Source organism: Pseudomonas sp. NPDC088322, assembly GCF_044740745.1.
GTDB classification, from domain to species: domain Bacteria; phylum Pseudomonadota; class Gammaproteobacteria; order Pseudomonadales; family Pseudomonadaceae; genus Aquipseudomonas; species Aquipseudomonas shirazensis.
In genome coordinates this window covers 343,725-401,395 of sequence record NZ_JBIURK010000004.1, presented here as the reverse complement: position 1 = coordinate 401,395, position 57,671 = coordinate 343,725, and the positions used below count along the sequence as shown (strand labels likewise).

Sequence of the window (57,671 nt, the reverse complement as noted above, 5' to 3'; positions counted from 1 at the left end):
GGCCATCAGACGGTCCAGGCCAAACTTGGCGAGCAGCTTGGACAACAGCGTATCGAGCAGCTTGGCCACCACGAAACCGAGCAGCACCACGACCAGCGCGCCGAACAGGTTGGGGATGAAGTTCGCCACCTTGGTCCAAAGGGCAGTCATGGCGGTGACCAGGCTCTGGGTCCAGAGATCGAGTTCCATATTCAATCAGCCTTATCAGCTTTGCTGCCAGCGGCAGGATTACGGCGCACCGGCGCAACATGCGCCGAGCCATTGTTGACGGCAATCATCAGCGCCTGGCTCCAACGGCCAAGCAAGCTGAATAGATCGCCTGCACCAACCTGACGGTTGGCGGTTTTCAGCACGCGACCCAGACACGCTGCGTCGTCTCGGTCCTGACCGGACGGCGACGCATTGAGCAGGTCACGCAAGGATTGTTCAAACGGATCGTGCATGGGCACCTCGCGTAATGTCAGTCAAAGACGAGGGCGCCGGGCAACGGGTCACAACGTCACCGCACGCGAATGTTTCAAAATGCACCGGATCACACCCAGCGCAGGCGGCGGAACAACCACCACTGCCCTGCCGCCAGTGCCAGGACCAGCAGGCTGGCGAACAGGAATCCATAGGGGCTGTCGGCGCCCGGAATGCCGCCGACGTTGATCCCCAGCAGGCCGGTGACAAAGCTCATCGGCAAGAAAATGCAGGTGATGATGCCGAAGCGGAACATGGTCCGGTTCATCCGCTCGCTGCGCCGCCGGTCTTCGCTCTCGAGCACCAGTGCGGCGCGCTCGCGGGTCAGTTCCAGCTCCTCGAGGTAGCGGATCAGGCTGTTGTTGAGCTCGTTCCAGTAATCGGCATCGGCGTCAGCGAACCAGCTCCACTTGTGCCTTGCAAGCTGTACGTAGATTTCCCGTTGCGGCGCCAGGAAGCGGCGCAGGCCGGCAGCGCGGCGGCGAATCTGCTGCAGCACGCCGTCTTCTGGCGTGTACCGTTCGTCGGACTCCACCTTCTCTTCTTCGAAATCGACCAGTTCGGACAGATCACTGACCAGCGCCTGGACCTTTTCGGTCAGCAGTTCGCCCATCAGCAAGAGCAACTCGGAGGCCGATTTGGGCCCCCTGCCCTCGCTCAGCAGCTGCAGGATTTCGTCGCTGGCACGCAGTGGCCGCAAGCGCAGCGAGATGATCCGTTGCGCCTGGGCAAATATGCGCACCGAGACCATATCTTCAGGCTCGGCACCAGGATTGAGATTGACCCCGCGCAAAAACAGCAGCAACTGCTCATCCGCCAACGGCAACAGCCGTGGTCGGGTGTTTTCTTCAAGCAGCAGCTCGCAGCTGAACTCGCTCAGCCCGCTTTCGCGCAGCAACCAGCTGCGGGTCTGCGGATGGCTGCGGTCCCAGTGCAGCCAAAGGCTCTGCTCTGGCTGCAACTGCAGGTCATCCAGTTCGGTCCGAGCGATAGAACGCGCGCCACCTTTGCCATCGAGCACCAGGGCATGCACCAGCCCCCACTGCGCGTTGTCTTCCTCGAACATTCCAGCTCCATCAGCGCGCGCGGCGCATCACTCGGGCATTTGCAGCGGTTGCGGCGAAACGATCACGCCGTTGTTGTCGGCGTAAACGTATTCACCCGGGCGGAAGGTCACGCCGGCGAAGGTCACCACCACATTGAGGTCGCCAAGGCCACGCTTGTCGGTCTTCAGCGGATGCGCGGCCAGCGCCTGCACACCGACGTTGGTCTGCACCAGCACGTCGACATCGCGCACGCAGCCATAGATGACCAGGCCTTCCCAACCGTTTTGCGCAGCCTTGGCGGCAATCATGTCGCCCAGCAGCGCGCATCGCAGCGAGCCGCCACCGTCGACCACCAGCACCTTGCCGCGGCCATCAAGCTCGGCTTGGGCCTTGACCAGCGAGTTGTCTTCAAAACACTTGATGGTCACGATCTGGCCGCCGAACGAGTCGCGGCCACCGAAGTTGCTGAACATCGGTTCCAGCACCTGGACCAGGTCTGGGTTGGCGTCACACAGATCGGGCGTTACGTAATGCTGCATGGGAAGGCTCCTGTCAGGCACAACGAAAGCGGAAAGTCCGGCCAAGGCTACACCGCGCGAGGTGGTGCAGTCATCTGCGACTGCTCAGTCAGGCTGGCCGCCAGTTCGGCGCCACGTACCGGCGCGTCAGGATCACGCAACCAGCCTTCGATCAGCGGCCATACCTGGGTCTGCGCAGCCTTGCTTACCAACATGTCGACATGGCCAAAGGCATCGAAGCCCTGCTCCCGGCCCAGGCAAAGAAACTGCTTGCGCTCGGCGCCGTATTGCTCGAACAGCTTGCGGCAGGCCCACACCGGGTCCTGCAGATCACCCGCGCCCGCCACCGCCAGCAGTGGCACATCGACCTCGGTCAGCCCCGCCCACCAATCCTTGCCCTTCTCGCCGAAGCGCCCGAACAGGCCATGCCAACGCATGCTCTCCAGCGCCAGGCCGATCGGCTCGTCTTCCGGCCCGCGCTTGAGCCGGGAGCCAGAAATATGTGCAAAGCGTTTGAGCAGCAAGCGCGCGCCCCACTCCACTGTCGGCACCTTCAACGGCCAGTACACGCGGCTGATCTGGGTGCCAAACAGGGCCACGCTGGCCACCTGCTCAGATGGCAGGTAAGCGCCACCCAGCGCTGCCGTAAGCGTGGTCCCGCCCAGCGAATGGCCGATCCAGTGCGGAGCCCGGCCGGCTTGTTCATGGACAAATGCAGCAATCACCGGCAGATCGTAGCGCGCGTAGTCGGCTACGCGGTTTTGCCGCCACTGGCGATTACGCGGTGACAGGCCATGACCGCGCATCTCCGGGATCCACACATCAAAACCGGCCCGCGCCAGAAACGCGCCCAAGCCGATGCCTTTGGGCGAAAACCAGAACCGTCGATTGGAGAAGCTGCCGTGCAGCAGAATCACCGGTATGCCATGAACGCCGCCGTGATCGGCAAGGCCAAGACGCGTGACCGCCAGCTCGACGCTGGGGTCGGGGCTGTTGCCAGCCTTGATCCGGTACACGTCTTCACTGAGGTCACCGCGGCGTTCGGCACTTTGCAAGGCCACGGGGAAGAGAGCGCTACTGCTTTGCATAGAATACTTGTATGAAAAAGGGCGGGAACCATCGCTGGAACTCGCCCCGAAGAATACGCGCGCAGGCACGTTGGACGTGCCTGCGCAGTGGTTGAATCAGGCCGGGGCTTGACCTTCGGCCAGGAAGAACCAGGTCTCGAGTACCGAATCCGGGTTCAGCGACACGCTCTCGATCCCCTGTTCCATCAGCCACTTGGCCAGGTCTGGGTGGTCGGAAGGGCCCTGGCCACAGATGCCGATGTACTTGCCGGCCTTGTTACAGGCCTGGATGGCGTTGGCCAGCAGCTTTTTCACCGCAGGATTACGCTCATCGAACAGGTGCGCGATGATACCCGAATCGCGGTCCAGGCCCAGGGTAAGCTGAGTCAGGTCGTTGGAGCCGATCGAGAAGCCGTCGAAGTACTCGAGGAACTCTTCAGCCAGAATCGCGTTGGACGGCAGCTCGCACATCATGATCACGCGCAGGCCGTTGTCGCCACGAGCCAGGCCGTTTTCGGCAAGCAAATCGACAACCTGGCTGGCCTCACCCAGGGTGCGCACGAACGGTACCATGATCTCGACGTTGGTCAGGCCCATCTCGTTGCGCACGCGCTTGAGCGCACGGCACTCGAGCTCGAAGCAGTCACGGAACGACTCGCTGATGTAGCGCGAAGCACCGCGGAAGCCCAGCATCGGGTTTTCTTCTTCCGGCTCGTACAGCTTGCCGCCGATCAGGTTGGCGTATTCGTTGGACTTGAAGTCCGACAGACGCACGATGACCTTTTTCGGGTAGAACGCCGCAGCCAGGGTGCTGATGCCTTCGACCAGTTTCTCGACATAGAAGCCGACCGGATCGGAATAACCGGCGATACGCTTGTCGACACTGTCCTTCAGCTCAGGTGGCAACCCGGCGTAGTTGAGCAGCGCCTTGGGGTGCACGCCGATCATGCGGTTGATGATGAACTCCAGACGCGCCAGGCCGACACCGGCGTTGGGCAACTGGGCAAAATCAAAGGCGCGATCCGGGTTGCCGACGTTCATCATGATCTTGAACGGCAGGTCGGGCATGGCATCGACCGAATTCTGCTTGATGTCGAAGCCCAGCTCACCTTCGAAGATGAAGCCGGTATCGCCCTCGGCGCAGGACACGGTCACGCCCTGGCCGTCCTTGAGCAGCTGGGTGGCGTTGCCACAACCGACTACGGCCGGAATGCCCAGCTCACGAGCGATGATCGCCGCGTGGCAGGTACGCCCGCCACGGTTGGTGACGATGGCGCTGGCGCGTTTCATGACCGGTTCCCAATCCGGGTCGGTCATGTCCGACACCAGCACGTCGCCCGGCTGGACGCGGTCCATTTCCGACACGTCGTTGATGATCCGCACCTTGCCGGCGCCGATGCGCTGGCCAATGGCGCGGCCTTCGACCAGTACCGTGCCCTTCTCTTTGAGCAGGTAGCGCTCCATGACATTGGCGCTGGCGCGGCTTTTTACCGTTTCTGGGCGGGCCTGAACGATGTACAGCTTGCCGTCGTCACCGTCCTTGGCCCACTCGATGTCCATCGGCCGCTGGTAATGCTGCTCGATGATCATGGCCTGCTTGGCCAGCTCGTTGACTTCGTCATCGCTCAGGCAGAAGCGCGCACGTTCGGCACGGTCGACTTCTACGGTCTTGACCGAACGACCGGCCTTGGCTTCGTCGCCGTAGATCATCTTCAGCGCCTTGCTGCCCAGGTTGCGGCGCAAGATCGCCGGGCGGCCGGCTTGCAGGGTGTGCTTGTGGACATAGAATTCGTCAGGGTTGACAGCGCCCTGAACCACGGTTTCGCCCAGGCCGTAGGCGCCGGTAATGAACACCACGTCGCGGAAACCCGATTCGGTATCGAGGGTGAACATCACCCCGGCAGTGCCGGTTTCGGAACGGACCATGCGCTGCACGCCAGCCGACAGGGCGACCAGTTTGTGGTCAAAGCCCTGGTGCACGCGGTAGGAAATGGCGCGATCGTTGAACAGCGAAGCGAATACTTCCTTGGCCGCGCGGATCACGTTTTCAACGCCACGGATATTGAGGAAGGTCTCTTGCTGGCCCGCAAAGGAGGCGTCTGGCAGGTCTTCGGCGGTGGCCGAAGAGCGCACGGCCACGGCCATGTTGTCGTTACCCTGGGCCATTTCGGCGAAGGCAGCGCGGATTTCGGCATTCAGGCGCTCTGGGAACTCGGCTTCCATGATCCACTGACGGATCTGCGCGCCGGTCTTGGCCAGGGCGTTGACGTCATCCACGTCCAGCGCGTCGAGCGCGGCATGGATCTGCGCGTTCAGCCCGCTCTGCTCGAGAAAGTCACGGTACGCCTGAGCCGTAGTGGCAAAGCCGCCCGGCACCGAGACGCCGGCACCTGCGAGGTTACTGATCATCTCGCCGAGGGATGCGTTCTTGCCCCCCACATGCTCTACATCATGGACGCCGAGCTTATCGAGGGAAACTACGTACTCTACCAAGGTGATCTCTCCACTAACGGTGTTGGAAAAGCTCAGAGCGCCCGCCTGACGGTTCAGACTGGGCCGGGCGCTTATGGCCGGGACCTGGAAAATAAGTGAGAATGCCAAAAGCCGCATTCGGCAAAGCGAACTTATCATATCCAAGAAACGTCATCAGCTTAAGGCCTAGGGTGCAAATGAAACGAACCGCGTTTTTCATCTCCGACGGCACCGGCATCACTGCCGAGACCCTGGGTCAAAGCCTGCTCGCACAATTCGAGAGCATTCCGTTCAATAAATTCACCCGCCCGTACATCGACAGCCCGGACAAGGCGCGCACGATGGTGCTGCAGATCAACGCAGCGGCGGAGCGTGACGGGATGCGGCCGATCATCTTCGACACCATCGTCAACCAGGACATTCGCGAGATTCTGGCGACTTCCAACGGGTTCATGATCGATATCTTTTCGTCGTTCCTGTCGCCCTTAGAGCAGGAACTGACCGCGCATTCGTCGTATTCGGTGGGCAAGTCGCACTCGATTGGCGGCAACTCCAACTATATGGAGCGGATCGAGGCGGTGAACTTTGCGCTGGACAACGATGATGGTGCGCGCACGCATTACTACGACAAGGCCGACCTGATTCTGGTGGGGGTGTCGCGCTGCGGCAAGACGCCGACCTGTCTGTACATGGCGATGCAGTTCGGGATTCGTGCGGCGAACTATCCGTTGACTGAGGATGACATGGAGCGGCTGCAGTTGCCGGCGGTGCTGAAGAAGCATCACAGCAAGTTGTTTGGCCTGACCATTGACCCGGACCGGTTGACGGCTATTCGCCATGAGCGCAAGCCTAATAGCCGATATTCGAGCTTTGCGCAGTGTGAGTTCGAGGTGCGTGAGGTGGAGAATCTGTTCCGCCGGGAGAATATTCCGAACATTGATTCGACGCATTTTTCGGTTGAGGAGATTTCGGCGAAGATCTTGGTTGAGAAGGGGGTTGAGCGGCGGTTCAAGTAGGTTGGCTTTATTGGATGTGGGCTTATCTGTTTGATTTAGTGGCCCCTGCGCTACCCTCCGGGGTTCCCTCACTCCGGCATTGCTCCCGGAGGGACCGCGCTGAACGGGCCATCCTGGCCCGCAGCGCTTGCCGGCCATCCATGGCCGGCACCTCCCTTCGCAATGCCTGCGTTCGGCCTTCTGAGGTCGCGGGTAGATCAAGAGCACGCCTCGCTACGCTGGCGCAGATCAAAAGCGACAGTCAAAAGCTAGGGCCGCTTTGCGGCCCTTCGCGGGCAAGCCCGCTCCCACAGGAATCTGCGGGGTCTCAGGTCAGCATTAATCCCTTTGGACGCTACGGCGCTCCAGCAAATTTGCTACACAACTCATGAACAACGCTGACCCTGTGGGAGCGGGTTCACCGGGACGCCGGACCGCCGCGAAGGGTCGCGCAGCGGCCCAGCAGTTAATCTTGATCTTGCTCTTGATCCACCGGCGACTCAGGAGGCCGGAGCGAGGGAACCCCGCAGCGCAGCGAAGGGGCGGGATGTGGAGCCAAGCATTTTTTGGTTACTTTTTGGGGCGTTTGCCAAAAAAGTGACTCGCCGTAAGGGCGAAAGGGGCCCGCAAACCCACCACAAAATCCGGATAAGCCCCAAACCCCTAAAAGCAAAAAACCCCGGCACCACCAAAGGCACCAGGGTCTCTCACTCACAAACCAACCAAATCAGCTATCAGGAAGGCACAACCACAGCCTGCCCACTCATGGCCAAATCAACCAACTCCCGGTTAGCGACCGCATACATCGCATAGTCATGCCCCGAAGCACTGCGCAGGTCATCCAGCATCGCGCGCCAGCGCTCCACCATCACCCGCCGCTGCTCAGACCACAATGCCACCCGCGCATCCATGTCCTGCGGCGCATCGGCCATCTGCAGCACAGAAATGGTGATCGCCCGCTGCTGCAGGTCGATATCGTCACGGAACGCCTCACGCGCCAGCGCCTGCCAGTTGTTCTCCACCGGCAAGTTGCTGATCTCCTGCAGGTACCAGGTCAGATCCAACGCACTACCCACCGCGAAGAACGCCTTGGCCACCTGCGCCGGGTCATGCCCGGTCACATCCGAAGCCTCGATGATCGGCAGCAGCGTGTACAAATGCGTGGTCCCGGCAACCATCCGCGCCAGCAACTCGGGCACACCAGCCTCGACGAAGCCCTGATAACGCACCTGCCAGCGCTCACGGGTCGGCCCTTCCAGCAGCTCGTCCAGTTTCAGCCCAAGCTGGGCGATCTTCGGCCCGAAGTGCGCCACATCACGGCCTGCATCCTGCTCGTTGCGACGGCTACGCAGGAACCAGCGCGTGGCGCGGCGGCCCAGACGCATCAGCTCATCCATCAAGGTCAGCTGAATCTCGGCCGGGACCTGATAGTCCAACGCCTCGATCTGGCGGAACCAATGCGGCAGATGGAAGATATCGCGCACGATCACATAGGCCCCGGCGACGTTGGCCGGGCTCATGCCAGTCGACTCCTTGAGCCGCTGGACAAAGGTGATGCCCATGTTGTTGACCAGGTCATTGGCGATCTGGGTGCTGACGATCTCGCGCTTCAGACGGTGACGGCGCATGGCCTCGCCGAACTGGTTGAGCAGTGACGGCGGGAAGGCCGTCTCCATGTCGCGGGTCAGATAGTCGTCATCCGGCACCTGCGATTTCAGCAGTTGCTCTTTGAGGTCGATCTTGCTGTACGAAATCAGCACCGACAGCTCGGCCCGGGTCAGGCCCTGGCCTGCGGCCAGACGCTCGGCAAGTTGCTCTTCGGACGGCAGGAATTCGATCGCCCGATCGAGCTTGCCGCGCGCTTCAAGGTCGGCCATCAGGCGCTTGTACTCGGCAATCCGCTCGCGTACGCGACGGGCCGCCAGCGACAGCGCCTGGGTCTGCTTATAGTTGTTGCCCAATACCAGCGCGCCAACTTCTTCGGTCATGCTGCCGAGCAGCTGGTTGCGCTGCTTCTCGGTCATGTCGCCACCCTGCACCACTTCGTTGAGCAGGATCTTGATATTGACTTCGTGGTCGGAGCAGTCGACGCCACCGGCATTGTCGATGAAGTCAGTGTTGGTCGCACCGCCGTTGAGGCCGTACTCGACCCGGCCAAGCTGGGTCATGCCCAGGTTGCCGCCCTCGCCCACTACCTTGCAGCGCAGCTCGTTGCCGTTGACGCGCAAGGCGTCGTTGGCCTTGTCGCCGACGTCGGCGTGGCTTTCGCTGCTGGCTTTGACGTAGGTACCGATACCGCCGTTCCAGAGCAGATCGACCGGCGCCTGCAGCAGCGCGTGCAGCAGCTCGGTCGGCGTCAGACGGTCGGCTTCGATGGCGAAGCGTTCCTTCATCTGCGGGCTGATGCTGATGCTCTTGGCGCTACGCGGGAAGATCCCGCCGCCTGCAGACATGATGCTGGTATCGTAATCGGTCCATGCCGAACGTGGCAGGTCGAACAAGCGCTGGCGCTCGGCGAAGCTGCTGGCCGGGTCCGGATTAGGGTCGATGAAGATGTGCAGGTGGTTGAAGGCAGCCACCAGCTGCAGCTTGTCGGACATCAGCAAGCCGTTACCGAAGACGTCACCGGCCATGTCGCCGACGCCGACCACCGTGATCGGATCTTGCTGGACGTTGATGCCGCGCTCACGGAAGTGGCGCTGCACGCCCACCCAGGCGCCGCGGGCAGTGATACCCATCTTCTTGTGGTCGTAACCAGCCGAGCCGCCCGAGGCGAACGCGTCTCCGAGCCAGAAGCCGTAGTCGATGGCAATGCCGTTGGCGATGTCGGAGAAGGTCGCGGTGCCTTTGTCGGCCGCCACCACCAGGTACGGGTCGTCATCGTCATGCCGCACCACGTTGGCCGGTGGCACGACGCCGCCGTCCTTGAGGTTGTCGGTGATGTCGAGCAGGCCCGAGATGAAGATGCGGTAGCAGGCGATACCTTCAGCGGCGATGTCGTCACGGCTGCCGCCCAGCGGCAGGCGCCGGGGCAGGAACCCGCCCTTGGCGCCGACCGGCACGATCACCGAGTTCTTCACCTGCTGCGCCTTGACCAGGCCGAGCACTTCGGTGCGGTAGTCTTCTTCACGGTCCGACCAGCGCAGGCCGCCACGGGCGACGTTGCCGAAGCGCAGGTGGACGCCTTCGACACGCGGCGAGTAGACGAATATCTCGAACTTGGGCACCGGCTTGGGCAGTTCGGGGATGAGCTTGGGGTTGAACTTGAAGCTGAAGTACGACTTGGCCTGGCCGCTGCTGTCCGGCTGATAGAAGTTGGTACGCAGGGTGGCTTTGATCAGGTCCAGGTAGCGACGCAGGATGCGGTCTTCGTTGAGCACCTGAACGTCATCCAGGGCGCTGTTGATGGCCTGTTCCAGACGCAGCTGCTTGTCTTCCAGATCATCCTGGGTGAGCTTGCGTGCCAGGTAGAAGCGGGTCTTGAACAGCCGGGTCAGCTCGCGCGCGATGTCGGTGTGGTTGTTCAGGGTGCTGGCGATGTAGCCCAGATCGAAGCCCAGACGAATCTGCTTCATGTAGCGGGCGTAGGCGCGCAGCAGCGCCACATCACGCCATGGCAGGCCGGCGGTCAGTACCAGGCGGTTGAAGGCGTCGTTTTCGGCGTCGCCCTTGACGATATGGATGAAGGCATCCTGCAGAGTGTCGTTGAGCTGCTGGATATCCAGGCTCAGGCCTTCGCTGTAGGTGAATGCAAAGTCGTGGATCCAGTACTCGCGGCCATTGGCGTGGCGCAGGCGGTACGGGAACTCACCCAGCACACGCAGGCCAAGGTTCTCCAGGATCGGCAGCACGTCCGACAGCGCCAGCGGGGTATCGGCGTGGTACAGCTTGCAATGCAGCAGACGCTCGCCGTACTGGCCCAGGGGCTGATAGAAGCTCATCGCCAGCGGCTTGGCTTCGTTCAGGGCCAGCACATGTTGCAGGTCGACGACCGCCGAATGGGCGCCAAAGCGCTCGCGGTAGCCCGCCGGGAAACCCTTGGGGAAGTCCGCCAGGATATTGGTGCCCTGAGCTTCGCCGAAGTTTTCCACGACCAGTGCGGAGTAATCGTCCTGCCACGAACGGCAGGCCTGGATCACTTCGTTTTCCAGCTGCTGTGGGTCGATGTCGATGCGGTTCTTCGGGTCTACCCGCAGAATCAGTTGCACACGCGCCAGTACCGACTCGGAGAAGAACGTCCAGAATTCGCAATCGCTGGCCTTCAGGCGCTCCATCAACACTTGCTGGATCTTCTGGCGCACTTCGGTCGAGTAGACCTCGCGCGGTACATAGGCCAGGCAGTAGCAGAAGCGGCCGTAAGGGTCTTTGCGCAGGAACACGCGGATCTTGTTGCGCTCCTGGATCTGCACGATCGACATGACAGTGCTGGACAGCTCGTCGATCGGGGTCTGGAACAGGTCGTCGCGCGGCAGCACTTCGAGCACCTGCGCCAGTTCCTTGCCCAGGTGGGCCTTGGCATCGAAGCCGGAGCGGCGCTCGACTTCGGCTACCTTGCCGCGGATGTACGGAATGGCATGCACGCTCTCGCCATACACCGACGAGGTGTACAGGCCCATGAAGCGGCATTCCTTGATGACCTTGCCGTCGGCATCCAGCTGGCGGATCGACACATAGTCCGGGTAGGCCGGGCGGTGCACACGGCTCGGCAGTGCAGCCTTGGCGAAGGACAGCAGCAGCGGCTCGTTGAGGTAGGCCACAGCGTAGTCTTCGATGCGCAGCTCTTCGGCGGTCAGGCCGATGCGCAGGCGACGTGGCAGGCCGAGGAAGGACTGCTCGTCGTAGTTCATGCGGCCGCCATCGGCGCCGCCCTCGACGGTGAATTCTTCATAGCCGAGGAAGGTGAAGTGGTTATCCAGCAACCACTCGAGGAACGCCTTGACCTCGGCCTTCTCGTGCTGGGCTTGCGGGTACGGGGTCTGCTCGACCAGCGCCGCCACTTCGCGCAGCTTGGCTTTCATCGGTTCGAAGTCGGCAACCGCAACGCGCACTTCAGCCAGGACCTGTTCGATTTCCCGGGCCAGCGAGCTCAGTTCGGCTGCGTTGGCACAACGGTCGATTTCCAGGTACATCAGCGATTCATGTTGAACGCCGTCACCGTGGGTGCCTTTGGGCAGCAGCTCGAGCAGTTCGCCCTTGGCGCCGCGGCGCACGCTGAGCACGGTGGTCTGCAGGGTGTGGATGCTGTAGCCGCGGCGGTTCAGCTCGGTGCGTACCGAGTCGACCAGGAACGGCAGGTCATGGTGCAGGACTTCGACCACACTGTGGGTCGACTGCCAGCCATTGCGCTCGTAGTCGGGGTTGTACACCCGCACCAGCGGGGTTTCAGGGTCGAAGCGCTCGATGATGCGCCAGGCAGACAGGGTGCAGCCAGCCAGGTCGGAAAGCCGCCGCTGGGTAAGTTCGTCCAGAGAGATGATGCCGAAGAACTGTTCGGCGAACAGTGCCACTTGTGGCAGTGACTGTTCGCTGATGTGCTGCGCCAGGGCCGCTTGCAGTTGGTGCTGGAAGTCGGCTTTGCTGGCTGCGGTGAAAAACGCCATCTGTGGTACTCCGCTTGGGCTTTGTTTTGTAGTGAAGCGTCGTGCATGTGCGTGTTGCCTGGGATCAACAATAGCAACCCGGGGCAAAACAGGCCGATGAAACCAGGCGCTGAGCGTGTTTGCCACGCTCATCTGTTGGGTACCTGCAAAAGCGACTGCCTGTGGCTGTGCCTTTACGGGGACCCATCGACTGCGCAGCTTAACGACTGAGCGGTCACCGCGGCTTGCAGCGCTGCGACATATTCGGTCAATGCCCGGTAACATTCGTTTATGGAACGGCCCAAGACTGGCAGAATTCCATTTCATTTCGTCAATTCGAGCCGACCATGCAACTGACCACCCCCCTGCTGTTCGCCACCCCTTGCGATGATGAAGAAGACAACATGGCGACCCTGTGCTGCCACAGCGACCAGGGCCAGATGTTCCTGCTGACCCGCTACCCGGACGAAGACACCGTCGACCTGACCCTGGACGATGAGCCGTCGACCCTGGACGGCATCAAAATCACCTTCAGCGCCAAGCGCCTGCTGCTGGAAGTTGCCGCAGGTGACACCGACGCCCTCAAGGGCGATGAGACCCTGGAGATCGTATTGACCAGTGACGGCAATGACCTGGCCGAGATCGACGAGACTTTACGGATCATTCTGAACGGCACCGGCACTTACGTCAGCGAGCTGTAATCTGGCTGAGCTGGGGAAATAATTGACAGACACAGCGGATAGCGGGCATTGTCTGACAACCTGATCAATAGGCACTCCGTCCATGTTAGAGCTACAGCGCCCAGATACTCTGGTAGAAAGGGTTGTCGGCGCCATCCGTGCGGAAATCGACAGCGGCCGCCTGGCTGCCGAAGCACGCCTGCCCACCGAACAGCAACTGGCCGAGCAACTCAACGTGAGCCGCTCGGTGGTGCGCGAGGCAGTGGCTCAGCTCAAGGCCGACGGGGTGCTGATCGCCCGTCGTGGCCTGGGCTCGTATATCTCGCAGACGCCCCATGGCACGGTGTTTCGCTTCCCCGGCAGCAACGGGCGCAAGCCTGATCTGGTGCAGATGTTCGAAATGCGCCTGTGGATCGAAACTCAAGCGGCCGCCATCGCTGCCCGTCGCCGCGATGCCGGCGACCTGAGCAACATCGCTGCAGCACTGGAGCAGATGCTCGACCCGCGCAATGACCTGGCCGCCGCCGCGGCCGCCGACGTGGCCTTTCACCGGGCCATCGCCGAAGCGAGCAAGAACGACTACTTCGTCGCCTTTCATGACTTTCTCGGCAGCCAGTTGGCCGCCGCGCGGCAGCGTGCCTGGGAAAACTCGGCGTCGCCTGCGGTAGGCGGCCCGGCAGACGCCAACCGGGAACATCAGGCGTTGTACCAGGCCATCGCCGATGGCGACCGTCACGCCGCTGCGAGCTGCGCCGAAGCGCATCTGCGGGCCTCGGCCAAACGCCTGAAAATTGAGCTTCCTGAACTGAACTGAACCGAGCAAACCGACCCTGCCCAATTAAGGCAGGGTTTTTAACGCACCACTTAGTCTGACAACCTGATAAGCAGATCCACTGACAAGAATGCCAAGGTACCCTGCATGACTTACGACTACTTGATCATCGGCGGCGGCATCGTCGGCCTGGCCACAGCGATGGCACTGCTCGAGCAGCGCCCCGGCGCTTCGTTGCTGATCGTGGAAAAAGAGGCCAGCCTCGGCCGCCACCAGACAGGCCACAACAGCGGCGTGATCCATGCCGGGATTTACTACGCGCCTGGCAGCCTCAAGGCCGAGCTGTGCAAACGCGGCGCGCAAGCGACCAAAGACTTCTGCAGCGAACACGGCATCCATTTCCAGGTCTGCGGCAAACTGCTGGTTGCCTCCAACGAACTGGAGATGCAGCGCATGCAGGCGCTGTATCAGCGCTCGCAGGAAAACGGGTTGAAGGTCGAGCAGCTCGACGCCGCTGAGCTCAACCGCCGCGAACCCAACATCGCAGGGCTGGGCGCGCTGTTCGTCGATGCCACCGGGATCGTCGATTACCGCCAGGTGTGCCAGGCAATGGCCAAGGTAATCGAACGCGCTGGCGGCGAGCTGCGCCTATCGACCAGCGTCCGCTCGATCAAGGAATATTCCGAGCATGTCGAGGTATGCAGCGACGAGCACCGCTGGCAGGCGCGCCAGTTGGTGGCCTGCGCTGGTTTGCAGTCCGACCGCCTGGCACGCCTGGCCGGCGTGCGCATCGATCACCAGATCATCCCGTTCCGTGGCGAGTACTACCGCTTGCCTGCGAGCAAAAGCCAGATCGTCAACCACCTGATCTACCCGATTCCGGATCCGCAACTGCCGTTTCTGGGGGTCCACCTGACCCGCATGATCGACGGCAGTGTAACCGTCGGACCCAACGCGGTACTCGGTTTTGCCCGCGAGGATTACCGCAAGTTCGCCCGCAACTGGGCCGATATCGGCGAATTCGCGCGTTTCCCGGGCTTCTGGAAAACCCTATGGAACAACCTCGGCTCGGGTACCGCCGAGATGAAGAACTCGCTGTTCAAACGCGGCTATCTGCAGCAGTGCCGCAAGTACTGCCCGTCGCTCAAGGTCGACGACCTGCTGCCCTACGAAGCCGGCATCCGTGCCCAGGCGGTGATGCGTGACGGCAGCCTGGTACATGACTTTCTGTTCGCCGAGACACCGCGCATGGTGCATGTCTGCAATGCGCCCTCGCCCGCTGCCACCTCGGCCATCCCGATCGGTCAGATGATCGCCGAAAAGATCCTCAACGCCCGCTGAGCTGCACCCCTAACTACAAAGACAATAAGGACAATCAGATGTCGGTACATCAAGCAGCAGTGACCGCAAGTGAAACACCAGAACAGACACGCAAACGCCTGCGCAAAGTGGCCGCGGCGACCATTTTCGGCTCGATGCTGGAGTGGTACGACTTTTACCTGTACGCCACCATGGCCGCGATCGTCTTCTCGAAGATCTTCTTCGACGCCAGCAACCCTGCCGTAGCATCGCTGCTGGCGTTCTCGACATTCGCCATCGGCTTCATCGCCCGGCCCTTCGGCGGCGTCCTGTTCGGCTACCTGGGCGACCGGTTCGGACGCAAACACGTACTGGTGATCACCTTTTGCATGATGGGCGTATGCACCGCGCTGATCGGCTTGATTCCAAGCTATGCAACGATCGGCGTGTGGGCGCCGATCCTGCTGGTGGTGATCCGGATCATTCAAGGCCTGGGTGCGGGCGCAGAGCTGTCGGGGGCGGCCGTTACCTCCTATGAACATGCCAGCGAAGGCAAGCGCGGCAGCCAAGGCGCCTGGCCGGCATTGGGCTTGAATCTGGGCCTGCTGCTGTCGTCGCTGACCGTCTACCTGCTGACCATGAATGGCAATGACTTCCTGCTCGCCGGTGGCTGGCGCATTCCGTTCATTGCCAGCATCGTGCTGGTGGCAGTGGGCCTGTGGGTGCGCAAGAGCATTCCGGAAACCCCAGACTTCAAGGAACTCGATCGCTCCGACGCCAAGCCGCAGATATCACCGCTGAAACTGCTGTTCAAAAATGACCTGAAAGGCCTCGCCGTGGTGTTCTTCGTCGCCATCGGCTACAACGCCCTGAGCTACATCTTCAAGACATTCTCGCTGGCCTACCTGACCCAGTTCAAAGGTGTAGAGGCGCACGTCACGTCGCTGTCGGTGACCATCGCCAGCCTGGTTGCGATCTTTGCCGTGCCGTTCTTCGGTTGGCTGTGCGACCGTTGGAGCAGCAAGACCGTGTTGATGCTGGGTGGCGTGCTGTCTGCCCTGTTCGCCTACCCATTCCTGCAGTTGCTGAGCACCGGCGAGCCGAGCATGATCTACCTGGCGATCGGGATCGGCACCGGGATTCTGGCACCGATGATGTTTGCCCCGCAGGGCTCGTTCCTCAGCCGCCAGTTCCCGACCCAGACCCGCTCATCCGGGTTTGGCACGGGCCGCGAAGTCGGTACCGCCGTGGCCGGCGGCCTGGCGCCGTTGGGCGGGCTGGCCCTGGTGGCCAGCTCGGCGACGCATTCCACCGACGGCGTCGCGCTGATGCTGACCATTGCCGGGATATTGGTTGTGGTGTTTGCGTTCTTTGATCAAGGCCGCAAGCACTCCAGCTCGAAAAACTGACGGCCGCCCAGCGCCACCGCCCTGTTGGCGACCTCACTGCAAACAGGGCAGTGGCCCGTGACGCCCAACAGCCTGTGCCAGCGATAAATTTCGCCTCTGCCATTGGTCGTCACCACCCCGGATGGATTAAAGTAGCAGGCCCTGCCCGGGCTGCCTGCTGGCAACTCCCCGGCCTCTCTCCAGGAACCGTCGCCGATGGAACACCGTGAAGCGCTGAACGCGCTACGCACCTTTCTTTCCTCCCAGATTCTGGGCCAGGAAAAACTGGTCGAACGCCTGCTGATCGTCCTCCTTGCCGATGGCCACATGCTGGTCGAAGGCGCCCCGGGGCTGGCCAAGACCAAGGCGATCAAGGAGCTGGCCGAGGGCGTCGAGGCGCAATTCCACCGCATCCAGTTCACCCCCGACCTGCTCCCCGCCGATATCACCGGAACCGAGATCTACCGCCCGGAAACCGGCAGCTTTGTCTTCCAGCAGGGGCCGATCTTTCACAACCTGGTGCTGGCCGACGAGATCAACCGCGCGCCGGCCAAGGTTCAGTCAGCACTGCTCGAGGCCATGGCCGAGCGCCAGGTCAGTGTCGGCCGCAGCACCTACGACCTGTCGCCGCTGTTTCTGGTGATGGCCACGCAGAACCCGATCGAGCAGGAAGGCACCTACCCGCTGCCCGAAGCTCAGCTCGACCGCTTCTTGATGCACGTCAAGATGGGCTTCCCCGACGCGGCAGTCGAACGGCGCATTCTGCAGCAGGCCCGCGGCGAGGCGCTCAATGGCGAGACCAAGCCCGAGCGGCGGGTCAGCCAGCAGGCGATTTTTGCTGCGCGCAAGGAAATCCTCGGCCTGTACATGGCCGATGCAGTGGAGGAATACCTGGTGCAACTGGTGATGGCCACGCGCACCCCGGCCAAGTTCGACAGCGACCTGGCTGACTGGATCGCCTACGGCGCCAGCCCGCGTGGATCTATCGCGCTTGACCGTTGCGCCCGTGCGCACGCCTGGCTGGCCGGGCGCGACTTCGTCAGCCCCGAGGATATCCAGGCGGTGCTGTTCGACGTGCTGCGCCACCGGGTGATCCTGTCGTTCGAGGCGGAAGCGGCCGGGGTCGATCAGGACCGCGTGGTCCAGCGCATCCTTGATGTGGTTGCCGTTGCCTGAGGCCGATCAGACGCTTGGCTCTACCAACCGCCCCTCATCAGCCGGGCGGTTGAGATAGACCAGATCGTCTGGCAGAAACCCGCAGGCAGTGAATGCCTCCCAATTCGCCGTGGTGTGCACGTATTTGCGGTACAGCAAGTATCGCTCTGTCTCGGTCAGGCCAATCTCCGACGAGCGGCCTAGGGCGAAGTCTTCCAGTTTGCCAGCGATAACCAGCAAATCCTGAGGCAGCTCCCAACCTGGCGAGGGCGCCGACAGCGGCTGCATCGGCACCTGCGAGTCGACCGCAAGGGCATGCATGATCCTCAGAGATACGCAGCGTGGTTGGCTCATGTTCCGTTGCCATGGTTGAACCTCCGTGATCAAGGGCACCATTGAACGGCACTCGGCCTGCACGCGAGCATCAGCCAAATCTGTGAGTACTGCGTGATCAGTGGTGCAGACGAAGGCCACACGCCGCAGTTGCAGTCAGTTTTTTAGCATTCACGTTGGTCGGCGATGCTGCGGATGCTTTAAAGTATTGCGCTCTGCGCAGCTCGCCCCCTGGCCGATGCGCTCCCTACCCAGGAACCGTCAACCATGCACCATCCTGACGCACGCACAGCGCGGCAAGACCTGCGCGGCTTCGCGGTCGCCTGACGCCCATGCCCACCGCACAATTGGCCGAACCTGGTATCCGCACCAGCCTCAGCGAGCTGATCGACATGCGCCACCGCGTGCGCGAGATTCAGCTGTTCTCGCGGCCCGGCCAGCGCAGCCCGCTGGTGGGCCTGCACCTGTCGAAGTTGCGCGGGCGTGGGGTCGATTTCGACCAGGTGCGGGTCTACCAGGCCGGCGACGACGTGCGCAACATCGACTGGCGGGTGACCGCGCGCACTCAGGAGCCGCACACCAAGCTGTTCCATGAAGAGCGCGAGCGGCCGATCTTCATCATGGTCGAGCAGAGCCAGCGCTTGTTCTTCAGCTCCGGGCTGACCTTCAAATCGGTGCTGGCCGCTCAGGCGGCTGCGCTGTTCGGTTGGGCGGCACTGGGCCACAACGACCGCATCGGCGGGCTGGTGTTCGGCGATAACGAGCACTATGAAGTCAAGCCAAGGCGCAGCAAGCAAAGCCTGTTGCAGCTCCTCAACCGCCTGGCCAAGGTCAATCAGTCACTGCACCCCGAGGCCGTGCCTCAGGCCGACAGCCTGTCGCTGGCCCTGCGCCGGGCGCGCGAAGTCCTGCGCCCAGGCAGCCTGGCCATCGTCATCTGCGATGAACGCGCCCTCAGCGAAGGCATCGAGCAGCATCTGTCGATGCTCTCACGCCATTGCGATGTGCTGCTGATGCCGGTTTCCGACCCACTCGATCATGCCCTGCCTGCCGCCGGCCTGCTGCGCTTCGGCCAACGCGGCGCGCAGTTGGAGCTGGATACCCTCGACGGCAATCTGCGCCAGGCCTACCGCCAGCAAGCCGAAGCGCGGATCGAGCGCTGGGAGCTGCTGGCGCAGAAACTGCGTGTGGTGCTGATGCCGCTGAGCACCCAGAGCGAGATGGTCGAGCAACTGCGTGAATACCTCAACGCGCAGCGCCCGGGGCACCGCAAGTGAACCCGCTGGACGAGCTGCAACCGTTGCTGGCGCCGCCGGCGATCAGCCTGTGGCCGCCGGCGCCCGGCTGGTGGCTGCTGCTGGCACTGCTGCCGGTGCTCGCCTGGGGCCTGTGGCGACAACGCCACTGGCGCCCGGGCAAACGCCGCATAGTGCGCGCCGAACTGCCGCTTGACCCGGTCCGCGAAGCAGCCCTGGCCGAACTCGCGCGCCTGCCGCGCCCCTACGACGGCGCGCCGGCCGGTGCCTGGCTGCAGCAGATCAACGCGCTGCTCAAACGCCTGTGCCGCAACCATTATCCGGGCGCCAACAGCCATACCCTGAGTGGCCGGCAGTGGCTGGCGTTTCTCGACAACCGCTGCCCGGCGGCAGGCTTGACCCGCTGGATGGTGCTGGTCGAAGGCACCTACAAGCCCGAGTGCAAGCTCGACGACAAAGCCATCGTCGGCCTCAGCCAGGCGGTCGAAATCTGGATTCGCAAGCATGTTTGAACTGGCCTGGCCGTGGATCTTCGTGCTGCTGCCGCTGCCGTGGCTGGCACGGCTGGTGCTGCCGGCTGCCGACAGCGGCGAGCCGGTGCTCAAGGTCGGCTTCATGAACGAACTCGAAGGCCTGGCCGGGCGCCGTGCCCGTCTCAATCTGCCCACCTGGCGCCAGCAGGCGCCGTTCGTGCTGATCTGGCTGCTGCTGCTGTTGGCAGCGGCGCGCCCGCAGTGGCTGGGCGAACCGGTACCGGTGGAAGCCAGCGGTCGCGACCTGCTGGTGGCCGTTGATGTGTCCGGCTCGATGGACTTCCCCGACATGCAGTGGCAGAACGACGAAATCAGCCGGCTGGACTTGGTCAAGGCGCTGATGGGCGACTTTCTCCAGGATCGCCAGGGCGACCGGGTCGGCTTGATCCTGTTCGGCAGCGAGGCCTACCTGCAAGCGCCGCTGACCTTCGACCGACGTACCGTGCGCACCTTCCTCGACGAAGCGCAGATCGGCATCGCCGGCAAAAATACCGCCATCGGCGACGCCATTGGCCTGGCCGTCAAGCGCCTGCGCCAACGCCCGGCGCAGAGCCGGGTGCTGGTGCTGATTACCGACGGCGCCAACAACGGCGGGCAGATTCATCCGCTGACCGCGGCCCGCCTGGCGGCCCAGGAGAACGTGCGCATCTATACCATCGGCATTGGTGCCAACCCCGAAGCCAGCGGCACCCCCGGTTTACTCGGTCTCAACCCAAGCCTGGACCTGGACGAAGCGTCGCTGCGCGAAATCGCCGACATCACCCACGGCAAATACTTCCGCGCCCATGATGGTGCTGAACTGGATGCCATCGGCGACAGCCTCGATCAGCTTGAACCGGTCGCTCAGCAACCGACCCAGACCCGCACCGCGAAAGAACTCTACGCCTGGCCGCTGGCTCTGGTGCTGCTGCTCAGCGTGTTGTTGGTGATTACCACGCTATGGCCAGACAACCTGCTGCAGCGCGCCCTGCGCCGGCCACGTTTTCTGCAACCGCACCCGGAATGGCGCCAGCGCCTCAAGCGTCTGCGCCTGCGGAGGCGGCGATGATCGATCTGTGGCCCCAATGGCTGCGCCCGCTGTGGTTGCTGGCCGTGCCGCTGCTCGTCTGGCTGCTGTTCAAGCTGTGGCATCGGCGCAAGCGCGCGGGCCGCTGGCAGATGATTCTGCCGGCGCAGTTTCATGCGGTATTGCTCGGTGGCGGCAGTGGCAGCAACAGCAAGCTGCCATGGATCGCCCTCGGCGGCGCCTGGCTACTGATCGTACTGGCCCTGCTCGGCAGCAGCTGGCAACGCGTCGAGGAAACCCGCCAGCGCCCGGCCGACCCGCTGGTGATCATGCTTGAGCTGACCCCGCAGATGCTCGCCGAGGACAGCACGCCGAATCGCCTCGAACAGGCCCGGCGCAAGATCCTCGACCTGCTCGAGCACCGCCGCGACAGCCAGACCGCGCTGGTGGTCTACGCCGGCAGTGCGCACACGCTGGTGCCGCTGTCGGATGACCTTGGCACCACGCGTAACCTGCTGGAAGCGATCGACCCGTCGATCATGCCGCAACCCGGCCAACGCGCCGACCTCGCCGTGCAAAAGGGGCTGGCCCTGCTCGCCCAGAGCGGCCTCGGCCAAGGCCGCCTGCTATTGATCGGCTCATCCCTGAGCAACAGCGAACGCGAGGGCATTCTGCGTGCCCTGGGCCGGCAAGGACCAAACCTGTTGATGCTCGGCATCGGCAGCAGCGAAGGCGCGCCGGTCCGCCAGGCAAACGGCGAGTTCCTCAAGGATGAGCAAGGCGCAATCCTCTTGCCACGATTGGACAGCGCCAGCCTCAAGGGCTTCATCAACAGCACCGGTGGCCGCTACCGCCACGCCCGCATCGACGACCTCGACCTGCGCGGGCTGGGCCTGTACGACAATCCACGCGCCCTGCGCAGCGACGGCCAGACCGTGCAACTGGACAGCTGGGCTGATCAGGGTTACTGGTTGCTGCTGCCGCTGCTGCTGTTGGCCGCCTGCGCCGGGCGGCGTGGCTGGCTGTTCTGCCTGCCGCTGCTGTTCTCCCTGCCGCAGCCCAGCCAGGCCTTTGAATTCAACGACCTGTGGCTGCGCCCCGACCAACAAGGCCAGCGCCTGCTGGAGCAGCAGCGCCCCGCCGCTGCCGCGCGCCACTTCGAAGACCCGCAATGGCGCGGCATGGCCCTGTACCAGGCCGGCGACTATGAGGGCGCGGCCAAGGCCTTCGCCCAAGGCAGTTCCGCCGCCGCGCACTACAATCGAGGCAACGCACTGGCTCGCGCCGATCAGCTGGAAGCCGCCCTGGACGCCTACGAGCAGGCCCTGGAACGGCGCCCGGATCTGCAAGCGGCGCTGGATAACCAGGCGCTGGTCCAGCAATTGTTGCTGCAGCGCCAGGCCAAGGCCCAAGCCGAAGAGCAGCAAGCCAAGGAAGATGCACAAGGCGCCCCCGGCAAGGACACCGACGGCAACAGCAGCTCGGCCAGCGATCAGGCACCCGGCGATGCCGACCAGCCCCAGGCCAAGGCCGGCCAGGAGCAAGGCGACAGCGCCAGCAACACCCCGCCCCCCGCCGGCAATCAGGCGGGTGACGACGATAACCTTACCCAACCGCCGCAACGCCCGGTTTCCACCAGCCTCGATGGCGAACAACGCCAGGCCCTGGAACAGTGGCTGCGGGAGATCCCGGACAACCCTGCGCAGCTGCTGCGGCGCAAATTCTGGTATGAACAGCAATTGCATCAGGAAACCCCACGATGAGTCGCTGCGGCGTCTTGCTTGTCAGTCTGCTCTGGATGCTTCAGGTCCAGGCCCAACCGCCGCTGCAGGCCAGCGTCGATCGCACCCGCCTGGAAGCCGGCGAAACCTTGGAGCTGATCCTCGAAAGCGAGGACGTCACCCAGTTCGGCAAGCCCGACCTGCGTGCGCTGGAGGGCGACTTCGATGTGCGTGGCACGCGCCAGCTCAACAGCCTGCACACGCTGGATGGCGAGACCCGCGCCAGCACCCGCTGGATCATCACCCTGCTGCCAAGGCGCAGCGGCAGCTTGAGCATTCCCGCGCTGCAACTGGGCCAGTCGTTCAGCCAGCCGATCGAGGTGCAAGTGCTGCAGGCCGGCGACAACCGCCCGGAAAGCGCCTCGCAGGTGTTCGTCGAGGCAACCCTGGACAGCAACGATGTCTACGTTCAGGCCCAGGCCGTGCTGACCCTGCGCATCTATCATTCGGTGTCGCTGTATGACGACAGCAGCCTCAGCCCATTGCAACTGGACAACGCCAAGGTCGAGCCGCTGGGTGAGTCGCGTACTTATGAGAAAGAGATCAACGGCGTGCGCCATGGCGTGATCGAAACGCGCTACGCGCTGTATCCGCAGCAAAGCGGCACGCTCGATATTCCACCGATGACCTTTACCGCCACCGCTGCTGCCGCTGATACCGGCGAGCAGCCGTCTGCTGCCCCGCGCGCAGGCCGCCAGGTCCAGGTCAGCTCGTTGCCGCTGCGCCTGAACGTGCGGCCGATACCGGCCAATTACCCAGCCGGCGCCGCCTGGCTGCCGGCGCGCAGCCTGACCCTGGAAGAACACTGGAACCCGGACCCGAGCAAACAGACCGTGCAGATCGGCGACTCGCTGACGCGCAGTATTACCCTGCGCGCCGACGGCCTCTCCAGCACCCAGCTGGCGCCGCTGCCGGCCACCGAAATCATCGGCCTGCGCCGCTACCCGGACCAGCCACTGCTGCGCAACGAGGTCACCGAGCGCGGCATGACCGCCAACCGCGAAGAGCGCGAAGCGCTGGTGCCGACCCACAGCGGCGAGTTGACCCTGCCGGCGCTGGAAGTCACCTGGTGGAACACCCGCGAAGACCATCTGGAAAACACCAGCCTGCCGGCGCGCAGCCTCAGCGTGCAGGACAACCCGGCCCTGAGCGCCGAGACGCCGGTGGGTGACAGCAGTTCATCCAGTCGCCTGCTCTGGCCGTGGCAACTGGCAACCCTGCTGCTGGCCCTGAGCACTGTGCTCGGTTTCACCCTGTGGTGGCGAGCCCGCTCGCAGCCAGCGGTGCTGCGTGCGGCGCAGACCGGCCCGAGCCCGCGGACCTTGCTCGATGACCTTAAACGCGCGTGCCAGGCCAACGACCCGCAGGCGACCCGCCAGGCCCTGGATGCCTGGGCACGCCAGCATCCGGAGACGCTGGCCGAGATGGCGGCGCGCTTCGTGCCGCTGTCGGATGCGCTGGATGGCTTGAACGGCGCGCTGTACAGCGAGAGCGGCCAGCACTGGCAGGGCGACGATCTGTGGCGTGCGATCAATGCCATTCCGCCGGCCGAGCAGTTGCTCGACCCGGTCGGCGATGGCGGCAGCTTGCCGCCGCTCTATCCGAAGTAGCCCGGCGCGGCTGACCCGTTGAGTTACCATACGCCGCGACCACTGCTTCCCTCGAATTCACTTCAAACAGGTTATTCATGCGTCTGTTCCACACCTCCGACTGGCACCTTGGCCAAAGCCTGCATGGCCAGGAACGCGACTTCGAACACGCCTGCTTTCTCACCTGGCTGCTGGGCCAGTTGCACTTGCGCCAACCCGATGCGCTGCTGATCGCCGGCGATATCTTCGACACGGTCAACCCGCCGGTCAAAGCCCAGGAGCGGCTCTACCAGTTCATCGTCGAGGCCCACGAGCAACAGCCCAAGCTGGACATCGTGATGATCGCCGGCAACCACGACTCCGGCTCGCGCATCGAGCTGCCCGGCCTGCTCATGCGCCGCCTGCGCACCCATGCCCTGGGCCGGGTGCACTGGCTCGATGAGGGCCAGCTCGACGCTGAGCGCTTGCTGATCCCGCTGACCAACAGCCGTGGCAAGGTCGCCGCCTGGTGCCTGGCGCTGCCGTTCCTGCGCCCGGCCGAAGTCACCGGCCCACAACTGGGCGACGACTATGTGCAGGGCATCACCCAGGTGCACCAGCAACTGATCAAAGCCGCCATGGCCAAGCGCAAGAAAGACCAGGCGCTGGTCGCCATCAGCCATGCGCACATGGCCGGTGGCTCGATCTCGGAAGACTCCGAACGCAGCCTGATCATCGGCAACGCCGAAGCGCTGCCGGCCAAGCTGTTCGATCCCGCCATCAGCTATGTTGCCCTAGGCCATCTGCACAAGCCGCAGAAGGTCAACCGCGAGGAGCGCATCCGCTACAGCGGCTCGCCGATTCCGTTGTCGTTTGCCGAGATCGGCTATCCGCACCAGGTGCTGGAGATCGAGCTTGAAGGCAGCCAACTGGTCAGCGTCGAGCCGCGCCTGGTCCCACGGGCGGTGGCGTTGCAGCGGATCGGCCCGGCGCCGCTGGCCGAGCTGCTCGAGCAACTGGCCGAGCTGCCGGTGATCGACCTGCTGGAAGACCCCAATCGCCAACCGTGGCTGGAAGTACGTGTGCGCCTCGACGAACCGCAGCCCGACCTGCGCCAGCAGATCGAGAGCGCCCTGCAAGGCAAAGCGGTGCGGCTGGTGCGGATCAGCGCCGAGTACGCCGGCCGCAGCGCGCTGGACGAGGACCAATTGCAGTTCGTCGAACTCAGCCAGATGACTCCGCAAGACCTGTTCAGCCGCGTCTGGGAGCAGGCCTACGGCAACCCGGTCGATGAGCAGACCCTGAGCGACTTTGCCCTGCTCCTGCAGGATGTGCAGCTGGAGGAGGAACAGCCATGAAAATTCTGGCCATTCGCCTGAAAAACCTCGCCTCGCTGGCAGGCCCGATCGACATCGACTTCACCGCCGAACCGCTGGCCAGTGCCGGCCTGTTCGCGATTACCGGACCCACCGGTGCCGGCAAGAGCACCCTGCTCGACGCCCTGTGCCTGGCGCTGTTCGGCAGCGTGCCGCGGCTCAATGACATCGGCCGTGAGGCCAAGGTGCCGGACGCCGATGGCGACATCCCCACCTATGACCCGCGCAACCTGCTGCGGCGCGGCACCGGCAGCGGCTATGCCGAAGTCGACTTCGTCGGTATCGACAGCAAGCGTTACCGCGCCCGCTGGGAGGCCAACCGCGCCCGCGACAAGGCCAATGGCAAGTTGCAGATGAGTCGCCAGAGCCTCTACGACCTGGATGGCGAGCAACTGCTGGGCAGCGGCAAGAACGAATACAAGCAACTGGTCGAGGCACGCCTGGGCCTGAACTTCGAGCAGTTCACCCGCGCCGTGATGCTCGCCCAGAGCGAGTTCAGCGCGTTTCTCAAGGCCGATGACCGCGAGCGCAGCGACTTGCTGGAAAAGCTCACCAACACCGCCATCTACACCCGCCTCGGCCAACGGGCGTTTGCCAAGGCCAAGCAGGCCGGCGAGGTCTATCAGGGCCTGCAGGAGCGCGCCAGCCACCTGCTGCCGATGGTCGAAACCGAGCGTACCGAGCTTGACCAGCGCCTGGAGCAGGCGCAACAGCTGCTCAAGGCCGAGCAGGCGCGCGAACGCGAACTGGACCAGCAACGTGCCTGGCTGCGCGATCAGGTGCAGCTGCAGCAGCAACTCAGCGCGGCTCGCGAGGCCTTGCACAGTGCCGAACACGACTGGCAGCAACTGGCCGGACAGCGCCTGGACCTGCAACACCTCGAGCGCCTGGCGCCGCAGCGTCATCAGTTCCAGCGGCAACTGGCGCTGGCCGGCGAGCTTACTCCGCTGGCCGCAGCGGTCGCGGCGCAACTGGTTGAGCAGCGCAACCTGCACAACCATAGCGAGCAGTTGCAGCAGGCCCTGCAAGCTGCCCGCGAGGCGCTGGCACAAGCGCAGGCTAAACACACCGACAGCGCCGCGAACCTGCGCCAGGCGTTTGCTGCTCAGGACAACCTGGCCCGCCTCGACACAGAGCTGGCGCAGTTGGGCACTGTCGGTGCCCAAGCCGATCAGGCCGTCAGCGAAGGCCAGTCGCAGCTGCAGCAGCTTGAGCAACAGCAGCAGCACAGCCAGCAGCAGCTCGCCGCCATCGACGCCGCGCTGGCCGACAGCGCCGCACTGGCTGCTATCAGCAGCGCCTGGCAGGCCTACCGCGGCCAGTTGCAGCAACTGCTGCAGATCGGCAACCGCCTCAGCCAAGGCCGCGACGAGTTGCCCAGCCTGCAAGCCCAGGCCAGCCAGGCCAATGCCCTGCTGCAGGAGCAACGCGCCGCCATCGAGCTGCTGTTCCACGAAGCCGGCGCCGAACCGCACGCCCTGGCCGAACAGCTGGACCTGCTCGGGACCTTGCTCCAGGAGCAGCGCAAGCAGCAGCGCGCGGTCGAGCAATTGTCCCGCCTGCACGCTCGCGAGCAGGAGCTGCAGCACACCCTGCACAGCGTGCGCGAACGTCAGCAGCAAGGCTTGCAGCAGCGTCAGCAACTGATCAGCGAAGGCCAGGCGGCCAAGGCCGAACTGGACACCGCCGAGCAGGCTCTGACATTGACCCGGCAACTGCTTGAACGCCAACGCCTGGCGCGCAACACCAGTGTCGAGGAGCTGCGCGGGCAACTGCGTGATGGCGAGCCGTGCCCGGTGTGCGGCAGCGCCGAGCACCCGTTCCATCAGCCTGAAGCCCTGCTGCAAAGCCTGGGCCGGCATGACCAGGTCGAAGAGGCTGCAGCGCTGGCTCAGGTCGAGGCGCTCAATGCCCGCGTGGTCGAGTTGCGCACCCAGGTCGGCATGCTCAACAGCCAGGGCAAGGAGTACCAGCAGCAACAGCTACAGCTGAGCGAACAACTGCTACCGCTGCAGCAGGAGCTGCAAGCGCACGCCTTGTGGCCATCGCTCAGCACCCAAACCGACAGCACCCGCAGTGCCTGGCTGGACGGACAGCTGCGCCGCCTCGAAGAAGAAATCAACCGCGACGAGCAACGCCAGAGCGCCCTGCTCACCCTGCAGAAAGACGCCGCCCGACTGACCCAGCAACTGCAGGCCGCCAGCGACGCGCAGCAGCAAGCACAGCAGCGCCTGGATCAGCAGCACCAGGCCATGGCCGCCGATCAGCAACGCCTGGAGCAGACCCTGGCCGATTTTGCCGAGATCCTGCCCGGCGATATTCTCAAGGCCCTGCGCGACGAGCCAGCCCATGCGTTTCTCGCCCTCGATCAACAGGTGGCCCAGCGCCTGCAACAGCTGGAGCAGCAAAAGGACGAGCAAAACGAGCAGCAACAACGCCTGCAACAGCAGCAGCGTCTGGCCGACCAGCAGCAGAGCCGGCTGCAACGCCAGAGCGAGCTGCACAGACAACTCGCAAGCCTTGCCGAGCAGCAGCAACAGGCGCGCAGCGTGCTCGCCGAACTGCTTGGCGAACACGCCAATGCCGGTGCCTGGCAGCAGCACCTTGAGCAGCAGGTCGAGCACGCCCGCAGCGTTGAGGCCAGCACCGCGCAGGCGCTGCAGGACGCTCACAGCCAAAGCGTGCAACTGGCTGCTGAACTCAAGGCCAATCAGCAACGCCAGCAGGCCTTGGAGCAGGAACAGCAGACGCTGCAGGGCCAGATCAGCCAATGGCGAGCGGCCCATCCAGAACTCGATGATGCGGGCCTTGAGCGCTTGCTCAGTGTCGATGAAGCCACGCTGGACGCACTGCGCCAGCAACTGCATAGCGTCGACAAGGCCATCGAGCAAGGCCGGGTACTGCTGCAGGAGCGCGAGCAGCGCCTGCAACAGCACAACCAACAGGCTCGGACCGAGCTGTCCAGCGAGCAACTCGAGCAGCACCTCGCCGACCTGCAGCAACAGCTGGTCGGGCACGAGCAACAATGCGCCGAGCTGCGCGCGCAGCAGGCCGACGACCAACGCCGGCAGCACGCGCACAGCGCCCTTGCCGCTGAAATCGAGCAGGCCCAGCAACAGTGGCAACGCTGGGCGCGCCTGAACAGCTTGATCGGCTCGGCCTCGGGCGATGTGTTCCGCAAGATAGCCCAGGGCTACAACCTCGACCTGCTGCTGCACCATGCCAACAGCCAACTGCGCCAGTTGGCCAAGCGCTACCGCCTCAAGCGTGGCGGCAGCGCACTGGGCCTCTTGGTGCTGGATACCGAGATGGGCGACGAACTGCGCTCGGTGCACTCGTTGTCCGGCGGCGAGACCTTCCTGGTGTCGCTGGCCTTGGCCCTGGGCCTGGCCTCGATGGCCTCGAGCACCCTGCGCATCGAATCGCTGTTCATCGACGAAGGTTTCGGCAGCCTTGACCCCGAGTCACTGCAACTGGCGATGGATGCGCTGGACGGCCTGCAGGCGCAAGGGCGCAAGGTGGCAGTGATCTCCCACGTGCAGGAGATGCACGAGCGCATCCCGGTGCAGATCCAGGTCCGGCGCCAGGGCAATGGCCTGAGCGAAGTGGAGGTCTGCGGATGATCCTCTACTCGTTTCGCCGCTGCCCCTGGGCCATGCGCGCGCGGCTGGCGCTGGCGTATGCTGGCTGCACCGTCGAGGTGTGTGAAGTGTCGATGAAGCACAAGCCGGCCGAGCTGCTGGCGTTGTCGCCCAAAGGCACGGTGCCGGTGCTGGACACCGGCGCCGGGGTGCTGGAAGAGAGCCTGGATATCATGCGCTGGGCCTTGCTTCAGCATGACCCGCAGGACTGGCTACTACGCGATGATCCAGCGGCAGCTGTGCAGGCAAACGCCCTGATTGCTCGCAATGACAGCACCTTCAAGGCTCAGGTCAACCTGTACAAGTATGCCGAGCGTTACCCCGAGCACACTCGCGAGGAGTACCGCCTGCAGGCCGAATCATGGCTTGAGGAGCTGGAGGCGCTGCTGCAAGGCAGGCCGTACCTGCTGGCCCAGCACCCAAGCCTGGCCGACGCCGCGTTGTTGCCGTTGCTGCGTCAGTTCGCCGGGGTCGAGCCTTTATGGTTCGCCCAGGCGCCCTACCCCCAGCTGCGTGACTGGTTGCAGGGCTGGCTTGTGTCAGACCTGTTCAAGGCCGTGATGGCGCGCTGACTCAGTCGAGAAACTTCAGGTCTGACGGGGCCGGCTGGTCGAACTTCTGCAGCGTTTCACCGAGTTGGCCAGTGCGTGGGTCGCGGTGCATGACCACGATCTGATTGCTCTTCTGGTTGGCCACCAGCAAATACTTGCCGCTTGGATCGATAGCGAATTCACGTGGGTGGTCGCCCTCAACCGATCGCCGCTGCAACAGGCTCAACTGGCCATCTTGCTTGCCGATCGCAAACACCACGATCTGATTGGCCGTGCCGCGATTGCTGACATAAAGGAAACGCCCATCGGCCGATAGGTGCAAGCCGCCGCCGGCCTTGGCGGCAGGGTCTTGGCTGTCGGTCAGCGGCAGACGCTGACGCTCGATCAGGGCATCGTCACGCACATCGAACATCACCACTTCAGCGCTCATCTCGAGGGTCAGATAGGCGTGCTTGCCCAGCGCGTCAAACAACAGATGGCGCGGGCCGCTGCCCGGCGGCAGGCTCACCGAAGCCGGCGTTGCCGGGCTCAGCGGCTGCGTCGGGCTGGCGCCGTCGTAGGCGTAGACAAACACCCGGTCGGCGCCCAGATCGCTGGCGTACAGACGCAGGCCTTCGGCCGAAGGCACGACCGAATGCACATGGGCGCCGGCCTGGCGCTCCGGGTTGACCTTGCTTGGCGTGTGCGCCAACTGCTGCACCTTGTCGCCGAGCTTGCCGTCCTTGGCCACTGGTAGCACCACCAGGCTGCCACCAAGGTCGGGCGCGACCGCGTAGTTGGCGACGAACAGGTAGCGCTGATCCTGGCTGAGGCTGGCGTGGGTCGGCTCATCGCCGGCGCTGGACACCTGGTTCAGTGGCGTGATCACGCCCTTGCTGCTCACTGCAAAACTGCTGACATGGCCGCGCGGGGTTTCATTGACGGCGAACAGCAAGCGCTGGTCGGCCGACAGCACCAGCCAGGACGGGCTGACCGTCTTCACCACCTGCAGCGGGGTCGGCTCGATACGGCCCTTGGCTGTATCGAACTGATATCGATAGATACCCTCGCTGGCAGTGCCTTCGGTATAGCTGCCAACCAGCAGGGTGGCGGCCTGCGCAGTGCCGAGCACCGCGCCCAATGCGCTAGCGCTCAACAGGGTTTTCCAGCTGCGGCTGATCATCTTCCTGGTCATCATCGTCTTCGTCCGAGCCGTACACGGCACTCATGCAGACTAGCTCATGCTCGCCCTGGTCATCGTTGAGGCGCCACTCTTCGCCGGCGCCGACCGCGGCCGCGACCTGTTCGGCAGTGAATTTCCAGCGTTTTAGGTTGCGCCCGTCCATGCATTCGATAACCAGGCCGCTGGCGTCGAAGGTGAAACCGAAGGCGTGCAGGCCATCGATCAGGAGCATGTCGCTGGTGGCGAGGGCAGTGGCGAGGGTGGTCATGGGGCTACCTTGATGCGCAAAGCGTCCAGTATAACCAAACCCGGGCCAGGCCCGCTGCTCACCGCAGCGGCCTGACCGCACAAGCGTCAGTGGGCGAAGATCGAGCCGCCCTGCTTGCCTGCCAGTTTTTCCGGCTTGATCAGGAAGCGCGCCAGTGCCGGCAGCAGCCAGAGTGCACCGAACATGTTCCAGAGCAGCATGAAGGTCAGCATCAGGCCCATATCGGCCTGGAACTTGATCGCCGAGAAGATCCAGGTGCACACGCCGATGGCCAGGCACAAACCAGTGAACAGCACCGCCTTGCCGGTCGAGCGCAGGGTCTGGTAATAGGCCTCCTGCAACGGCAGACCAGCACGCAGGAAGCTCTCCAGACGGCTGTAGATATAGATCCCGTAGTCGACCCCGATACCCACGCCAAGCGCCACCACCGGCAAGGTCGCGACCTTGACGCCGATGCCCATGAACGCCATCAGCGCGTTGCCCAGCACCGAGGTCAGCACCAGCGGCAGGACGATGCACAGCATCGCGGCAAACGAGCGGAAGGTGATCAGGCACATGATCGCCACGCACAGGTAGACCAGAATCAGAATGGTCAGCTCGGCCGACTTGATCACCTCGTTGGTGGCCGCCTCGATGCCGGCATTGCCCGCCGCCAGAAGGAACTGCAAGCCGTCACGGTTGTGCGTATCGGCAAAGGCCTTGGCTGCGGCGGTGACGCGCTCAAGGGTTTCTGCCTTGTGGTCGTTGAGGAACACCAGCACCGGCGCCAGCGAACAGTCAGCGTTGTACAGGCCGTCGGCGCGGGCCACCGAGCTGTTGAGCACATCCGGGTTGCGCGAGAGGGTTTCCCATTTCAGGTTGCCCTCGTTCATGCCGCGGATCATCTGCTTGGACACACTCACCAGGGAGATTGCCGACTGCACCCCGGGGGTGTTCTGCATGGTCCACATCAGCTCGTCGATGGGGGCCAGGGTCGAGTGGATCGAGCAGCTCTCCGAGGGCGTCTTGACCATGATCACCAGCACATCGGAACTGGTCGAGTAGTTGCTGATGATGAAGTGGTTGTCCTGGTTGTAGCGCGAGTCCGGGCGCAGCTCCGGGGCACCCGGGTCGAGGTCGCCGATCTTCAGGTTCTGGCTGTACCAGAGGCCGCCGCCAAAGGCGACCAGCGCCAGCGCAACCGACACCGGTGCCACTTTAGGGCTGGCAAAGTTGGCCAGCAGGCGCCAGAACGGGTGCTCGCGGGTGGCGTCACGCTTGGAGCGCTCGACGGCCTTTTTGCTGATGCCGACATAGGAGATCGCCACCGGCAGCAGGATCAGGTTGGTGAAGACAATCACCGCCACGCCGATCGAGGCGCCGATCGCCAGCTCGCGGATCACGCCAATGTCGATGATCAGCAGAGTGATGAAGCCCACCGCGTCGGCCAGAATCGCGATCATCCCCGGCAGGAACAGCTGGCGGAAGGTCCGCCGCGCAGCGGTCAGGGCATTGTCGGCGCCACTGGACTGCAGGGCGATGCCGTTGATCTTCTGCACCCCGTGGGAAATACCGATGGCAAAGATCAGGAACGGCACCAGCATCGAGTAAGGGTCGAGGCCAAAGCCCACCGCGTGCATCAGGCCCAACTGCCAGACTACCGCCACCAGGGTGGTGATCAACACGGCAATGGTGCTGCGGATACACCAGGTGAACCAGTACAGCAGGACCCAGGTGATCGCCAGCGCCACGCCGAAGAACAGCACCACCATCACCAGGCCGTCGATCAGGTCACCGACTTTTTTCGCAAAGCCGACGATGTGGATTTTCACATTGGGGTTCTGCGCCTGGAACTTGTCGCGGATCTTCTCTTCCAGCTGGTGCGAGAACTGCTGGTAGTCGAGCTTGACCTGCTTGCCCGGGTCCTGCGGATCGGGGTAGCTCTCCAGCAGCGGCACGTCGACGATGCTCGACTTGAAGTTGTTCGCCACCAGGCGCCCGACCTGGCCGGACTTGAGCACGTTGTCGCGCAGCTGATCGAGGCTTTGTGCGCTGCCATCGTAGGTGTTGGGGATCACCTCGCCACCGGCGAAGCCTTCTTCGGTGACCTCGGTCCAGCGCACGCTGGGGCTCCACAGCGACTTCAAGCCGGCGCGGTCGACACCCGGGATATAGAACACCTCGTCATGGATCTGGCGCAGGGTCTCCATGTAATCCTTGTCGAAGATGTCGCCGTTGACCGCCTCGACCGAGATGCGCACGGTGTTGCCGAGGTTGGCCAGGTCATTGCGGTGCTCGAGCATCTGTTCGATGAACGGGTGCTGCAGCGGAATCATCTTCTCGAAACTGGTCGAGGGGCGAATCTGCGTGGCCTGCCAGAACAGCAGGATGCTCACCAGCAGGCAGAGGCCGATCACTACCGGGCGGTTGTTGAAGATCATCCGCTCGAGCAGGGTGGGTTTGTCCTGATGATGCTGGGGCATGTCGAAGCGCTCCGGGCCGGTCATGGTTGCTGCTCCTCGGCGCCTTGGCCGTTGGCCAGGTGGATGCCGCCCTGCCCGACCAGCAGCAAGCCGCCGTCGGCCAGGCTGGTGACGCCGGCCAGGGCGATGCGGTCGGCACGGTTGAATACGCTGAAGGTCAAGCCATCGTCACGGCTGCGCAGCACACTGCCGCCGTTGCCGACCAGGACGATACTGCCGTCCTCGAGCAGCGCCGCGCTGGCCAGGCCGAACTGCAGCGGGCCGCGACTGGCGGTCAGGGCGATCTGCTGCCAGCTGTCGCCGAAGTCACTGGAGCGGTAGAGGTTGCCCCGCAGTCCGTAGGCCAACAAGGTGTGCGCCTGGGCAGTGCCGAGTACGCCGAACAACGAGCCCTCGTACGGGCCCTCGACGCGCGACCAAGTGGCGCCGTTATCGCCGGAGCGGAACATGCTGCCCTGCTCGCCGACGATGAACAGGCCGGAGTCCTTGATCGCGGCGATGCCATTCAGGTGCAGTTGATCGGGGTTGTCGAGGCGCTCGGCGACGTCCTGCCAATGCTGGCCGCCGTCGGTGGTCTCGAGCAGCGCGCCGTAGGCACCGACGGCAAAGCCATGCTGGGCATCGACAAAGCTGACGTCGAGCAACGGCGCTTCGCGGGCGAGGTCTTCGAACTGCTTGCTCCAGGTGGCGCCGCCATCGCTGCTGGCGAGGATCTGCGCGTCGTGACCGACTGCCCAGCCGCGCTTGTCATCGATGAAGAACACCGCGGTGAGCAGTTGCCGGGTCGGCACGCGCGCCTGGCTCCAGGTCTTGCCCTGGTCGTCGGAGAACAGGATATGGCCACGATCACCGACCACCACCAGGCGCTTGCCGGCGTGGGCGGCGTCGATCAGCAGGTTGTCGACTGCCTTGGCCGATTCAGTCGAGTACTCCTCGGCGGCAGCAGCGACGACAGTGCCGCTCCACATACCCAGCAGCAACAGTGCGCCCGCGGCCAGTGGCCTGGCGTGCGCCATCACCCGTTCCCTCATGCCCTTCCCCTATTGTATTTTTCTTGGTGGGTCATCCAGTGCAGGCACTGCAAGAAGCCTGATTCAGAGGCCTGCAACAGCTTTGAGCCATCCTAGCGGGGAGTTCTGCGGCAACACAATTGGCGGGACGTTATGTTTTGTTAACGGCGACAGCGCCCTGTTGTTTCGACCGCGTCGCCGGGGTGCTGCGCGGTCGGCGTAGGAGCGGCCTTGTGTCGCGAAAGGGCTGCGCAGCGGCCCCAGATTTCAGCTTCGCAGCCGATATCCCCGGGCCAGCTACGCTGGCCTTTCCGACCGGTCCGGCGCCCCGGCAAGGCCGCTCCTACGCCAGATCACGGGCGCTCGCCAGGTTCATGCCAGGCTCTTGCTGACCACCTCGTACACGTCGCTGGACAAGGTGCCCGACGCCAGAATCCGCTCCAGCTCGGCCTTCATCAGCGCCTGACGCGCGCTATCGTACTTGCGCCAGCGGGTCAGCGGCGCGAGCTGGCGCGAGGCGATCTGCGGGTTGAGCGCATTCAGCTCGATGACCAGGTCCGCCAGGAAGCGATAGCCGGAACCGTCGGCCGCGTGGAAGTTGACCAGGTTCTGCCCGGCAAACGCGCCGATCAGTGCGCGCACCTTGTTCGGGTTCTTCAAGGTGAATGCCGGGTGCTGCATCAGCGCCTTGACCCGCGCCAGGCCGCCCGGCAACGAGCTGGCTGCCTGCACGCTGAACCACTGGTCCATGACCAGCGGGTTATCCTTGAAGTGCTCGGCGAAGGCTTGCAGCACTTCGGCGCGCTCTGCCTCGAACGGCGAGTTGACCAACACCGCCAGCGCGGTCAGGCGCTCGGTCATGTTGTCGCTGTCCTTGAACTGCTCAAGGGTCGCCGCCAGCACCTGCGGCTTGCAGCTGAGCATCAGGTACGACAGGGCGATGTTCTGCAGGCTGCGCCGGGCGAAGTGCTCGGCGGCCGCCACATATGGCGTGCGCCGCGACACTTCACGGTTGGCCTGATAGCGCGACCACAAGGCGTCGAACAGCTGCTCGGCGATCTGCTTGCGGGCAAATTCGCGGGCCGCGTGGATCGCGTCGACGTCGGCCACCTGGCTGATCTCGGTCAGGTAGGCCTCACCTGGCAGCGAGAGCATTTCCGCGACCATGGCCGGGTCCAGCGCGTCATTGCCGATGACCGTGGCCAGGGCAGTGATCAAACGCGGATCGAGGCTCAACGGCTGGCCGGCCTGATGCTGGCCGATCAGCTCCTGCAGCACTTGCACCGACAATTGCTGGCCGGCTTCCCAGCGATTGAAACCGTCGCTGTCGTGCTGCATGAGGAACATCAGCTGGTCGCGGTTGTACGGGAAGCTCAGCTTGACCGGCGCACTGAAGCCGCGCAGCAGCGACGGCAATGGCTTGGCGGCGATGTCGAGGAAGGTGAAGGTCTGCTCGGCCTCGGTCAGCGACAGCACGCGGCTGCTGCCCTGGGCGCTGGCTTCGCCGTCCAGGCGCAGCGGCAGGTCGTTGCCGTCGGCGTCGAGCAGGCCCAGCGCGACCGGAATCACGAACGGCAGTTTCTCGCGCTTGTCCGGCGTCTGCGGGCAGCTCTGGCGGAAGGTCAGGCTATAGCGCTGCGCTGTGCTGTCATAGGCTTCGCTGACCTCGAGGCGCGGCGTGCCGGCCTGGCTGTACCAGCGTTTGAACTGGGTCAGGTCAACGCCGTTGGCGTCTTCCATGGCCTTGATGAAGTCATCGCAGGTAACGGCCTGGCCGTCGTGACGCTCGAAGTACAGGTCACTGCCCTTGCGGAAGCCATCGGCGCCGAGCAGGGTGCGGACCATGCCGACCACTTCTGCGCCCTTCTCGTAGATGGTCAGGGTGTAGAAGTTGGAGATTTCAATGAAGCTGTCCGGGCGCACCGGGTGGGCCATAGGGCCTGCGTCTTCGGCAAACTGATGGGTGCGCAGGTACGCCACGTCCTCAATGCGCTTGACCGTGCGCGAGTTCATGTCGGCGCTGAATTCAGCGTCGCGGAACACCGTGAAGCCTTCCTTGAGCGACAGCTGGAACCAGTCGCGGCAGGTGATGCGGTTGCCGGTCCAGTTGTGGAAGTACTCGTGCGCGACCACCCCTTCAACGCGCTGGTGAGCGGCGTCGGTGGCCGTTTCGGCACGCGCCAGCACACAGCTGGAGTTGAAGATGTTGAGGCCTTTGTTTTCCATGGCGCCCATGTTGAAGTCGTTGACCGCGACGATCATGAAGATGTCCAGGTCGTACTCGCGGCCGTAGACTTCCTCGTCCCAGCGCATCGACTTCTTGAGGCTGACCATCGCGTGCTGGCACTTGTCGATGTTTTCTGGCTCGACATAGATGCGCAGCGCCACGTCACGGCCGGACTGGCGGGTGAAGGTGTCTTCGACGCACCAGAGGTCGCCCGCCACCAGGGCGAACAGATAGGCCGGCTTCTTGAACGGGTCTTCCCAGGTTGCCCAGTGGCGGCCGTCGTCAGCCGGGCCGCTGCCGATCGGGTTGCCGTTGGACAACAGGATCGGATAGCGATGCTGCTCGGCGATCACCGTGGTGGTGAACGTGCTCATCACATCCGGGCGGTCGAGGTAGTAGGTGATCTTGCGAAAGCCCTCGGCCTCGCACTGGGTGCAGTACATCGACCCCGACTTGTACAGGCCCTCCAGAGCCGTGTTGCTCTCGGGGTGGATCTTCACCGTGGTGTCGAGGGTGAACGTCTGCGCTTTCGGATGCAGGGTCAGGCTGTCGTCATCAAGCTGGTAATCGCCCGCGCTCAGGGCCTGGTCATCCAGTTGCACACTGACCAGTTGCAGCTGTTGACCGTTCAGCACCAGCGGCGGCAAGCCTTCGCCACGCGCCGGGTTGCGGCGCATCAGCAGTTGCGCATGGACCAGGCTGTGGTCCTCGAACAACTCGAAGGTCAGGTGCGTCTCGTCGATCAGGTACTCGGGCGCCTGGTAATCCTTGAGGTAGATCACTTGCGGTTGTTCGGTGCGCATGTGGCTGTCCTTTTACTGATGCACGGCCAACTGGTAGGCCGTGTATTTGCGAATATTGATCACGCCGGTATCGAAGATCAGGTACTGGCCCTTGATCCCGAGCAGAGTGCCTTCGATGACCGGGGTCTTGTCCAGGTTGAGGCTGACGATCTTTTTCGGATAGGCCTCGACCGGGTAACGGATCTCGACCACCTCGGCATCGGGCAGCGGCTGGATCGCTTGAAGGCCAAAACGTTCGTGCAGGGTGCGAATACCGTCGGCGCAGGCGTCGAAGATCTGCTCGCGAATCGCCGCCAGGTCGAGCACCTCGGCATCGCCCTTGAGCAGGTTGCGCCAGTTGGTGCGGTCTGGCACCTGGCTGCGCAATACATCCTCGACCAGGCCCGACTGCTGCCGAGTGGAAACGCGCATGATCGGCAGGGCCTGGATGGCGCCCTGATCGAGCCAGCGGGTTGGCAGTTGGGTAGCGCGGGTGATACCGACCTTGACCCCCGACGAGTTGGCCAGGTAGACCACGTGATCGGTCATGCAGAACTGCTCGCCCCAGGACGGCTCGCGGCAGGTGCCGGCGTCGTAGTGGCAACGTTCCGGGGCCATGATGCACAGGTCGCACTGGGCCAGCTTGGTCATGCACGGGTAGCAGTAGCCCTGGCTGTAGCTGGTCTTGGTGCGCTTGCCGCAGTGGCTACAGTGGATGGCACCGAGGTATTCAAGACGCAGGGTCTTGCCGATCATCGGGTTGACCGGCACCAGCGAATCACCCAGGCGAAAGCTGTATTGCACAACCGGTGCCTGCAACTGCACCGACATCTTGCTCAAAGAGCCACGAGCGAGTTCGATCAATGTACCGAGTCCGACTTGAACAGAATATTGGCGATGGGCGCCGACTTCGAGGCGCACTCTTGCGGGCCCATGTAACCGGTACGCTGGTCTTCCGGCAGGTTCTGCAGTTCCCAGGCGATGACCGCCTGCAGCGACAGCTCTTTCTGCTCGACGGTGAGCTTGCGCCCGTCGGACCATTTGCCCAGCTCGACCGCAAGCTTGAGGCTCTGGTAGATCTCGGGGGTGATGTTTTCAATCATTTGGGCGAACGTGGACATTGTCTCTCCTCAATCAAGCCGACAGTTTACGCCGCGCCAGCGCGCCACCCAAGAGCCCAGTCAGGCATCCGATGAGCAGGCCACCGACATGCGCGGCATTGGCGATCTGGCCGAAGCCGAGCTGGCCGACCACGCCGGTCAGGCACACCACCAGCCAGATCAGCATCATTACCAGTACGCCCTTGGGAAGGCGGTAATGCGGGTTGGGTGCCAGCCACTGGTACAGCCAGACGTAGCCGAGCAAGCCGTACAACACGCCGGACAGCCCGCCGAACAGGCTCGGGCCGCCGACCAGGTGCTGGGCCAGGTTGGAGATCAGGCTGAACAGCAGCGTCAGCAACAGCAGCAACCAAGGCCCCTGGCGCAGCTCGATGCGCTTGCCCAGCTCCCAGTACCACATGCCATTCATGGCCAGGTGGAGGAAGCCGAAGTGCAGCAGCATCGGTGACACCAGCCGCCACCACTGGCCATCGCTAAGGCCCTGGGCCAGCGAGCTGAAGTACAGGTACTCGCCCTGCACACGGAAATCGAGAAAGGTGAACCAGCTCAGAGTCGACAGGTTGTCGCCCAGCCCGGTGATTGCCGCCACCACCACGCACAGCAGCAGTACGCCAGCCGTGACCTTGCATGCGCGGGCCTGCTGGGCCAGGGACGGTTGCCTGGGCAGGCTGGCCTGAGCCGCGGCCGGCAGTTCGATCTGGTCGTTGCCTTCGGGGTAGCGTTCATACAGCTGGCGGACATCCTCGAGCAAGGCCTGGGGCGCCCACAACACCTGCTCTTCGCCCTCCTCGCTGACCCGGTGCGGCACCTGTAGGCGGCGCAGCAGGCTGACAAAACCACTGAGGTCTACGGTCAACGGCAGGCGCAGCACTTCGATCACATTCATTGAGTGTCCTGTGGGCGCTCGACATCGACCCAGACGAACTTGTGCGGGTCGATGCCGGTTTCGTCATCCAGGCGATAGGCCGCCAGTTTGCCGTAGAGCACGGCGCTGTAATCCAGGCAGGCCAGATTGGGCCGGATCGGCGCCGGGCGACCGCTGCGCCAGTAATGGCCGACGAACAGCATCGGTTGCGCTTCGTCATAGCGCAGCAAGGCGTTTTTCTGCGTGTGGCTGAGCGGCGCGCTGGCCACCTCGTCCGGCAAGGCATCGGGCTGGAACACGATGTCGCCGTAGGTCTGCGGGTCTTCTTCCCAGAACTTGGTGCGGAAGAACGCCCGCGTCAGGCCATCGCCACCGGTCAGGGTGAGGCCATCCGGCAGGCGCATGTCGGTGCCGCGCAGGAGGCGATTGCACACGGTCGAGGCAAAGCTGCCGGACACACCCGAGGCCTGAATGAAGTGCTCGTCGATGCAGCCGCTTGGGTACTGCGGGCGCAACTGCTCGATCAGGCTCGGGTCCCAGCAGGCATGCACCAGCCGGAAGCGCCCGGCATCGACAAACAGCGGCAGCTGGTAGAACCAGGCCAGGAAGTCGTGCCAGTCGCCCGGGTGCTGGGCGAACTGGGTCAGGGTTTCGTCGATCAGGCGCGCGTTACGCGGCGTGTGCTCACGGACAAATGCCTTGCCACTGCCGGGCAGCGCCGGCGTGACCCAGGCCAAGGCGTTGTACTCATGGTTACCCATGATGCAGAACGCCTGACCGGCCACGACCATGTCGTGGACGATATGCAGCGCCTCGCGAATTCGCGGGCCGCGATCGACGATATCGCCGAGGAACAGTGCCTGGCGCCGTGGATGCCGCCAGACCCCGCCCACGCGCTTGTAGCCGAGGGTATCGAGCAGGCGTTCGAGGGTATGTGCACAACCGTGCACGTCGCCGATGATATCGAAACTGCGCGCCGGATCGAGCATCAGTCGCCCCCACCCCCCAGGCGGCTGCCCCAGCCGAGCTTGGTGCGGCAGACTTCGTAGTAGTTGTGATCGAGCGGGTGGATCAGGCGCAGTTTCTGCGGCTTCTTGCTCACCGTGATGGTATCGCCGGGGGCGCAGGTGAAGTGGTTCTGGCCGTCACAGGACACTTGCGGATAGATCTGCAGGTCCTGCGAGACGACGATCTTCAGCTCGCTGTTGCCATCGACCACGATCGGCCGGCCCGACAGGGTGTGCGGGTACATCGGCACGATGACGATGGCGTCGAGCTTGGGGTGCATAATCGGCCCGCCGGCCGACAGCGCATACGCGGTCGAGCCGGTGGGGGTAGCGACGATCAGGCCGTCGGCCTTCTGGCTGCAGACGAACTGGCCGTCAATGTAGATTTCGAACTCGATCATCCGCGTCGACTTGCCCGGGTGCAGGACCACGTCGTTGAGCGCGTCGCCCTGGCCAATGGCTTCACCGTGACGGCGCACTTCGGCCTGCAGCAAGAAGCGGTTTTCGACCAGGTAGTGGCCGTCGAGCACTTCGGCGACCTTGACCTCGAGCTCATCCGGGCGGATGTCGGTGAGAAAGCCCAGGTTGCCGCGGTTGATACCGAGCACCGGCACATTGTGCCGGGCCAGCGCGCGGGCGGCGCCGAGCAGGCTGCCATCGCCGCCGACCACGATGACCAGGTCACAGACCTCGCCGAGCAGCTTGCGGGTCGAGGTCTGCAGGCCATGCCCTGGCAGCACTTCGGCAATCGTGTCCTCGAGGATCACGTGCATATGGCGATCGAGGAGGAACGTTTTCAGTCGGCGAATGGTGTCGAGCACCTGTGAGCTGCCCAGGCGGCCGATGATACCGATATTGCGAAATTGCTCCATGGTGCTCCTGCAAGGCCGTGCGGCGGGTAACGATAGCGGGTAACGATAGACGGATTATGGTCGAAACGACCGTCCAGCGGCAAACCGGCTATGCTCGCAGGATGACGCCCTTCACCGAGCTGCGCGACCTGCCCCGCCGTTTGCGCCGCCCTGCGGTGCGCGATCTGGCCTGGGCGCTGCTGTCGCCACCGCTGATGCGCGACTTGCCCGCACCACAGCGCCACCCGTTGACCGCCAGTGACTGGGCTGCCGACCCGCAGCAGTTGCAGGACTGGTTACTGGCGCTGGATGGCGATGATCAACCGCTGCGCGATTGGCTAGTGAAGATGACCAGCCGGCGCCTGGGCCTGTATTACGAGGCCCTCTGGCAGTTCGCCTTGAACCACGCCAGCGGGGTCGAACTGCTCGGCGCCAATCTGCCGATCCGCGAAGGCGGCCGCACTCTGGGCGAGCTGGATATCCTCCTGCGCGACCGCGACGGTGTGCATCATCTGGAATTGGCGATCAAGCTTTACCTCGGCCCGGCCAATGGCGCTGGCCCAGGCTCGATGCACTGGTTGGGGCCGGGATGCCATGATCGGCTCGATCTGAAACTGGCCCACCTTGTCGGTCATCAGCTGCCTATTTCTGCTCGCCCAGAGAGCCAGGCGCTGCTTGCGGAGCTTGGCCTGGATCAGCCCCAGGCGCATCTGTGGCTGGGCGGCTATCTGTTCTACCCAGGCATGCTTGCAGTCCATCCTCCAGCCGGCGCAGAACCTGCGCACTTACGCGGCGACTGGCTGCACCGGCACGACTGGCCCGGCTACCGCAGCGGCGCGGCAGAGGGCCGCTGGCAGGTCCTGACGCGCCAGCACTGGCTGGCGCCCGCGCGTATTGCAGACAGCGACTGCTGGACGCCAGCGCAGTTCGAGCAATGGCTGATGCAGCTGGACCCGTTCGCACCCGCGCAATTGCTGGTCAGGTTGACGCAGGCCGAAGACGGCGCCTGGGAGGAACAGCAGCGGTTGTTTCTGGTGGCGGACAGCTGGCCGCACTTACCGAGCTGAGCAGCAGGCCGCCAAGGTTTTCGACAGATTCACGCAAATATCTGCGCAGCCTTCGACCTGTAGCAAAGAAATCTGTCAGCCATCGATTAGAGTTAGCGATACGCGCCAGCAAGAGCGCCTTTTCGACCTGATAAGTGAGGAGTGACCATGGTTTCATCCAACCCGCCGGCGCATTACGCGCGGATCTCGATTGCCCTGCACTGGCTGATGCTGGTGTTGCTGGCAAGCGTCTACGCCCTGATCGAACTGCGTGGCCTGTTCCCCAAGGACAGCGCCGAACGCAACCTGATGAAAGACCTGCACTTCATGTTCGGCCTGACCGTGTTCGTACTGGTCTGGCTACGCCTGGCCATGCGCCTGATCAACCCGACGCCGCCGATCACGCCCAAGCCGCCGGCATGGCAGACTGGCCTGGCGCACCTGGTGCACCTGCTGCTGTACCTGCTGATGATCGGCATGCCGCTGGCGGGCTGGTTGATCCTCAGCGCCGCCGACAAGCCAATCCCGTTCTACGGCTTCGAGCTGCCCGCGCTGACCGGGCCTGATTCGGACTTTGCCAAATTCATCAAGGGCTGGCATGAGCGGGTTGGCGGCTGGGGCTACTGGCTGATTGGCCTGCATGCACTGGCCGGGCTTTACCATCACTACATCAAGCGCGATAACACCCTGGTGCGCATGCTGCCCTACAAGTAACCGCGTCGGCCCTGCAGCCCGCCTGTGTGCACGAACAGCAGGCGGCTGCCGGGCCTGAAGCGCCCCGCCTCGACCTCATCGCGCAGCGCCAGCAGGGCCTTGCCGGTGTACACCGCCTCCAGCGGCAGGCCACTGTGCTGTTCGCTGTCGGCGATAAACGCCAGCAACTCATCATCCATGCGCGCAAAGCCGCCACGGCAAGCGTCATGCAATTGGTAGCCCTGCTCTCCCGCCAACGCTGCCACCGTTTCCGCCACGCCGTGGTCAGCCGGCACCGCAAGGGCGCCGTGCACCGGGCGCGCACCGGCCTCAGCGAGCACCAGCCCCGCCAGGGTGGTGCCGGTACCGACGGCCAGCCACCAGCCATCGTAGTCATCCCAACCCAGCTGCGGCAGCTGCTCGCGTGCCTGCTCGACGATCAATCGGCAACCCTGTGCGCCGGCCATGCCGCCACCGCCCTCGGCGATGCACTGCCAGCCGGGGTAGCGTGCTTGCCACTCAGTCCAGAACTGCGGCTCATGTCGCGCCCGGTAGCCGCCATAGCCGAGCCAGTGCAGTTGCATGCCCAAGGCTTGCAGGTCGCGCACGGTCGGGGTGTCCTGCGCATGGCCACGCAGCAGGCCGGCGGTGGCAAAGCCAAACCGTTTGCCGGCAGCGGCCAGTGCATGCAGATGGTTGGAATGGTTGCCGCCCAGGCTGATCAAGCCGGGCGCGTTGCACCGCCAGGCTTCGACCAGATGGTCGCGCAGCTTGAACCACTTGTTGCCGCTGATCAGCGGGTCGATCAGGTCCAGACGCAACACTGCGAGCTGGACCTCAGCGCGCTGAGTCCAGGGCAAGCACAGCGGTTGTAGAGGTGCCTGAGGCAGGCAGGAGAGTTCGGCAGACATCGGCCGAGTCTACCAGCTTGGGCCGGGGCCGCGCTGCAGCCCCACCCCATGCCGTTACAGCTCGGCGGCCAAGCGCGAACCTTGGTTGATGGCGCGCTTGGCATCCAGCTCGGCGGCCACATCAGCGCCGCCGATCAGGTGCACCGACTGCCCCGCTGCGACCAGCCCGTCCTGCAGTTCGCGCAGTGGATCCTGGCCTGCACAGATCACCACGTTGTCCACTGCCAGCAACTGCGGCTCGCCATCAGCAATGCGTACATGCAAACCAGCGTCGTCGATCTGCAGGTATTCGACACTGTTGAGCATCTGTACCTGCTTGTTTTTCAGGCCAGTGCGGTGAATCCAGCCGGTAGTCTTGCCCAGACCGTCGCCGACCTTGGTCTTCTTGCGCTGCAAAAGGTACACCTGCCGCGCCGGCGCATGCGGCTCGGGCTTGATCCCGGCCACGCCACCACGCGCTTCGAGCGCAGTGTCGATGCCCCACTCTTTCCAGAACGCGTCGCGATCCAGGCTGGTAGCCACGCCCTGGTGCACCAGGTACTCGGAGACATCAAAGCCGATGCCGCCCGCGCCGATCACCGCAACCCGCTGGCCGACCGGTTTGCGCTGCAACAGTACATCCAGATAATTCAGCACCTTGGCGTGCTCGATGCCGGGGATAGCCGGGTTGCGCGGGACAATCCCGGTGGCCAGGATGATCTCGTCATAACCGCCGGCAATCAGCTGCTCGGCGCTGACTCGGCTATTCAGGCGCACGTCCACGCCCGTGAGCTGAAGCTTGTTACGGAAATAGCGCAGGGTTTCGGAGAACTCTTCCTTGCCCGGCACGCGCTTGGCCACGTTGAACTGGCCACCGATTTCGCCAGCGGCGTCAAACAGGGTGACCTGATGGCCGCGCTCGCCGGCCACAGTCGCCGCAGCCAGGCCAGCCGGGCCAGCACCCACTACCGCGATACGCTTGGCCTGGGACACCGGCAGGTAATTCAGTTCGGTTTCATGGCAGGCGCGCGGATTGACCAGGCAACTGGTCAACTTGCCGCCAAAGGTGTGATCAAGGCAGGCCTGGTTGCAGCCGATGCAGGTATTGATCTGCTCGGCCTGATCGGCTGCGGCCTTGTTGACGAACTCTGGATCGGCCAGGAATGGCCGGGCCATCGACACCATGTCGGCATCGCCGGCAGCCAGCACGGCCTCGGCAACTTCGGGTGTATTGATGCGGTTGGTGGTGATCAATGGGATGTTGACGTGCCCACGCAGCTTGGCCGTGACCTTGCTGAAGGCCGCCCGCGGTACTTTGGTGGCGATGGTCGGAATGCGCGCTTCGTGCCAGCCGATGCCGGTATTGATCAGCGTTGCCCCGGCCTGCTCGATGGCCTTGGCCAGCTGCAGGATCTCTTGCCAATCGCTGCCACCTTCGATCAGGTCGAGCATCGACAGGCGGAAGATGATGATGAAGTTCGGCCCCACCGCCGCACGCACGCGGGTGACGATTTCGACCGCCAGGCGCATGCGGTTGGCGTAGCTGCCACCCCAGCGATCGGTGCGGTGGTTGGTGTGAGCGGCGAGGAACTGGTTGATGAAGTAGCCTTCCGATCCCATGATCTCGACGCCGTCATATCCCGCGCGCTGGGCCAGTTCGGCACAGTTGACGAAGTCGGCGATCTGCTTCTCGATGCCGGCTTCGTCCAGCTCCTTGGGCTTGAACGGGTTGATCGGCGCCTGAATCGCGCTCGGCGCCACCTGGCGCGGGCTGTAGGCGTAACGGCCGGCGTGGAGGATCTGCAGGCAGATCTTGCCCCCAGCGGCGTGCACCGCCTCGGTGACGATACGGTGCTGGTCGGCTTCTTCAGCGGTGCTCAGCTTGGCAGCGCCGGAGTACACGCCACCCTCATCGTTTGGCGCAATGCCACCCGTGACCATCAGGCCGACACCACCGCGTGCTCGCTCGGCGAAGTACACTGCCATGCGCTCGAAGCCGCCTGGGCGCTCTTCCAGGCCAGTGTGCATGGAGCCCATCAGGGTACGGTTGCGCAAAGTGGTGAAGCCAAGGTCAAGCGGGGCCAGCAGGTTCGGGTAAGCCATGGAGCAACTCCACATGGGCAAAATCACGGGATGCGGGCGCCTCGCTGGGGTGCGGGGCCCGTCGGTTATCTGCCATTGACATTAAACAGCCGTTTGAACCGGCTCAATGATCGAAACTGACAACTTATTGATCCTGCTGCACAGCAGGTCTACCCTAGGGCTCCTTACATTCGATGGTGCCGCAGCGGTTCATGCGCAAACTTCTCGCAAGCGCCCTGGCGCTGGTAATGATCGCCGCGTTGTGTGGCTATGGTTTCTGGACGCAACAGCGCCCTGAAGGCCACTACCTGTCTGACCTGCGTATCGAGCTGGCGCTCAATCAGGGTAGCCCTGGCGAGCGCGGCAACCTGCTCGGCATCGAGCCGCTGCTCTACCCCAGCGACTATCAAAACCTGCAACGGCTGCGACTCAAGCTTGCCGCCTACCTTGAGCAGGCCCGGGAGCAGGGGCTGGTGAATGCGCGCACGGTGGTGGTATTGCCTGAGCACATCGGCACCTGGCTGTGGGCGCGCGGTGAAAAAAACGAGCTGTATCAAGTGACCCAGCGGCGCGAGGCCGAGCAATGGCTTGAGCTGAGTAACCCGCTGCGCTACGGCCTGGCAATGCTTTGGGCGACCGGGGACGACCGCCGCGCCGATGCGCATCTGCGCATGAAGGCGGCGCAGATGGCCGCCGACTATCAGGCCCTGTTCAGCGGCCTGGCAAAGGAATTTGGCGTGACCCTGGTGGCCGGCTCGATTGTCTTGCCCGCGCCCTATGTGGAGAACGGCGTGCTGCACGCCGGCAGCGGCCCACTGTTCAACAGCAGCTTGGTATTCGCCGGCGATGGCAGTGTGCTCGGTCAGCCGCAACGCCAGCAGTTTGCCGACAGCGAAGTACGCCGGTACATTCAGGACGGTCGCGGGCAAGACGGTCGCGAGCAGCCCCTGCACGTCGTTTCGACCCCAGCTGGACGCCTTGGCGTGTTGATCGGCAGTGACAGCTGGTACCCGGAAAATTATCAGCAGCTGGCGCAGCAGTCCGCACAGCTGATCGCCAACCCGGTATTTCTCAGTGGCAAGCACAGCTGGGACGCACCCTGGCGCGGTAATCGCCATCAGGTTGCCGCCGCCGAGCTGCCACTGCAACGTGGTCAAGTCAGCGAACAACAGGCCTGGCGGCAACTGACCCTGGCCGCCAATCCCGGCCTGACCAGCATCAGCGTGTTCATGCGTGGCCAATTCTGGGAACTTGGCGCTGACGGTCAAGGCTTTGCCAACCACGCTGGCGGCCAGTTGGCCGGCACCTCGCTGCATGGCGCCCGCCTGCTAAACGTGTGGTTGTAAGGCCATGCCCAGGCCGCGTGTGCGCCTCGGTGAATTGACTGTAGGGTTCGTCCAGCCTCTGGCCGAGGCCCTGCAACAGCTGGGGCATGACCCTACGCCGTTGCTCGAGCGTTACGGCCTGACCAGCAGCCGCCTCGCCCAGCCCGGCGCGCGCTTGTCGATACCGCGCTACATGCACCTGGGCCATGCAGCAATCCAGCTCAGCGGCGAGCCGGCATTGGGCCTGCGCATGGGCTGCCTGAGCCGGCTGGCACAGACAGGTTTGGCCGGAGTCACCGCAGCTCAAGCACCGACGCTCGGCGAAGCTGCCCGCACCTTGCTGCGCTTTGAGCCGCTCTATGCTGCCAACTACCGCGGCAGCTCGGTGTTTGTCGAAGACACGCAGGGCGCCTGGCTGCGCTTCTATTCGATCAGCCCCTACAACGACTACAACCGTTTCGTGGTCGACTCGCTGCTGTCGGGCTGGCTTGCGCAGTTAGGCCAACTGGCGGGGCAGCCGGTGCAGGCAGAGCGAATGGAGATCGAATTTGCAGCGCCAAGCTACGCAGCGGGCTATCAGGCACTTTGTGCCACGCCGATACACTTCGCGGCCGAAGGTAATCAGCTGCGCCTGAGCCGGGCCACGCTTGAGCAGGCCAACCCACAGCACTGCCCCAGCACCTGGCAGCAGCTGCTCCAGCTCTGTGAAGTGGAGCTCGCACAGCACACCCGTGTACGCAGCCTTGGCGAGCGCATCACGCATCTGCTCGGGCCGCTGCTTAACGGCGGGCGCGAGCCTGACCTGGAGGAAGTCGCCCGCCATTTGCAATTGCCGACCTGGACCCTGCGCCGCAAGCTTGCCGAAGAAGGCACGCGCTTTCGCAGCCTGCTAAACGACACCCGCCAGGATCTGGCCGAGACCTACATCCGCGACACGGAGCTAGCCTTCGGCGAGATTGCCTATCTGTTGGGGTTTGCTTCAGCAGAAGCCTTTCAACGTGCGTTCAAGCGCTGGACCGGGCTTACGCCGGGGGAGTTCCGGCGTAATCAACGGCGCACCGGTTAGAGCTCGGTGGCGTCGTCTGGTTCGGGGGCGTCCAGTTCATAGGCCTGATATTCGAGCAGCTCTTCCTGATAGTCGTCCATCGCCCTGCTTCCTCTTCACTCATGATGTTGGCTCATGTCGCCACGCTAAAGCGGGCGCATGACGCATTGATGACAAGCTTATGAGTGATAAACGTAGCAGGGGTTCGAAGGATTAGCCTGGCAAGCTGTAACAACAAACTGCAAGGCCGATCGAGGCCTTGCAGAGGCCATTTACATCGAGGCTGGAGCAGCCTCGCTGGCCGGAGCCTCCTGCTGCACCTGGATCGGCGAAGCCTCGTTGGGTGGCGCGATCGGCTGCGAGCTGCGGCTGTCGTCTACCAGCGGCGCGGCAGGTGCCTCGCTGACGGGAGCAACGGCCGCTGGGGCGACTACAGGTGCTTCGGGAGCCGCTGGGGCCGCTGCCGGCGCGACCGCTGCAGCCGGAGCCAATGCAGCCGGCGCTGGCGCTTGCTCCGGCAGGCCCAGATCTGGCGCTGGCTGTTCAGCCTTCGGCGCCTCGACCTTGGCTTCGGCTTTTTTCACCTTCTTCGGTTTGGGCTTGGGCAGGAAGCTCTCGACCAGCGCGAAATAACGCTCGTAGAACTGCGGCGCCGTGACCGTCTCGCTGGCCACCTTGACCATCGAATCATCGCTCGAACCGATTGGCATCGACACCGAGCCAAGAATGCCTACGCCAAGGCTGGCCGAGGTATTGGACTTTTTCAGCGCGTAGCGATCCTGCAGGGCGTTGGCGAACATCGTCGAACGCTGGTCATCGCTGCTGTCGGGCGCACAGGTGACGCTGAAGCTGATCTGCAGATGGTTGTCGCTGTTCTGCTGAAAGCTCTTGTTGCCGGCGATCTGGTTGTCGCCCGTGCTGGTGATGATATAGCCCTGGCTGAGCAACGCGCGCCGGGCCGCTTCGCAGGAGCCGGCGTCGCTGACCGGGAAGCTGCGCGAGTAGGTGCCCGAGTCATCGAAGTTCTCGTGCTCGTAGACCGCAGGTTTTTTCGAGGAGCAACCGGATACGCCCGCCAGCACAAGGGCCAGCCCGAGCGCACCGAAGACGGATGATCTGGACATCATGAATACCGGATTGGTCGAATAGCGCCTATTGTGCAACACATACCCGCTGACTTAAACCGTTGATCTGTGAAGAGGCTGTCAGCTTTGGCTAAAGCTGGGCTGCCTCAACACGGTGATAGGGGCGCTGTGAGCAAGATAGCAAGACGCGGTCACCCTGCCGACAGGTGTGTGTGCAACCGCTCGATGTGCTCCGGCCCGATCCCGCAGCAACCGCCAACGATACTGGCGCCAGCGGCCACCCAGCTACTTGCCCACCGCAGATATGCCTGAGGGGTCAGATCATCACGAATCTCGAGCAAGGTACTATTGGCCTTGGCCGCCGCGCTGACTGGAGGAAACGCATTGGCATACACCCCAAGCTCGATGGCCTGACCGAGGCGCTGGATGACCACGCGCGCTTCATGCAATGCCGCAGCCATCACCTCTGGCTGGCTGCAGTTGAACAACACCACGGCCGCGCCCAGCTCCGCCGCCACACGCACGGCCTCAGCCACCGCCTCACCTGAGCGCAAGCGCGGGGCCCCGGCGACCTCGTCCAGCAAGGTAAAGGACAACCACAGTGGCTTCGGCTGCGCACCCAGCGCCTCGGCCACGGCGCGAGCTTCGGCGACAGAGCTTTGTGTTTCCGCCAGCCAGACATCAACCCGCTCGCGCAAGCCAGCAATCAGTTGCCGGTGAATGGCGACACTGCGTGCATGATCGAACAAATCCGGGCGGTAAGATCCCAGCGCCGGCGGCAATGAGCCAGCCACCGTGACTGGCGCGGGAGACTCATCGGCAGCCTCGCGGGCAAGGCGCCCTGCCCTCTCGGCCAACGTCTGAGCATGCTCGGCAAAGCGCTCCTCACCGAGGTGAAACGGCACCACGGCATAGCTGTTGGTGCTGATGATCCTGGCGCCAGCGGCGATGAACGAGCGATGCGCCTGCAGCACGAACTCGGGCGCTTCAATCAATGCCAGCGCCGACCACTCCGGCTGCCTGAACGGTGCGCCGATGCGCTGCAGCTCACGGCCCATGCCGCCATCCAACAAACGAACAGTGGCTGCACTCATTGGTTGGCACTCACGGTCTGTTGAGGCTCGCCCAGCCAACGAGCAATGATGGCAGGGTTAGCCTTGACCCACGCCTTGGCTGCAATTTCAGCCGGCTGCTTTTCCTTTTCGATCTTGAGGATCAGGTCATTGAGCTGCGCAGGTTCAATAGCGACGTTTTGCAGAAACGCGGCAATTTTCGGTGCACGCTTTTGCAGGGCGACCGACGACAACACGTAAACCTTGGCATCCGGGTACGCGCAAGTGATCTGGCTTTTGTTGAGCCAGTCAGGGTCAACTGTAGGGCTGATGAACTTCCAGCAGCCGTCAGCCTTGTACAACGGATCCCCCTTCTTGTTGTCCTGGGCATACCCATCGAATGCCGGCTCCTGCAATCGGCGCAGGTCGAAGGCGGAGAATATCCAGTCCGGGGTATAGGCATAGAACACCACGCCTCGCCCTGCTTTGTAAGCTGCCGCCAGCCTGGAATAGGTGACCGCTGCCTCGGTGGAGATCGACTCGAATTTATCGGCAAACTGGTAATCCTTGGCCTTGATCTCACCGATGTAGGTTGACTCCCAGCCCGCTGGCCCGACCAGCAACTGGGCCTTGCCGCCGCCCGGTGGCTGGAAGAGCTCGGCGACTTCCGGCTTCTTCAGGTCATACACGGATTTCACCCCGTATTTGTCCTGCAGATAGCCGGGAATGTAAAAGCCTTGCTCGCCGGTGTACGGTTGTTTGTTCGGAAACAGCGAAGGGTTGGCACCGCTGACATATTTCGCCCAGGCAGCGGATTGGTTGGGCATCCAGATGTCGGTCAGCACGTCTACCGAACCATCGCCTTTCGACGCTGCACTGAGCAGCACCGGGACGTCCCCCGCCAGGTAGGAGACGTCGGCGTCGAGGCGGCTCTGCAGCACTTCACCGAGGATGTACTGGATGGCGACTGCGCCAGTCCAGTTCTGTTCGCCAATGACGATCTTGTCCTTGGCCAACGCCGTGTTCGAACCGATAACGGCGGCCAGTACAGCCAGCGCGCCGAGGCTACGCGATAAAGATGGGTTCACGGTAAGTCTCACTTTCACTGGTAGAGTTGGCCTTGCTTGCGCAGGCTCGATTGAATGATCCGATCAGGGATCAGCGCGCACACGACAATCGCGATACCCGCAAGCACGCCCTCGCCGCCTTTGATGTTGCGCAGCGCAGTCATGACGTCGTAACCCAGGCCGCCGGCGCCGATCAAGGCAGCGACCACCACCATCGACAGGCTCATGACAATGGTTTGATTTATCCCCAGCAGCAGCGAACGCCGAGCCAGCGGCAGCTCCACCTTGCACAGCGTCTGCCAGGGGCTGGCGCCATGGGCGACGGCGGCTTCGAGGGCATCCTTGGGTACTTCCTGAATGCCCAGCGAGGTCAGGCGAATCATCGGCGCCAGCGCAAAAATCACAGTAGCAATCACCGCAGGCGTCTTGCCGACCGAAAAAAACGCCACGGCAGGGATCAGATAGACAAACGTCGGCAAGGTCTGCATGACATCCAGCAACGGTGTCATCAGCCGCCGCAGCAGTGGCCGTTTAGCCAACAAGATCCCGCTGGGGACGCCGATGACCAGGGCAATCAGCACCGAGGAGCCGACCAGCGCCAGCGTGGCAATGGTGTGGTCCCAGAAGCCGAACACGCCGATATACGCCAAGGCGGCGGCGCTGGTGAACGCCAGCCCCCAGCCAGCCGAGCGCCAGGCAAGGTACACCAGCGTCAGTGCCGCAACCGGCCATGGCAACCAGCCCAACAGGTTTTCGACACCCTCGATCACCGTGCGCACGGCCACGATCACACCAACGAATGCACCCTCAAAGGTGACCTGCGACCAACCGATAAAGTCGTCGATCGCTTGTGCGGTTACCAGCAGCAACTGGCGGTTGACCGGAAACTGCAGCAACGCGTGGCTTGGCTCTGGTGCGGCCACACGCCATAGCACCAGCGCCTGGCAGACAACCACCAAGGCCAGCGGCAGTAGCCAGCCAGTACCTTCGCTTGCACCCGCATGACGGCTCAGCCTGACCGCAGTCAGGCGGCTTGCCAGCAGTGCCAGCAGCGCGAGAATGCTCAGCCACCCGGCAGCCGACTGTGCCAGCCCGACCAGCGCGGCTAGCTCGACCCCAAACGTGCCCCAGAAGGCTGCGCCTTTGCCTCGCGCCGCTAACGCGGCTGGCCCCAGCAGCGCTGCTTGCCACCAAGGCAAGGCGGTGCTGCCCGGCTGCGCCCGGCGCTCTGCTGGCAAGGCGGTCTGGGTTGACCTGCTCGCCGCAGCCGGCGGGGTAGAAGCGGGCTGGCAGTCGCGGAAGAAATCCGCCACTTCGCTGTCAGCCGGCTGCTCGAGCAACGTCTGCGGTGCGGCCAATTGCACCAGTCGCCCGCCGCGCATGACTGCTATACGGTCGGCCAGTCGCAACGCCTCAGCAGGATCATGGGTCACCAGCAAGGTGGTGATGCCACGCTCACGGACCAGGCTCATAAAGTGCAGCTGCAGGTCTCGGCGAATAGTCGGGTCCAACGCGCTGAACGGCTCGTCCATCAACAGGATGTCCGGCTCCGACACCAGCGCCCTGGCCAGACCAACCCGCTGTTGCATACCTCCGGAAAGCTCATGCGGATAATGCTCGCCCCAGCCCTCAAGCCCGACCGCTTTGAGCTGCACGGCAGCTGCCGCGTGCCGAGCGCCCTCGGCTTCACCGCTCAACTCCAGCGGCAATGCGACATTGTCGAGCACGGTGCGATGGGGCAGGAGACCAAAGTGCTGGAACACCATGCCGATGCGCCGTGACCTGAGTACCCTCAGCGCGCTGTTGCTCAAGCCACTGAGGGCCTGGCCGTCGATGAGCACTTCACCTTGGCTCGGCTTGATCAGACGGTTGATGTGACGCAGCAGGGTCGATTTACCGCTGCCAGAGGTGCCCATCAGGCACAGGACCTCACCGCGGCGCACCTTGAGACTGACGTCATTTACCGCAGGCAGCGATGGCGTGCCCTTGCCACGCAAGTAGCGCTTGGTCACCGAGCGAAGTTCAAGCACCACGTCGCCGTCGTCCTGCTCAGAAACATTGAGATCAAGCTCTGACTCATACACTGGCGCCAGCGGCGATTGGATGACTGTCACGACGACTCCCGACAGATCAGCTGGGCCAAAACCGGCTCACAGGCTGACGAAAAAAAAGCGGGCGTCAGTGGGATATTGCTTCAGCCCGACGCCTGGACAACGCCTGACTGGACAGCAAGGCGTTGGGGTTGGGTTAAAGCTAAACGATCTTAAAAAAGCAAAATAAATACTTTTTTAGAATTAGCTTAGTCGTGTGCGTCGTAGTCACGAGGAGCGTCGGCATGCTTCAGCACGCAGGCACGCCTGAGCAAGCGTCACACTTCTATCGCTGAGTGGATACCGTCGATGAAGAGGGATAACTGCTGGAAACAAAAAAAGCGACCCGAAGGTCGCTTTCTCTGTGTGCTTCAAGGCGTTCAAGGGGCCTCGAAGCGAAGATGGCGCAGCGGACGGGACTCGAACCCGCGACCCCCGGCGTGACAGGCCGGTATTCTAACCGACTGAACTACCGCTGCGTATCATTCAGGCTTGCGCCTGTTTGAAACTGGGATCTGACCTACAGCAACCTGTGCTGGCGGTTCAGGCACAAAAAAAGCGATAACGTGATCGCTTCTTTTGTGTTGCTTCGAGGCGTTCAAAGGGCCTCGAGGCGAAGATGGCGCAGCGGACGGGACTCGAACCCGCGACCCCCGGCGTGACAGGCCGGTATTCTAACCGACTGAACTACCGCTGCGTATCGTTCAGGCTTGCGCCCGATTGAAACTGGGTCTGGCACAAAGGCTTGGCCTTTGAACCTCAGACCGGTGACAAGCACCCATCTGGAGAAAAGTGGCGCAGCGGACGGGACTCGAACCCGCGACCCCCGGCGTGACAGGCCGGTATTCTAACCGACTGAACTACCGCTGCGCATAGTGGACTTGCGTCCGGTTCCTCTCTACCGATTTGCTTCTTGCGAAGCTGACCAGTCAGGAACATCTCAGAAAGTGGTGGGTGATGACGGGATCGAACCGCCGACCCTCTGCTTGTAAGGCAGATGCTCTCCCGGCTGAGCTAATCACCCATATTCGCTTCAAGTGTTGCCTAGTTCTACCTAGTCTTGCTTGTTACGTTTACTTCGCTGAGGCCGCGAAATTTACGCAGGTACCGATGCTAAGTCAATACCCCCATTGAATTTTTTTTCAAAAAGGGCAAAACGGATCAGGTATAGATCATCTTCCGGCTCATGCCGCCGTCCACTACAAATTCCTGGCCGGTAACGAACCCGGCCTGACGCGACAGTAACCACGCCACCAGCGCCGCGACGTCTTCCACTGTCCCTACCCTGCCGGTCGGATGCTGGGCGTGGTCGGCATCGGTCAACGGCTCAGCCCTGCGCTGGGACGGGTCACGTGCGTCGATCCAGCCCGGGCTCACCGCATTGACGCGAATCTCCGGGCCCAGGCTCATGGCCAGGGCGTGGGTCAGCGCCAGCAGCCCGCCCTTGCTCGCCGCATAAGCCTCGGTATCAGGCTCGGATTGGCGTGCACGGGTCGAGGTCAAGTTGACGATGGCGCCGCCATGGGCACGTAGATACGGCGCACAGTGCTTGGCCAGCAGCATCGGGCCATTCAGATTGACCGCCAGCACCCGGTTCCACTGGCTCAGGCTCAAACTCTCGAGGGTATGGTTGTGCGGGTTGGCGATGGCGGCGTTGCACACCAGCGCATCGAGGCGACCAAATTGGCCAAGCACCTCGGACACCCCGGCACTGACCTGGGCTTCATCGGCAACGTCCATGGTGATGAACCAGGCATTGTCGCCCAGGGCCTTGGCCACCTTGGCACCGCGCGGGCGGTCAAGGTCGCTGAGGACCACTTGCCAGCCCTCACAGATCAGCCAGGCGGCAATGCCCAGGCCGATGCCGCGGGCGGCACCGGTAACCAGGGCGACCCGACCGTTATGATCGGGCTCGCCGCCCTTCCAGTCGATCACAGCGCTGCCAGCCCACGCGCCAGGTCGGCTTGCAGGTCAGCAACGTCTTCCAGGCCAACCGCAATGCGGATCAGGCTGTCACGGATACCCGCCGCCTCACGCTCCTGCGGCGACAGACGGCCGTGGGAAGTGGTCGCCGGGTGGGTGATGGTGGTCTTGCTGTCACCCAGGTTGGCCGTGATCGAGAGCAAACGGGTGGCATCGATGAAGCGCCAGGCGCCGTCTTTGCCGCCTCTGACCTCAAAGCTCACCACCGCACCGAAGTCACTCATCTGCCGTTTGGCCAGTTCGTGCTGCGGGTGGCTGGCGAGGCCAGCGTAGTGGACTTTCTCTACCCCATCCTGCTGCTCAAGCCACTGCGCCAGCGCCTTGGCACTCTCGCAATGGGCGCGCATACGCAGCTTGAGCGTCTCCAGGCCTTTGAGGAAGATCCAGGCGTTGAACGGGCTGAGGGTAGGCCCTGCGGTACGCAGAAAGCCCACTACTTCCTTCATCTGCTCACTACGCCCGGCCACCGCACCGCCCATGCAACGGCCTTGGCCATCGATGAACTTGGTTGCCGAATGCACGACGATGTCGGCACCCAGCTTCAGCGGTTGCTGCAGCGCTGGGGTGCTGAAGCAGTTGTCGACCACCAGCAGCGCGCCGCGGGCATGGGCGATCTCGGCCAGCGCGGCAATATCGACAAGCTCGGCCAGCGGATTGGACGGCGACTCGACGAACAGCAGCTTGGTGTTGGCCTTGATGCCCTGCTCCCAACCGCTGAGCTCGGCCAGTGGCACGTAGTCCACCTCGACGCCAAAGCGTTTGAAGTACTTCTCGAACAGGCTGATGGTCGAGCCGAACACGCTTTGCGAGACCAGCACATGATCACCGGCGCTGCACAGCGCCATCACCGTCGACAGGATCGCCGACATGCCAGTAGAGGTGCCGACTGCCTGTTCGGCGCCTTCCAGGGCCGCCAGACGCTCTTCAAAGGCGCGCACGGTCGGGTTGGTATAGCGCGAATAGACGTTGCCCGGTGTTTCACCGGCAAACCGCGCAGCTGCATCGGCAGCCGTGCGGAACACGTAGCTGGAGGTGAAGAACAGCGCGTCGCTGTGCTCAGCCTCCGGCGTGCGGTATTGACCGGCGCGCACCGCCAGGGTGTCGAAAGCGACACCCTCAAGGTCGCTGTCCAGTCGCCCGGCATCCCATTGATCCGTCATGCCGTCACTCCCAATCAGTTGTTGTAGAGGTCGATGATCGCGCTGACAGCCTGAGTCTTGACCTTCGCCGCATCGTTGCGATTTTGCTCGATACGGTCCAGGTAGGCGTCGTCGATGTCGCCGGTGACGTATTCACCGTCGAACACTGCGCAGTCGAAATGCTCGATCTTGATCTTGCCGCCACCGACCGAATCGATCAGGTCTGGCAAGTCCTGATAGATCAGCCAGTCGGCGCCGATCAACTCGGCCACCTGATCGGTGGTACGGTTGTGGGCGATCAGTTCGTGGACACTCGGCATGTCGATGCCGTAGACGTTGGGGTAACGCACTGCCGGGGCAGCGGAACAGAAGTAGACGTTTTTCGCGCCGGCCTCGCGGGCCATCTGGATGATCTGCTTGCAGGTGGTACCGCGCACGATCGAGTCGTCGACGAGCATCACGTTCTTGCCGCGGAATTCCAGCTCGATGGCGTTGAGCTTCTGGCGCACCGACTTCTTGCGCGCGGCCTGGCCGGGCATGATGAAGGTACGGCCGATGTAGCGGTTCTTGACGAAGCCTTCGCGGAACTTCACGCCCAGACGATTGGCCAGCTCCAGCGCCGCGGTACGGCTGGTGTCCGGAATCGGGATAACCACGTCGATGTCATGCTCAGGACGCTCGCGCATGATCTTGTCGGCGAGTTTCTCGCCCATGCGCAGCCGCGCCTTGTACACCGAGACGCCATCCATGATCGAGTCAGGACGCGCCAGGTAGACGTGCTCGAAGATGCACGGCTTGAGCATTGGGTTATGCGCGCACTGCTTGGTATGCAGCTGGCCTTCCTCGGTGATGTACACCGCTTCGCCCGGTGCCAGGTCACGGATCAGGGTGAAGCCGAGCACGTCGAGAGCGACGCTTTCGGAGGCGATCATGTACTCCAC

General features: G+C 63.5%; 46 protein-coding genes and 4 tRNA genes (2 of these 50 cut by a window edge). 19 read left to right on the top strand and 31 right to left on the bottom strand.

Features of this window, described 5'->3' with window-relative positions:
• The 6 genes from ACIOAU_RS12615 to ppsA all read right to left on the bottom strand — a co-directional run.
• Positions 1-189, bottom strand: partial view of a mechanosensitive ion channel family protein gene (locus ACIOAU_RS12615; RefSeq protein WP_150570714.1) — the beginning only. 636 nt of this gene lie to the left of the window's left edge; 189 of the gene's 825 nt are visible here — the first part of the coding sequence; its start codon is at positions 187-189; its stop codon lies off the left edge, out of view.
• 2 nt (positions 190-191) lie between these two features.
• Positions 192-443, bottom strand: a complete 252-nt coding sequence (locus ACIOAU_RS12610; RefSeq protein ID WP_101321323.1) for a CrfX protein — start codon at positions 441-443, stop codon at positions 192-194.
• A gap of 89 nt (positions 444-532) precedes the next feature.
• On the bottom strand, positions 533-1,528 hold the full coding sequence (locus tag ACIOAU_RS12605) for a CorA family divalent cation transporter (RefSeq protein ID WP_150570713.1): 996 nt from the start codon (positions 1,526-1,528) through the stop codon (positions 533-535).
• A gap of 27 nt (positions 1,529-1,555) precedes the next feature.
• Positions 1,556-2,047, bottom strand: coding sequence for a ribonuclease E activity regulator RraA (gene rraA / locus ACIOAU_RS12600; protein ID WP_101321327.1), 492 nt, complete (start codon positions 2,045-2,047; stop codon positions 1,556-1,558).
• A gap of 47 nt (positions 2,048-2,094) precedes the next feature.
• Entirely contained in the window at positions 2,095-3,114 is a 1,020-nt protein-coding gene (locus ACIOAU_RS12595) for an alpha/beta fold hydrolase (RefSeq protein WP_220634089.1), read from the bottom strand.
• 96 nt (positions 3,115-3,210) lie between these two features.
• Positions 3,211-5,586 carry a phosphoenolpyruvate synthase gene (ppsA, locus tag ACIOAU_RS12590; RefSeq protein WP_101321331.1) on the bottom strand — a complete coding sequence of 792 codons (2,376 nt, stop codon included), beginning with the start codon at positions 5,584-5,586 and terminating at the stop codon, positions 3,211-3,213.
• Positions 5,587-5,762: 176 nt separating this feature from the next.
• Here ppsA and ACIOAU_RS12585 point away from each other — a divergent pair, with 176 nt between their 5' ends.
• Complete coding sequence (locus ACIOAU_RS12585; RefSeq protein WP_103438071.1) at positions 5,763-6,581, top strand: pyruvate, water dikinase regulatory protein; 819 nt, start codon at positions 5,763-5,765, stop codon at positions 6,579-6,581.
• 713 nt (positions 6,582-7,294) lie between these two features.
• Here the strand turns inward: ACIOAU_RS12585 and ACIOAU_RS12580 are convergent.
• Positions 7,295-12,160, bottom strand: coding sequence for an NAD-glutamate dehydrogenase (locus ACIOAU_RS12580; RefSeq protein WP_150573135.1), 4,866 nt, complete (start codon positions 12,158-12,160; stop codon positions 7,295-7,297).
• Between the two features lie 326 nt (positions 12,161-12,486).
• On the opposite strand from ACIOAU_RS12580, the gene ACIOAU_RS12575 reads away from it, so the two are divergent.
• From ACIOAU_RS12575 to ACIOAU_RS12555, 5 genes are all read left to right on the top strand, one after another.
• Positions 12,487-12,840, top strand: coding sequence for a hypothetical protein (locus tag ACIOAU_RS12575; protein ID WP_101321337.1), 354 nt, complete (start codon positions 12,487-12,489; stop codon positions 12,838-12,840).
• A gap of 82 nt (positions 12,841-12,922) precedes the next feature.
• Complete coding sequence (locus ACIOAU_RS12570) at positions 12,923-13,633, top strand: FadR/GntR family transcriptional regulator (protein WP_103438073.1); 711 nt, start codon at positions 12,923-12,925, stop codon at positions 13,631-13,633.
• 105 nt (positions 13,634-13,738) lie between these two features.
• Positions 13,739-14,932 (top strand): L-2-hydroxyglutarate oxidase, encoded by a 1,194-nt coding sequence (gene lhgO, locus ACIOAU_RS12565; protein WP_401182280.1) that lies wholly within the window; start codon positions 13,739-13,741, stop codon positions 14,930-14,932.
• 38 nt (positions 14,933-14,970) lie between these two features.
• A complete protein-coding gene (locus tag ACIOAU_RS12560; RefSeq protein ID WP_101321344.1) occupies positions 14,971-16,299 on the top strand; it encodes an MFS transporter in 1,329 nt (442 codons plus the stop codon).
• A 195-nt stretch (positions 16,300-16,494) separates the two neighbouring features.
• On the top strand, positions 16,495-17,454 hold the full coding sequence (locus tag ACIOAU_RS12555; RefSeq protein WP_101321346.1) for a MoxR family ATPase: 960 nt from the start codon (positions 16,495-16,497) through the stop codon (positions 17,452-17,454).
• Between the two features lie 6 nt (positions 17,455-17,460).
• Here the strand turns inward: ACIOAU_RS12555 and ACIOAU_RS12550 are convergent, their stop codons facing one another.
• On the bottom strand, positions 17,461-17,787 hold the full coding sequence (locus ACIOAU_RS12550) for a hypothetical protein (protein WP_401182277.1): 327 nt from the start codon (positions 17,785-17,787) through the stop codon (positions 17,461-17,463).
• Positions 17,788-18,098: 311 nt separating this feature from the next.
• Here ACIOAU_RS12550 and ACIOAU_RS12545 point away from each other — a divergent pair, with 311 nt between their 5' ends.
• From ACIOAU_RS12545 to ACIOAU_RS12505, 9 genes are all read left to right on the top strand, one after another.
• On the top strand, positions 18,099-19,043 hold the full coding sequence (locus ACIOAU_RS12545; protein WP_101321350.1) for a DUF58 domain-containing protein: 945 nt from the start codon (positions 18,099-18,101) through the stop codon (positions 19,041-19,043).
• Positions 19,040-19,534 (top strand): DUF4381 domain-containing protein, encoded by a 495-nt coding sequence (locus ACIOAU_RS12540; protein ID WP_401182275.1) that lies wholly within the window; start codon positions 19,040-19,042, stop codon positions 19,532-19,534. Before ACIOAU_RS12545 ends, ACIOAU_RS12540 begins: the two co-directional genes overlap by 4 nt.
• Positions 19,527-20,603, top strand: a complete 1,077-nt coding sequence (locus ACIOAU_RS12535; RefSeq protein ID WP_101321354.1) for a VWA domain-containing protein — start codon at positions 19,527-19,529, stop codon at positions 20,601-20,603. The genes ACIOAU_RS12540 and ACIOAU_RS12535 overlap by 8 nt, the downstream gene beginning before the upstream one ends.
• A 132-nt stretch (positions 20,604-20,735) precedes the next feature.
• A complete protein-coding gene (locus tag ACIOAU_RS12530) occupies positions 20,736-20,813 on the top strand; it encodes a hypothetical protein (protein ID WP_224786425.1) in 78 nt (25 codons plus the stop codon).
• Between the two features lie 77 nt (positions 20,814-20,890).
• On the top strand, positions 20,891-22,324 hold the full coding sequence (locus ACIOAU_RS12525) for a tetratricopeptide repeat protein (RefSeq protein WP_401182547.1): 1,434 nt from the start codon (positions 20,891-20,893) through the stop codon (positions 22,322-22,324).
• On the top strand, positions 22,321-23,952 hold the full coding sequence (locus ACIOAU_RS12520; protein WP_150570226.1) for a BatD family protein: 1,632 nt from the start codon (positions 22,321-22,323) through the stop codon (positions 23,950-23,952). The genes ACIOAU_RS12525 and ACIOAU_RS12520 overlap by 4 nt, the downstream gene beginning before the upstream one ends.
• A gap of 77 nt (positions 23,953-24,029) precedes the next feature.
• Positions 24,030-25,268 (top strand): exonuclease SbcCD subunit D C-terminal domain-containing protein, encoded by a 1,239-nt coding sequence (locus tag ACIOAU_RS12515; RefSeq protein ID WP_150570225.1) that lies wholly within the window; start codon positions 24,030-24,032, stop codon positions 25,266-25,268.
• On the top strand, positions 25,265-28,909 hold the full coding sequence (locus ACIOAU_RS12510) for an AAA family ATPase (RefSeq protein WP_401182271.1): 3,645 nt from the start codon (positions 25,265-25,267) through the stop codon (positions 28,907-28,909). The genes ACIOAU_RS12515 and ACIOAU_RS12510 overlap by 4 nt, the downstream gene beginning before the upstream one ends.
• Entirely contained in the window at positions 28,906-29,499 is a 594-nt protein-coding gene (locus ACIOAU_RS12505; protein WP_150570223.1) for a glutathione S-transferase, read from the top strand. Before ACIOAU_RS12510 ends, ACIOAU_RS12505 begins: the two co-directional genes overlap by 4 nt.
• Position 29,500: 1 nt before the next feature.
• Here the strand turns inward: ACIOAU_RS12505 and ACIOAU_RS12500 are convergent, their stop codons facing one another.
• The 10 genes from ACIOAU_RS12500 to ACIOAU_RS12455 form a co-directional block, all read right to left on the bottom strand.
• Positions 29,501-30,655: a lactonase family protein gene (locus ACIOAU_RS12500; RefSeq protein ID WP_150570222.1), complete on the bottom strand. Its 1,155-nt coding sequence runs from the start codon at positions 30,653-30,655 to the stop codon at positions 29,501-29,503.
• Positions 30,603-30,908 (bottom strand): DUF5629 family protein, encoded by a 306-nt coding sequence (locus tag ACIOAU_RS12495; RefSeq protein ID WP_101321369.1) that lies wholly within the window; start codon positions 30,906-30,908, stop codon positions 30,603-30,605. Before ACIOAU_RS12495 ends, ACIOAU_RS12500 begins: the two co-directional genes overlap by 53 nt.
• Positions 30,909-30,994: 86 nt before the next feature.
• Positions 30,995-33,370 carry an RND family transporter gene (locus ACIOAU_RS12490; RefSeq protein ID WP_150570237.1) on the bottom strand — a complete coding sequence of 792 codons (2,376 nt, stop codon included), beginning with the start codon at positions 33,368-33,370 and terminating at the stop codon, positions 30,995-30,997.
• 20 nt (positions 33,371-33,390) lie between these two features.
• Positions 33,391-34,401, bottom strand: a complete 1,011-nt coding sequence (locus ACIOAU_RS12485) for a YCF48-related protein (protein ID WP_150570221.1) — start codon at positions 34,399-34,401, stop codon at positions 33,391-33,393.
• A 351-nt stretch (positions 34,402-34,752) separates the two neighbouring features.
• Positions 34,753-37,410, bottom strand: coding sequence for an aminopeptidase N (gene pepN / locus ACIOAU_RS12480; protein ID WP_401182266.1), 2,658 nt, complete (start codon positions 37,408-37,410; stop codon positions 34,753-34,755).
• 12 nt (positions 37,411-37,422) lie between these two features.
• Positions 37,423-38,253, bottom strand: coding sequence for a DUF2797 domain-containing protein (locus ACIOAU_RS12475; RefSeq protein ID WP_150570219.1), 831 nt, complete (start codon positions 38,251-38,253; stop codon positions 37,423-37,425).
• Complete coding sequence (locus ACIOAU_RS12470; protein WP_101321377.1) at positions 38,250-38,510, bottom strand: YeaC family protein; 261 nt, start codon at positions 38,508-38,510, stop codon at positions 38,250-38,252. The genes ACIOAU_RS12475 and ACIOAU_RS12470 overlap by 4 nt, the downstream gene beginning before the upstream one ends.
• 13 nt (positions 38,511-38,523) lie before the next feature.
• Positions 38,524-39,396, bottom strand: coding sequence for a rhomboid family intramembrane serine protease (locus ACIOAU_RS12465; RefSeq protein WP_150570218.1), 873 nt, complete (start codon positions 39,394-39,396; stop codon positions 38,524-38,526).
• Positions 39,393-40,364 carry a metallophosphoesterase gene (locus ACIOAU_RS12460; RefSeq protein ID WP_101321381.1) on the bottom strand — a complete coding sequence of 324 codons (972 nt, stop codon included), beginning with the start codon at positions 40,362-40,364 and terminating at the stop codon, positions 39,393-39,395. Before ACIOAU_RS12460 ends, ACIOAU_RS12465 begins: the two co-directional genes overlap by 4 nt.
• Positions 40,364-41,254, bottom strand: a complete 891-nt coding sequence (locus ACIOAU_RS12455) for an NAD(+) kinase (RefSeq protein ID WP_101321383.1) — start codon at positions 41,252-41,254, stop codon at positions 40,364-40,366. The genes ACIOAU_RS12460 and ACIOAU_RS12455 overlap by 1 nt, the downstream gene beginning before the upstream one ends.
• Positions 41,255-41,310: 56 nt before the next feature.
• On the opposite strand from ACIOAU_RS12455, the gene ACIOAU_RS12450 reads away from it, so the two are divergent.
• Entirely contained in the window at positions 41,311-42,300 is a 990-nt protein-coding gene (locus tag ACIOAU_RS12450; RefSeq protein WP_150570217.1) for a DUF1853 family protein, read from the top strand.
• Between the two features lie 147 nt (positions 42,301-42,447).
• Positions 42,448-42,993, top strand: coding sequence for a cytochrome b (locus ACIOAU_RS12445; RefSeq protein ID WP_101321387.1), 546 nt, complete (start codon positions 42,448-42,450; stop codon positions 42,991-42,993).
• Here the strand turns inward: ACIOAU_RS12445 and ACIOAU_RS12440 are convergent.
• Both ACIOAU_RS12440 and ACIOAU_RS12435 read right to left on the bottom strand, forming a co-directional pair.
• Positions 42,984-43,883 carry a 1-aminocyclopropane-1-carboxylate deaminase/D-cysteine desulfhydrase gene (locus tag ACIOAU_RS12440; protein ID WP_401182262.1) on the bottom strand — a complete coding sequence of 300 codons (900 nt, stop codon included), beginning with the start codon at positions 43,881-43,883 and terminating at the stop codon, positions 42,984-42,986. The two genes, ACIOAU_RS12445 and ACIOAU_RS12440, sit on opposite strands and share 10 nt — an antisense overlap.
• A gap of 54 nt (positions 43,884-43,937) precedes the next feature.
• Complete coding sequence (locus tag ACIOAU_RS12435) at positions 43,938-45,965, bottom strand: NADPH-dependent 2,4-dienoyl-CoA reductase (RefSeq protein WP_150573558.1); 2,028 nt, start codon at positions 45,963-45,965, stop codon at positions 43,938-43,940.
• Positions 45,966-46,156: 191 nt separating this feature from the next.
• Here ACIOAU_RS12435 and ACIOAU_RS12430 point away from each other — a divergent pair, with 191 nt between their 5' ends.
• A complete protein-coding gene (locus ACIOAU_RS12430) occupies positions 46,157-47,290 on the top strand; it encodes a nitrilase-related carbon-nitrogen hydrolase (protein ID WP_401182255.1) in 1,134 nt (377 codons plus the stop codon).
• 4 nt (positions 47,291-47,294) lie between these two features.
• Complete coding sequence (locus ACIOAU_RS12425; protein WP_401182252.1) at positions 47,295-48,335, top strand: AraC family transcriptional regulator; 1,041 nt, start codon at positions 47,295-47,297, stop codon at positions 48,333-48,335.
• Positions 48,336-48,586: 251 nt separating this feature from the next.
• On the opposite strand, the gene ACIOAU_RS12420 is transcribed toward ACIOAU_RS12425, so the two are convergent.
• From ACIOAU_RS12420 to purF, 11 genes are all read right to left on the bottom strand, one after another.
• On the bottom strand, positions 48,587-49,438 hold the full coding sequence (locus ACIOAU_RS12420) for a DUF2242 domain-containing protein (protein ID WP_401182249.1): 852 nt from the start codon (positions 49,436-49,438) through the stop codon (positions 48,587-48,589).
• Positions 49,439-49,590: 152 nt separating this feature from the next.
• Entirely contained in the window at positions 49,591-50,493 is a 903-nt protein-coding gene (locus ACIOAU_RS12415) for a homocysteine S-methyltransferase family protein (RefSeq protein ID WP_150570211.1), read from the bottom strand.
• Complete coding sequence (locus tag ACIOAU_RS12410; RefSeq protein ID WP_150570236.1) at positions 50,490-51,551, bottom strand: glycine betaine ABC transporter substrate-binding protein; 1,062 nt, start codon at positions 51,549-51,551, stop codon at positions 50,490-50,492. Before ACIOAU_RS12410 ends, ACIOAU_RS12415 begins: the two co-directional genes overlap by 4 nt.
• Before the next feature lie 2 nt (positions 51,552-51,553).
• Positions 51,554-53,611, bottom strand: a complete 2,058-nt coding sequence (locus ACIOAU_RS12405) for an ATP-binding cassette domain-containing protein (RefSeq protein ID WP_401182543.1) — start codon at positions 53,609-53,611, stop codon at positions 51,554-51,556.
• Between the two features lie 399 nt (positions 53,612-54,010).
• Positions 54,011-54,087: transfer RNA gene (locus tag ACIOAU_RS12400), tRNA-Asp, on the bottom strand.
• 141 nt (positions 54,088-54,228) lie between these two features.
• Positions 54,229-54,305, bottom strand: a tRNA-Asp gene (locus ACIOAU_RS12395).
• A 96-nt stretch (positions 54,306-54,401) separates the two neighbouring features.
• A tRNA-Asp gene (locus tag ACIOAU_RS12390) sits at positions 54,402-54,478 on the bottom strand.
• 78 nt (positions 54,479-54,556) lie between these two features.
• A tRNA-Val gene (locus ACIOAU_RS12385) sits at positions 54,557-54,632 on the bottom strand.
• A 137-nt stretch (positions 54,633-54,769) separates the two neighbouring features.
• Entirely contained in the window at positions 54,770-55,543 is a 774-nt protein-coding gene (locus ACIOAU_RS12380; RefSeq protein WP_101321401.1) for an SDR family oxidoreductase, read from the bottom strand.
• Entirely contained in the window at positions 55,540-56,751 is a 1,212-nt protein-coding gene (locus ACIOAU_RS12375; protein ID WP_401182245.1) for an O-succinylhomoserine sulfhydrylase, read from the bottom strand. The genes ACIOAU_RS12380 and ACIOAU_RS12375 overlap by 4 nt, the downstream gene beginning before the upstream one ends.
• Positions 56,752-56,765: 14 nt before the next feature.
• Positions 56,766-57,671: the 3' portion of an amidophosphoribosyltransferase gene (gene purF / locus ACIOAU_RS12370; protein ID WP_101321405.1), read on the bottom strand. Its footprint extends 600 nt past the window's final position; the window shows 906 of its 1,506 coding nt (coding positions 601-1,506); its start codon lies off the right edge, out of view; the stop codon is at positions 56,766-56,768.

Excerpts from the sequence above, each read along its gene's own strand:
- ACIOAU_RS12430 (WP_401182255.1), top strand. The coding sequence starts at position 46,157 with ATGCGCAAACTTCTCGCAAGCGCCCTGGCGCTGGTAATGATCGCCGCG.
- ACIOAU_RS12595 (WP_220634089.1), bottom strand. The coding sequence starts at position 3,114 with ATGCAAAGCAGTAGCGCTCTCTTCCCCGTGGCCTTGCAAAGTGCCGAA.
- lhgO (WP_401182280.1), top strand. The coding sequence starts at position 13,739 with ATGACTTACGACTACTTGATCATCGGCGGCGGCATCGTCGGCCTGGCC.
- ACIOAU_RS12450 (WP_150570217.1), top strand. The coding sequence starts at position 41,311 with ATGGTCGAAACGACCGTCCAGCGGCAAACCGGCTATGCTCGCAGGATG.
- ACIOAU_RS12445 (WP_101321387.1), top strand. The coding sequence starts at position 42,448 with ATGGTTTCATCCAACCCGCCGGCGCATTACGCGCGGATCTCGATTGCC.
- ACIOAU_RS12555 (WP_101321346.1), top strand. The coding sequence starts at position 16,495 with ATGGAACACCGTGAAGCGCTGAACGCGCTACGCACCTTTCTTTCCTCC.
- ACIOAU_RS12530 (WP_224786425.1), top strand. The coding sequence starts at position 20,736 with ATGCGGTATTGCTCGGTGGCGGCAGTGGCAGCAACAGCAAGCTGCCAT.
- ACIOAU_RS12500 (WP_150570222.1), bottom strand. The coding sequence starts at position 30,655 with ATGATGACCAGGAAGATGATCAGCCGCAGCTGGAAAACCCTGTTGAGC.
- ACIOAU_RS12545 (WP_101321350.1), top strand. The coding sequence starts at position 18,099 with ATGCCCACCGCACAATTGGCCGAACCTGGTATCCGCACCAGCCTCAGC.
- ACIOAU_RS12510 (WP_401182271.1), top strand. The coding sequence starts at position 25,265 with ATGAAAATTCTGGCCATTCGCCTGAAAAACCTCGCCTCGCTGGCAGGC.
- ACIOAU_RS12490 (WP_150570237.1), bottom strand. The coding sequence starts at position 33,370 with ATGCCCCAGCATCATCAGGACAAACCCACCCTGCTCGAGCGGATGATC.
- ACIOAU_RS12575 (WP_101321337.1), top strand. The coding sequence starts at position 12,487 with ATGCAACTGACCACCCCCCTGCTGTTCGCCACCCCTTGCGATGATGAA.
- ACIOAU_RS12505 (WP_150570223.1), top strand. The coding sequence starts at position 28,906 with ATGATCCTCTACTCGTTTCGCCGCTGCCCCTGGGCCATGCGCGCGCGG.
- ACIOAU_RS12570 (WP_103438073.1), top strand. The coding sequence starts at position 12,923 with ATGTTAGAGCTACAGCGCCCAGATACTCTGGTAGAAAGGGTTGTCGGC.
- ACIOAU_RS12515 (WP_150570225.1), top strand. The coding sequence starts at position 24,030 with ATGCGTCTGTTCCACACCTCCGACTGGCACCTTGGCCAAAGCCTGCAT.
- ACIOAU_RS12470 (WP_101321377.1), bottom strand. The coding sequence starts at position 38,510 with ATGTCCACGTTCGCCCAAATGATTGAAAACATCACCCCCGAGATCTAC.
- ACIOAU_RS12435 (WP_150573558.1), bottom strand. The coding sequence starts at position 45,965 with ATGGCTTACCCGAACCTGCTGGCCCCGCTTGACCTTGGCTTCACCACT.
- ACIOAU_RS12425 (WP_401182252.1), top strand. The coding sequence starts at position 47,295 with ATGCCCAGGCCGCGTGTGCGCCTCGGTGAATTGACTGTAGGGTTCGTC.
- ACIOAU_RS12455 (WP_101321383.1), bottom strand. The coding sequence starts at position 41,254 with ATGGAGCAATTTCGCAATATCGGTATCATCGGCCGCCTGGGCAGCTCA.
- ACIOAU_RS12460 (WP_101321381.1), bottom strand. The coding sequence starts at position 40,364 with ATGCTCGATCCGGCGCGCAGTTTCGATATCATCGGCGACGTGCACGGT.
- ACIOAU_RS12440 (WP_401182262.1), bottom strand. The coding sequence starts at position 43,883 with ATGTCTGCCGAACTCTCCTGCCTGCCTCAGGCACCTCTACAACCGCTG.
- ACIOAU_RS12420 (WP_401182249.1), bottom strand. The coding sequence starts at position 49,438 with ATGTCCAGATCATCCGTCTTCGGTGCGCTCGGGCTGGCCCTTGTGCTG.
- ACIOAU_RS12580 (WP_150573135.1), bottom strand. The coding sequence starts at position 12,160 with ATGGCGTTTTTCACCGCAGCCAGCAAAGCCGACTTCCAGCACCAACTG.
- ACIOAU_RS12605 (WP_150570713.1), bottom strand. The coding sequence starts at position 1,528 with ATGTTCGAGGAAGACAACGCGCAGTGGGGGCTGGTGCATGCCCTGGTG.
- ACIOAU_RS12375 (WP_401182245.1), bottom strand. The coding sequence starts at position 56,751 with ATGACGGATCAATGGGATGCCGGGCGACTGGACAGCGACCTTGAGGGT.
- ACIOAU_RS12485 (WP_150570221.1), bottom strand. The coding sequence starts at position 34,401 with ATGAGGGAACGGGTGATGGCGCACGCCAGGCCACTGGCCGCGGGCGCA.
- ACIOAU_RS12560 (WP_101321344.1), top strand. The coding sequence starts at position 14,971 with ATGTCGGTACATCAAGCAGCAGTGACCGCAAGTGAAACACCAGAACAG.
- ACIOAU_RS12550 (WP_401182277.1), bottom strand. The coding sequence starts at position 17,787 with ATGAGCCAACCACGCTGCGTATCTCTGAGGATCATGCATGCCCTTGCG.
- ACIOAU_RS12525 (WP_401182547.1), top strand. The coding sequence starts at position 20,891 with ATGCTTGAGCTGACCCCGCAGATGCTCGCCGAGGACAGCACGCCGAAT.
- ACIOAU_RS12520 (WP_150570226.1), top strand. The coding sequence starts at position 22,321 with ATGAGTCGCTGCGGCGTCTTGCTTGTCAGTCTGCTCTGGATGCTTCAG.
- ACIOAU_RS12415 (WP_150570211.1), bottom strand. The coding sequence starts at position 50,493 with ATGAGTGCAGCCACTGTTCGTTTGTTGGATGGCGGCATGGGCCGTGAG.
- pepN (WP_401182266.1), bottom strand. The coding sequence starts at position 37,410 with ATGCGCACCGAACAACCGCAAGTGATCTACCTCAAGGATTACCAGGCG.
- ACIOAU_RS12610 (WP_101321323.1), bottom strand. The coding sequence starts at position 443 with ATGCACGATCCGTTTGAACAATCCTTGCGTGACCTGCTCAATGCGTCG.
- ACIOAU_RS12465 (WP_150570218.1), bottom strand. The coding sequence starts at position 39,396 with ATGAATGTGATCGAAGTGCTGCGCCTGCCGTTGACCGTAGACCTCAGT.
- ACIOAU_RS12535 (WP_101321354.1), top strand. The coding sequence starts at position 19,527 with ATGTTTGAACTGGCCTGGCCGTGGATCTTCGTGCTGCTGCCGCTGCCG.
- rraA (WP_101321327.1), bottom strand. The coding sequence starts at position 2,047 with ATGCAGCATTACGTAACGCCCGATCTGTGTGACGCCAACCCAGACCTG.
- ACIOAU_RS12585 (WP_103438071.1), top strand. The coding sequence starts at position 5,763 with ATGAAACGAACCGCGTTTTTCATCTCCGACGGCACCGGCATCACTGCC.
- ACIOAU_RS12495 (WP_101321369.1), bottom strand. The coding sequence starts at position 30,908 with ATGACCACCCTCGCCACTGCCCTCGCCACCAGCGACATGCTCCTGATC.